This is a genomic window from Pseudomonas sp. BIGb0558, from assembly GCF_024807515.1.
Classification (GTDB): Bacteria; Pseudomonadota; Gammaproteobacteria; order Pseudomonadales; family Pseudomonadaceae; genus Aquipseudomonas; species Aquipseudomonas yamanorum_A.
Map to the genome: position 1 here is coordinate 1 of NZ_JANUEW010000041.1, position 47,687 is coordinate 47,687.

Annotated in this window: 44 protein-coding genes, 2 pseudogenes and 1 riboswitch; of the genes and pseudogenes, 20 read left to right on the plus strand and 26 right to left on the minus strand. The window is 62.6% G+C overall.

The window, feature by feature from the left end; all coding sequences use genetic code 11:
• Positions 1-373 precede the first annotated feature (373 nt).
• From M2400_RS28660 to M2400_RS28675, 4 genes are all read left to right on the plus strand, one after another.
• Positions 374-883 (plus strand): sigma-70 family RNA polymerase sigma factor, encoded by a 510-nt coding sequence (locus tag M2400_RS28660; RefSeq protein WP_259200856.1) that lies wholly within the window; start codon positions 374-376, stop codon positions 881-883.
• A 9-nt stretch (positions 884-892) separates the two neighbouring features.
• A complete protein-coding gene (locus M2400_RS28665; protein ID WP_259200854.1) occupies positions 893-1,849 on the plus strand; it encodes a FecR domain-containing protein in 957 nt (318 codons plus the stop codon).
• A gap of 91 nt (positions 1,850-1,940) precedes the next feature.
• Positions 1,941-3,734, plus strand: a complete 1,794-nt coding sequence (locus M2400_RS28670; RefSeq protein ID WP_259200835.1) for an ABC transporter ATP-binding protein — start codon at positions 1,941-1,943, stop codon at positions 3,732-3,734.
• Complete coding sequence (locus tag M2400_RS28675; protein ID WP_259200834.1) at positions 3,728-5,470, plus strand: ABC transporter ATP-binding protein; 1,743 nt, start codon at positions 3,728-3,730, stop codon at positions 5,468-5,470. Before M2400_RS28670 ends, M2400_RS28675 begins: the two co-directional genes overlap by 7 nt.
• Before the next feature lie 31 nt (positions 5,471-5,501).
• On the opposite strand, the gene M2400_RS28680 is transcribed toward M2400_RS28675, so the two are convergent.
• Entirely contained in the window at positions 5,502-7,241 is a 1,740-nt protein-coding gene (locus M2400_RS28680; protein WP_259200832.1) for a dipeptidase, read from the minus strand.
• A 199-nt stretch (positions 7,242-7,440) separates the two neighbouring features.
• Here M2400_RS28680 and M2400_RS28685 point away from each other — a divergent pair, with 199 nt between their 5' ends.
• Positions 7,441-8,364 carry an ADP-ribosylglycohydrolase family protein gene (locus M2400_RS28685; protein WP_177044058.1) on the plus strand — a complete coding sequence of 308 codons (924 nt, stop codon included), beginning with the start codon at positions 7,441-7,443 and terminating at the stop codon, positions 8,362-8,364.
• 7 nt (positions 8,365-8,371) lie between these two features.
• Here M2400_RS28685 and rtcR read toward each other — a convergent pair whose 3' ends face one another.
• Complete coding sequence (gene rtcR / locus M2400_RS28690) at positions 8,372-9,979, minus strand: RNA repair transcriptional activator RtcR (protein WP_177044059.1); 1,608 nt, start codon at positions 9,977-9,979, stop codon at positions 8,372-8,374.
• 204 nt (positions 9,980-10,183) lie between these two features.
• Between rtcR and M2400_RS28695 the strand changes: the two genes are divergently transcribed.
• The 5 genes from M2400_RS28695 to M2400_RS28715 all read left to right on the plus strand — a co-directional run bounded on the left by M2400_RS28695 (position 10,184) and on the right by M2400_RS28715 (position 16,756).
• Positions 10,184-11,734, plus strand: coding sequence for an RNA-binding protein (locus tag M2400_RS28695; RefSeq protein ID WP_259200812.1), 1,551 nt, complete (start codon positions 10,184-10,186; stop codon positions 11,732-11,734).
• Positions 11,735-12,071: 337 nt separating this feature from the next.
• A complete protein-coding gene (locus tag M2400_RS28700; protein ID WP_177134415.1) occupies positions 12,072-13,298 on the plus strand; it encodes an RtcB family protein in 1,227 nt (408 codons plus the stop codon).
• Positions 13,299-13,302: 4 nt separating this feature from the next.
• The gene (locus M2400_RS28705) at positions 13,303-14,634 is read left to right on the plus strand and encodes a PBS lyase (RefSeq protein WP_259200801.1); all 1,332 of its coding nucleotides are present in this window, start codon (positions 13,303-13,305) and stop codon (positions 14,632-14,634) included.
• Positions 14,635-14,669: 35 nt separating this feature from the next.
• Complete coding sequence (gene rtcA / locus M2400_RS28710) at positions 14,670-15,695, plus strand: RNA 3'-terminal phosphate cyclase (protein WP_259200798.1); 1,026 nt, start codon at positions 14,670-14,672, stop codon at positions 15,693-15,695.
• A 104-nt stretch (positions 15,696-15,799) separates the two neighbouring features.
• Positions 15,800-16,756, plus strand: coding sequence for a Dyp-type peroxidase (locus tag M2400_RS28715; protein WP_177134409.1), 957 nt, complete (start codon positions 15,800-15,802; stop codon positions 16,754-16,756).
• Here the strand turns inward: M2400_RS28715 and M2400_RS33445 are convergent.
• Positions 16,755-16,835 (minus strand): annotated as a pseudogene (locus M2400_RS33445) (outer membrane lipoprotein carrier protein LolA); the annotation flags it as partial. The gene M2400_RS28715 and the pseudogene M2400_RS33445 overlap by 2 nt on opposite strands.
• Positions 16,836-16,852: 17 nt before the next feature.
• Positions 16,853-17,722, minus strand: coding sequence for an undecaprenyl-diphosphate phosphatase (locus tag M2400_RS28720; RefSeq protein ID WP_177044065.1), 870 nt, complete (start codon positions 17,720-17,722; stop codon positions 16,853-16,855).
• Between the two features lie 191 nt (positions 17,723-17,913).
• Here M2400_RS28720 and M2400_RS28725 point away from each other — a divergent pair, with 191 nt between their 5' ends.
• A complete protein-coding gene (locus M2400_RS28725) occupies positions 17,914-18,420 on the plus strand; it encodes a GNAT family N-acetyltransferase (RefSeq protein ID WP_310503574.1) in 507 nt (168 codons plus the stop codon).
• A 4-nt stretch (positions 18,421-18,424) separates the two neighbouring features.
• Here the strand turns inward: M2400_RS28725 and M2400_RS28730 are convergent, their stop codons facing one another.
• Positions 18,425-19,381 carry a GlxA family transcriptional regulator gene (locus tag M2400_RS28730; RefSeq protein ID WP_177080017.1) on the minus strand — a complete coding sequence of 319 codons (957 nt, stop codon included), beginning with the start codon at positions 19,379-19,381 and terminating at the stop codon, positions 18,425-18,427.
• 167 nt (positions 19,382-19,548) lie between these two features.
• Between M2400_RS28730 and M2400_RS28735 the strand changes: the two genes are divergently transcribed.
• Positions 19,549-20,226, plus strand: coding sequence for a type 1 glutamine amidotransferase domain-containing protein (locus M2400_RS28735; RefSeq protein ID WP_259200792.1), 678 nt, complete (start codon positions 19,549-19,551; stop codon positions 20,224-20,226).
• 97 nt (positions 20,227-20,323) lie between these two features.
• Positions 20,324-21,448, plus strand: a complete 1,125-nt coding sequence (locus M2400_RS28740; RefSeq protein WP_259200790.1) for an alkene reductase — start codon at positions 20,324-20,326, stop codon at positions 21,446-21,448.
• Between the two features lie 6 nt (positions 21,449-21,454).
• On the opposite strand, the gene M2400_RS28745 is transcribed toward M2400_RS28740, so the two are convergent.
• Entirely contained in the window at positions 21,455-22,060 is a 606-nt protein-coding gene (locus M2400_RS28745) for a glutathione S-transferase family protein (RefSeq protein WP_259200787.1), read from the minus strand.
• Between the two features lie 101 nt (positions 22,061-22,161).
• Here M2400_RS28745 and gcvA point away from each other — a divergent pair, with 101 nt between their 5' ends.
• Positions 22,162-23,061: a transcriptional regulator GcvA gene (gene gcvA / locus M2400_RS28750; RefSeq protein WP_259200785.1), complete on the plus strand. Its 900-nt coding sequence runs from the start codon at positions 22,162-22,164 to the stop codon at positions 23,059-23,061.
• 14 nt (positions 23,062-23,075) lie between these two features.
• Here gcvA and M2400_RS28755 read toward each other — a convergent pair whose 3' ends face one another.
• The gene (locus M2400_RS28755; protein WP_177134400.1) at positions 23,076-24,074 is read right to left on the minus strand and encodes an NAD(P)H-quinone oxidoreductase; all 999 of its coding nucleotides are present in this window, start codon (positions 24,072-24,074) and stop codon (positions 23,076-23,078) included.
• A gap of 176 nt (positions 24,075-24,250) precedes the next feature.
• Between M2400_RS28755 and M2400_RS28760 the strand changes: the two genes are divergently transcribed.
• On the plus strand, positions 24,251-25,126 hold the full coding sequence (locus M2400_RS28760) for a LysR family transcriptional regulator (RefSeq protein ID WP_177044072.1): 876 nt from the start codon (positions 24,251-24,253) through the stop codon (positions 25,124-25,126).
• A gap of 108 nt (positions 25,127-25,234) precedes the next feature.
• Positions 25,235-25,651, plus strand: coding sequence for a DoxX family protein (locus M2400_RS28765; RefSeq protein ID WP_177115645.1), 417 nt, complete (start codon positions 25,235-25,237; stop codon positions 25,649-25,651).
• A gap of 48 nt (positions 25,652-25,699) precedes the next feature.
• On the opposite strand, the gene M2400_RS28770 is transcribed toward M2400_RS28765, so the two are convergent.
• The 11 genes from M2400_RS28770 to M2400_RS28820 all read right to left on the minus strand — a co-directional run bounded on the left by M2400_RS28770 (position 25,700) and on the right by M2400_RS28820 (position 36,942).
• The gene (locus M2400_RS28770; protein WP_177080021.1) at positions 25,700-26,518 is read right to left on the minus strand and encodes an alpha/beta fold hydrolase; all 819 of its coding nucleotides are present in this window, start codon (positions 26,516-26,518) and stop codon (positions 25,700-25,702) included.
• An 87-nt stretch (positions 26,519-26,605) separates the two neighbouring features.
• Positions 26,606-27,997, minus strand: coding sequence for an alginate export family protein (locus M2400_RS28775; RefSeq protein ID WP_177044075.1), 1,392 nt, complete (start codon positions 27,995-27,997; stop codon positions 26,606-26,608).
• Complete coding sequence (locus tag M2400_RS28780; RefSeq protein WP_259200773.1) at positions 27,994-28,890, minus strand: glyoxalase; 897 nt, start codon at positions 28,888-28,890, stop codon at positions 27,994-27,996. Before M2400_RS28780 ends, M2400_RS28775 begins: the two co-directional genes overlap by 4 nt.
• Before the next feature lie 386 nt (positions 28,891-29,276).
• Positions 29,277-29,840: a manganese efflux pump MntP gene (gene mntP / locus M2400_RS28785; RefSeq protein ID WP_177044077.1), complete on the minus strand. Its 564-nt coding sequence runs from the start codon at positions 29,838-29,840 to the stop codon at positions 29,277-29,279.
• A 10-nt stretch (positions 29,841-29,850) separates the two neighbouring features.
• A riboswitch (yybP-ykoY riboswitch) is annotated at positions 29,851-30,019 on the minus strand.
• A 71-nt stretch (positions 30,020-30,090) separates the two neighbouring features.
• Positions 30,091-31,563, minus strand: coding sequence for an aldehyde dehydrogenase family protein (locus tag M2400_RS28790; protein ID WP_259200754.1), 1,473 nt, complete (start codon positions 31,561-31,563; stop codon positions 30,091-30,093).
• Positions 31,556-32,377 carry an ABC transporter permease gene (locus tag M2400_RS28795; protein WP_177121416.1) on the minus strand — a complete coding sequence of 274 codons (822 nt, stop codon included), beginning with the start codon at positions 32,375-32,377 and terminating at the stop codon, positions 31,556-31,558. Before M2400_RS28795 ends, M2400_RS28790 begins: the two co-directional genes overlap by 8 nt.
• Before the next feature lies 1 nt (position 32,378).
• Positions 32,379-33,287: an ABC transporter permease gene (locus tag M2400_RS28800; RefSeq protein WP_177044080.1), complete on the minus strand. Its 909-nt coding sequence runs from the start codon at positions 33,285-33,287 to the stop codon at positions 32,379-32,381.
• Positions 33,288-33,318: 31 nt separating this feature from the next.
• The gene (locus tag M2400_RS28805; RefSeq protein WP_177044081.1) at positions 33,319-34,461 is read right to left on the minus strand and encodes a PotD/PotF family extracellular solute-binding protein; all 1,143 of its coding nucleotides are present in this window, start codon (positions 34,459-34,461) and stop codon (positions 33,319-33,321) included.
• Positions 34,462-34,494: 33 nt separating this feature from the next.
• A complete protein-coding gene (locus M2400_RS28810) occupies positions 34,495-35,610 on the minus strand; it encodes an ABC transporter ATP-binding protein (RefSeq protein WP_177044082.1) in 1,116 nt (371 codons plus the stop codon).
• Positions 35,611-35,719: 109 nt separating this feature from the next.
• Positions 35,720-36,529: a response regulator transcription factor gene (locus M2400_RS28815; protein ID WP_177044083.1), complete on the minus strand. Its 810-nt coding sequence runs from the start codon at positions 36,527-36,529 to the stop codon at positions 35,720-35,722.
• A gap of 125 nt (positions 36,530-36,654) precedes the next feature.
• Positions 36,655-36,942 carry a hypothetical protein gene (locus M2400_RS28820; protein WP_177115651.1) on the minus strand — a complete coding sequence of 96 codons (288 nt, stop codon included), beginning with the start codon at positions 36,940-36,942 and terminating at the stop codon, positions 36,655-36,657.
• 244 nt (positions 36,943-37,186) lie between these two features.
• On the opposite strand from M2400_RS28820, the pseudogene M2400_RS28825 reads away from it, so the two are divergent.
• Positions 37,187-37,537: pseudogene (locus M2400_RS28825) on the plus strand (type VI secretion IcmF C-terminal domain-containing protein); the annotation flags it as partial.
• Positions 37,538-37,597: 60 nt separating this feature from the next.
• On the opposite strand, the gene M2400_RS28830 reads toward M2400_RS28825, so the two are convergent.
• The 8 genes from M2400_RS28830 to M2400_RS28865 all read right to left on the minus strand — a co-directional run bounded on the left by M2400_RS28830 (position 37,598) and on the right by M2400_RS28865 (position 45,155).
• A complete protein-coding gene (locus tag M2400_RS28830) occupies positions 37,598-38,548 on the minus strand; it encodes an ABC transporter ATP-binding protein (protein WP_177044085.1) in 951 nt (316 codons plus the stop codon).
• The gene (locus M2400_RS28835; protein WP_177044086.1) at positions 38,548-39,540 is read right to left on the minus strand and encodes an ABC transporter ATP-binding protein; all 993 of its coding nucleotides are present in this window, start codon (positions 39,538-39,540) and stop codon (positions 38,548-38,550) included. Before M2400_RS28835 ends, M2400_RS28830 begins: the two co-directional genes overlap by 1 nt.
• A complete protein-coding gene (ddpC, locus tag M2400_RS28840; protein WP_032868129.1) occupies positions 39,537-40,418 on the minus strand; it encodes a D,D-dipeptide ABC transporter permease in 882 nt (293 codons plus the stop codon). Before ddpC ends, M2400_RS28835 begins: the two co-directional genes overlap by 4 nt.
• Before the next feature lie 19 nt (positions 40,419-40,437).
• On the minus strand, positions 40,438-41,454 hold the full coding sequence (locus tag M2400_RS28845; protein ID WP_177044088.1) for an ABC transporter permease: 1,017 nt from the start codon (positions 41,452-41,454) through the stop codon (positions 40,438-40,440).
• A gap of 166 nt (positions 41,455-41,620) precedes the next feature.
• Positions 41,621-43,171 (minus strand): ABC transporter substrate-binding protein, encoded by a 1,551-nt coding sequence (locus M2400_RS28850; protein WP_177044089.1) that lies wholly within the window; start codon positions 43,169-43,171, stop codon positions 41,621-41,623.
• A 117-nt stretch (positions 43,172-43,288) separates the two neighbouring features.
• Positions 43,289-43,831: a D-alanyl-D-alanine dipeptidase gene (gene ddpX, locus M2400_RS28855; RefSeq protein WP_177044090.1), complete on the minus strand. Its 543-nt coding sequence runs from the start codon at positions 43,829-43,831 to the stop codon at positions 43,289-43,291.
• Between the two features lie 21 nt (positions 43,832-43,852).
• Positions 43,853-44,707, minus strand: a complete 855-nt coding sequence (locus M2400_RS28860; RefSeq protein ID WP_177044091.1) for a MurR/RpiR family transcriptional regulator — start codon at positions 44,705-44,707, stop codon at positions 43,853-43,855.
• 136 nt (positions 44,708-44,843) lie between these two features.
• Entirely contained in the window at positions 44,844-45,155 is a 312-nt protein-coding gene (locus tag M2400_RS28865) for a hypothetical protein (RefSeq protein WP_177044092.1), read from the minus strand.
• Positions 45,156-45,317: 162 nt separating this feature from the next.
• On the opposite strand from M2400_RS28865, the gene M2400_RS28870 reads away from it, so the two are divergent.
• The 3 genes from M2400_RS28870 to M2400_RS28880 are packed head-to-tail and all read left to right on the plus strand — an operon-like array spanning position 45,318 to position 47,499.
• Positions 45,318-45,992, plus strand: a complete 675-nt coding sequence (locus M2400_RS28870) for a secretin and TonB N-terminal domain-containing protein (protein ID WP_177134379.1) — start codon at positions 45,318-45,320, stop codon at positions 45,990-45,992.
• A complete protein-coding gene (locus M2400_RS28875; protein WP_177080031.1) occupies positions 45,989-46,534 on the plus strand; it encodes an RNA polymerase sigma factor in 546 nt (181 codons plus the stop codon). Before M2400_RS28870 ends, M2400_RS28875 begins: the two co-directional genes overlap by 4 nt.
• A 38-nt stretch (positions 46,535-46,572) precedes the next feature.
• Positions 46,573-47,499 carry a FecR family protein gene (locus M2400_RS28880; protein WP_177044095.1) on the plus strand — a complete coding sequence of 309 codons (927 nt, stop codon included), beginning with the start codon at positions 46,573-46,575 and terminating at the stop codon, positions 47,497-47,499.
• Positions 47,500-47,687: the final 188 nt, after the last annotated feature.

Genomic DNA, 47,687 nt, shown 5'->3' on the forward strand with positions numbered 1-47,687 from the left:
CGGCCTGTAGGCCGCTGTGCTGTTGATCTGCTTTTGATCTTGATCTTAGGCGCCCCGTTAAACCACGCTGGCCGAACGCAGGTAGTACGGAGCGGCGGCCCGCGTAGTAATACCGGAGCTGAGGGCACACCGAGCCTTAGCGAGGTGCCGAGTGGTGGGGCAAGAGCGTTTTGCTTACTTTTGCGCTTTTCAAAAGTGAGCCGCTGTAAGAGCGGAACCAATCGTGGCCGTTACAAAAATAACGGATATGTACACCTCAGCCCCCCCAACCCCCCGCATTGCACCCACGCCCCAGAGCCGATAGTCTTGCAAACTGTTACCAACAACCCAATGCCCCAGCACTCCCGGGACCATTGGGTAAAAGGAGAGGTTTGTGAACATCGGACAGTTCGCCTTTCAACGCCAGGTTGAAAATCTATACGTCGACCACAACAGCTGGCTACGCACCCTGTTGCGCAATAAGCTGGGCAACGCGTTAGACGCCGCCGACCTCGCCCACGACGTCTACCTGCAACTCATGCGCAAGGGCCAACTCCCGCCCACCGGCGAGTCCCGGCGCCACCTCACCCAGATCGCCAACGGCCTGGTCATCGACCTCTACCGCCGCCGCCAGATCGAATCCGCCTACCTGCAAGCCCTGACCCTGTTACCCGAAACCCGCGCCGCCGATGAAGAAACCCGCGCCCTGGCCATCGAAGCCCTGATCGAAATCGACGCCGCCCTGCACAGCCTCCCACCCAAGGCCCGCCAGGCCCTGCTGCTGTGCAAGCTCGACGGCCTGAGCTACCGCGAGATCGCCGCCCAACTGCAAGTCTCCGTCTCCTCGGTAGAAAAATACATCGCCGCCGGCCTGTTGGCCTGCTACCAGACCCTGCACGGCTGACCCGTCGCGATGTCGATCGAGCAGCCCATTTCCCCCGCTATCATTGAGCGCGCCACCGCCTGGATGGCCCGCCTGTGGGCCGATGACGCCAGCGAGGATGACCACGCCAACTGCCTGCGCTGGCGCGCCGAACACCCCCACCACGAACTGGCATGGACCCGCCTGCTGGGCTTCGAGCAAAAACTCCACAGCGTACCGGCGCCAGTAGCCAAACACACCCTGGCCGAACCCGCTGCCCCCGACTCCCTCAACCGGCGCAGTACCCTGCGACTGCTGGGCCTGTTGGTCGCAGCCGGCAGCCTCGCCTACGGCGTGCGCCGCACCGACACCTGGCAACTGGCGAGTGCCGGGCACAGCACCCGCACCGGAGAAGTTCGCGAGGTCGCATTGCCCGACGGCACCCGCGTGGTGCTGGCGTCTGCCTCGGCGATTGACGTGCAGTTCGACGACCACCAGCGCCTGGTACTGCTGCGGGCCGGCGAGGTGTTCATCACCACCGCGCCTTCACCCCGGCCGTTTCGGGTGCAGACGCGCCAAGGCCTGCTTCAGGCCCTGGGCACACGTTTCAGCGTGCGCCAATGCGACGACAGTTGCCGGTTGGCGGTGCTGGAAGGCGCCGTGCAGGTGCAGCCCGCACACGGCGCGGGCGTGCGGGTGGATGCCGGCCACGGCGCGAGCATTTCCAGGGATCAGGTGAAACCCATCGCGCAGGTGACAGACCGCAGCGTCGCCTGGGTCAAGGGCCTGTTGGTGGCCGACGGTACGCGGCTCGATGAACTGGTCGCCGAGCTGGCGCGCTACCGTCCGGGTGTGCTGCGTTGTGCGCCGGAGGTGGCCATGCTGCGGGTCAGCGGCGTGTTGCACCTGGCCGATACCGACCTGGCCCTGGACAACCTGGCGGCTGCGTTGCCAATACAGGTGATCCGGCGCACGCGCTACTGGGTGACCGTCAGCGGCCCTGCCTGAAAATTATTTCCGGTTCCGGTTGAGGGTTTTGGCTGGTCGTTCGGAAGATAAGGTAAGGGCGAGCAAAAGCTCATTCAGTCAGGGAGACTTCATGAGTAACAGGGATACGGCTGCGGCCAAACCCAGGGGCCGGGGCGCGGTCTCGCAGGTATTGCGGCCGGTACGCGCGCGACTGATCGCCGCCGCACTGCTGGCCGGTGTGGGCAGCATGCTGACGCTGGTGCCGCTGGGCTGCATCGTGCATATCGCCAGGATCGCCCTCGGCGAGCCGTCGATTGCCCAGGCATCGGGCGAGGTGTGGTTGACCATCATCGTCAGCCTGGCGAGCCTGTTCGCGGGCATGTTGTTGATGACCGTTGCCGAGGCCGTGGCGCATCTGGCCGACAACCACATCACTCGCCATTTGCGCCTGGCCATCGCCGAGCGCCTGAGCCAGGTGCCGCTGGGCTGGTTCACCGAGCGGGCGTCCGGTGAGGTCAAGCAGGCGCTGCAGGACGACATCGGCACCTTGCATAGCCTGACGGCGCATTTCTATACCACCGTGGGCCGCTGTGCCGGGGCGGTCTTGCTGGCGGTGGGCTATCTGTTCACGGTCGACTGGCGCATGGCGCTGGTCTCGCTGCTGCCGTTTCCGGGGTTTTTCCTGTTCTTTGCCAAGGCGATGAAAGCCAGCGGCAGCAACATGGGCTCCTTTGTCGAGCGCATGACCCGGGTCAATAACGCGGTGGTTGAGTTCGTCAACGGTATTCCGGTGGTCAAGGCCTTCGGTGCCACCGGCAAGGCCCACGCGAGTTACCGTAAGGCAGTGGATGATTTCAGCGAGGCGTTCGTTGAGTTCACCCGGCCGCTGGTGGGGACGATGGCCAATGCCAACGCGATGATCGCCCCGGTGACCGTGCTCGCAATGGTGCTGACGTTCGGCCTGGTGTTTGTGAGTCTTGGCTGGATTGAGGCCGTCGATGTGCTGCCATTTGCCATTGTCGCGCCGGGTATTTGCGCGCCGCTGATGCTGCTGAGTTACATCACCCACGATCTGAACAACGCCGTGGGTGCCGCCGAACGTGTGCAGGCACTCCTGGCGACACCGGTGCTGGCGCAGGTGGCCCCGGGGTCCGAGCGGCTGCCCAAGGACGCCGAAGTGCGCGTCGAACACCTCGGCTACGCCTACCACCCGCAGAGCCCCGTGCTGTCGGATATCAGCTTCACCCTCAAGCCCGGCACCGTGACCGCCATCGTCGGCGCCTCGGGCTCGGGCAAGTCGACCCTGGCGCGCCTGCTGCTGCGTTTTTTCGATCCGACCGAGGGGCGTATCACCCTGGGCGGCGTCGACCTGCGGCAGATCGAGACCGCGCAGCTCTACAGCCTGATCGGTTTTGTGCTGCAGGAGGTGCGCTTGATTCATGCCAGCGTTGCCGAAAACATCGCCCTCGGCCGGCCCAGCGCCAGCCAGAAGGAGATCGAGGCGGCCGCACGCGCCGCGAATATCCATGAGTGCATCATCGGCTTGCCCCGGGGCTACGCCTCGGTGATCGGTGAGGACGCGCAGCTGTCCGGTGGCGAGCAGCAGCGCATCAGCATCGCCCGTGCGGTATTGCTGGCACCCCCGGTGCTGGTGCTGGACGAGCCCACGGCCGCCGCCGATGCCGGGAACGAGGTGGCGATCCAGGAGGCGCTCTCGCGTTTTGCCCAGCGCCGCACGCTGCTGGTGATCGCCCACCGCCTCGATACGGTGATGCACGCCGACCACATCATCGTGCTGGAAAACGGTCGCATCGTTGAGCAGGGCAACCATCCTCGACTGATCGCACAGGAAGGCCGCTACGCACGCCTGTGGGCGTCGGGCGGTTACAAACAGACCCGTGAACAGGCGCTGCCGACATGCTGAAAACCTTTATCGAACTGTTGGGCGACGACGCCCCGGTGTTGCATCGCTATGTCGGCAAGGTGGTGTTCTACGGCGCGTTGTGCGGGCTGACCATCGCCGCGCTGGTGCCGGTGCTGACCGACATGCTCAACGGTGATCTTGCTGAAGCCGCGCTGTGGCTGGTGGTGTTTCTGGCAGCGGTGGCAACGTGTTGGGCCACCCGGCGGGAAGTCGAAAAGGCCGGTGTCGCAGTGGGTGTGGCGGTGCTGCAAGGCGGTCGTCAGCGCATCGGCGATCATGTGGCCGGATTGCCTGTGGGCTGGTTCACGCCCGATAACACCGCGCGACTCAACCATGTGGTGACCCAAGGCATGATGGCCGTGGCCCAGTTGCCCGCCCATGTGTTTACCCCGGTACTCAGCGGCGTGGTGACGCCATTGGTGCTGGTGCTCGCGCTGTTTGTGCTGAACTGGAAAATGGGGCTCATTGCGTTAGTCGCGCTGCCGATGCTCGGCGCTGCATTTTGGTTCAGTGCGCGGCTGGGGCGGCGTGCCGACCGGGCGTTCCAGCGTAGTTCGGCCGAGACCAGCCAGCGCATGCTGGAGTTCGCTCAGTCGCAGTCGGTGTTGCGCGCGTTCAGTGGTGGCGGCAGCACGGTGTTCCTGCAACGGGCGATTGAGCAGCAGCATGCGACCGGGGCACGCCTGATTCTTCTGTCGGCGACCTCGGTGCTGCTGAATATGTGGCTTGTGCAGATGGTATTCGCCGCGTTGTTGATTACCGCCGCACTGTGGCTTGACGCGTACCTGGGGAATGCCTTGCACGTGGGCTCGGTGATTGCGGTGATGGTGTCGCTGTTGCTGGTCAGCCGCTTCATTGACCCGCTGCTGGAGGTGGCCGGCTATGGCGAGACCTTGCGCGGTGCCGGCGGGCAACTTGAGGCGGTGCGCGAGATCCTCGCTGCTTCGCCGCTGAAGGAGCCGGGCGCGCCGCAATCTCCACGGGATGCCTCGGTGGAACTGTTTGACGTGAGTTTTCGACACCCGGCCGGTTCCAGGGACGTGCTGCGGGGGGTGAACCTGCGTATCGAGCCCGGCAGCATGACCGCGCTGGTGGGGGCTTCCGGCTCGGGCAAGACCACGCTATTGCGCCTGGTCGCACGGTTTTTCGAGGTCAGCCAGGGCCAGGTGTGTGTCGGGGGCGTGGACGTGCGGCAGATGTCCGGCGAGCAACTCAACGCGCAGATCAGCCAGATCTTCCAGGATACCTACCTGTTCCAGGGTAGCGTCGCCGACAACATTCGCCTCGGCAAACCCGACGCCAGCGACGCGCAAGTACTGGAGGCCGCGCGGCAGGCTGGTGTGCAAGAGCTTATCGAGCGCCTGCCCATGGGCCTGTCGACCACGGTGGGTGAGGGCGGGGCACGCCTGTCCGGTGGCGAGCGTCAGCGTGTCGCCATCGCCCGTGCGTCGATCAAGGGTGCGCCGATCCTGCTGGTGGACGAAGCCACTGCGGCACTGGACGCGGAAAACCAGGCGATCATCGCCGACACCCTGGCGCGCCTGCGCGGCAAGTGCACGTTGATCGTGATTGCGCATCAGTTGTCGACGGTGGTGATGGCCGACCAGATCGTGGTGCTCGACGAGGGTCGAGTCGTGGAGCAGGGCACGCCTGAACAGTTGACGGCCCGCCAAGGGCGGTATGCGCGGTTCCTGGCGCAGCGGCGGGCGTCGAAGGGGTGGCGTATCGCTTGGTAGACCCGCCAGGGCGGCGGGCCTGAAAGGTTACTCAGAGCTTCGGCAGTTGCCCGATGCGGCCCATCATTTCAGTGACGATCTGCAGGTCCAGCAGGAACTGGTCGACGGTCTTGAACTCGTTGTCGGTATGGCCGGTGTACTTGACCTCTGGCCGCGCCAGGCCGAACTGCACGCCGTTGGGCAACTCATGCACGGAGGTGGCGCCGGCCGAGGTGCCGTACTTGTGCTCCATGCCCAGGTTCTCGCTGGCCACCGCCAGCAGCGCCTTGACCCACTCGCCTTCAGGGTTGCGGTACATCGGCTCGGCGATCGAGTAGTCAAAACTCACGGCCACGTGGTTTTTCTTGGTCCAGGCTGCCAGCTTGTCGGCGATTTCAGCCTTGAGCACTTGCGGCGACTTGCCCTTCGGTACCCGCAGGTTGACTGCCAGCTTGAAGGTGTTGTCGTCCTCGCCCACATAGGTCAGCGAGGTGGTCAGCGGCCCCATGAACGCATCGGAGAAGCCCACGCCCAGCTTGCCGCCAAGGTAGTCCAGGCCCCAGTTGTTGGCGGCGTAACGCGCGGCGTCGGTGAACTGGTTGTGCTTGAGCGCCACCTTGCCGTCGAGGCTGTTGAGGAAGTCGAGCACCCGGGCGACCGGGTTCACCCCGGATTGCGGTTCGGAGGAGTGGGCGGACACGCCGGTGACGGTCAACTGCACGTCCTTGCCGGCCACCTTGGCCGCCACTTCGAAGTCGCCGCCATTGCGCTTGGCGTACTCGCTGCCGGCCTTTTGCAGGCTGGCGGCCAGTTCGGCGGGCTTGTCGCTGAGCAATGTCACCACCGATGCTGACGGAATCTGGTTGGTGGCCTTGCCGCCGGTCATCGAGATGATTTCTGCGCCTTTGCCTTCAGCCTTGCGCTTGGGGAACTTGGCCATGACCGTGCCGTAGCCTTTCTCGGCGATCACCACCGGGTAGCCGCCGTCCAGCGCCAGGTTGTAGTTAGGCGTTGGGTTGTGTTCGAAATAGTACGGGATCGCGTCGCCGGAGGTTTCCTCGGTAGTGTCCACCAGCAGCTTGAAATTGCGCGCCAGGGGCAGCTTCTCTTCCTTGATCACCTTCATCGCGTACATCGCCACCACGATGCCGTTCTTGTCATCCTCGGTGCCGCGGCCATACATGCGGTCGCCGATCAGCGTGACCTTGAACGGGTCGAGCCTGGTGCCGTCTTTCAGCACCCAGTTCTCCGGGGTTACCGGCACCACATCGGCGTGGGCGTGGATACCGACCACTTCATCGCCGCTGCCTTCCAGGGAAATCTCGTAGACGCGGTTGTCGATATTGCGGAAATTCAGGTTGAACGACTCGGCGAGGCTCTTGATCTTGGCGGCGATCTTGATGAACTCGGGGTTGTCATGCTGAGCCACACCGGCCACCAGGAAGGTCGGGATCTGCACCAGCTCGCGCAGGGTTTCGGTGGCGGCTGCGCCGTACTTCACCCGCGCATACAGGCCCAGCAGGCGGTGAATTTCGTTCTGCTGGTCAGCGCTCAGATCCTTGTTGTCTAGGAAGGCACTGATGGCCGGGCCGAGGTTGTCGCTCTTGGCCACATCACTCTTGGCCAGGCTGGCGAGGAACTGCCGGAAATCCTTGACCGAGGCATCGCTGAAGGTCTTCAGGATGACGGCGTTCTGTTGTGGGGTGAGGTTGGCTTGAGCCTGGGTGGTGAACACCGAAAGGCTGGCCGCCATCAGGGTGGCTACGGCCAGTTGCTTGAGGGAAAAATCCATTGCTGAGGGCATTCCTTTGCAGGGAGTGAGTGAGAAATGTCTGATCGAAAGGTCAGAAACAATTTCACACACTACCATCGGGAGGTGGGAGGAGGGGAGTGCCTGAGTCGGAAATTTCCCAGAGAAATGCGCGGCGCCCCACAGAGCGGGAAGCTCCGGTATGGTTCTCTGCTTGGGGTGTTATTTGTGCAAAGGAGTGATGTTGATGAAGCTTTCAGACCGTTACCGCGGCAGCCTGCTTGGCCTGGCGTGTGGTGATGCGGTAGGGACCACGGTTGAGTTCATGCGCCGTGGTTCGTTTGCTCCGGTTACCGATATGGTCGGTGGTGGACCCTTCCAGCTTTTGCCGGGCCAGTGGACGGATGACACGTCCATGGCGCTGTGTCTGGCCGAAAGCCTGCTGCGCAAGAGTGGTTTTGACGCTGCCGATCAGATGGGGCGTTATCTGAACTGGTGGAAGTGGGGCTATCTGAGCTCGACGGGGGAGTGTTTCGATATTGGTACGACGGTTCGTGATGCATTGGCGCAGTATCAGCTCAGCGGTGACCCGTTCGCAGGCTCTACGGACCCATACTCGGCGGGTAACGGGTCGATGATGCGCCTGGCTCCGCTGGTGCTGTTCTATTTTCCTGATGCCGAGCGGCTGCGTGAGTTCACCGTCGACAGTTCTCGCACTACCCATGGCGCGTTGGAGGCGATTGAGTGCTGCCTGGTACTGGCGGAGTGTATTGCGAACGCGCTGCGCGGAGATCCGAAAGCGCAGGTAGTGAAGGTGGACTATCTGAAGTTAAGCCAACCCAAAGTTGCCGACATTGCCAGCGGCCACTACCTCGATAAGGCGCGCAGCGACATCGTTGGTTCGGGTTACGCAGTGGCTTCGCTTGAGGCGGCGTTGTGGTGTTTTCATCACACCGACAGCTTTGCCGAAGCCGTTTTGGTCGCGACAAACCTGGGCGATGACGCCGACACCACTGCGGCAATCGTGGGGCAGTTGGCCGGCGCGTATTACGGTGTGCAAGGCATTCCGGCCGAATGGCTGGGCAAGCTATGGCAGCGTGAAGATATTCAGGAAACTGCCGACGCGTTGTTTCAGGCTGCACAAATCCAGGCTGCCGCATTTTAGATATCCATCAGCCCTTCAACTCCGCCAACTGCTTCCATTCAATCGAAAACCGCGCCAGGTATTTGCGCAAGCGGTCGGCATCGTTCGGTTGCGCCTTGGCTTGTCGGGAGACGCCGAACAGGCGCCTTCCCGCATCGGAAGTACTGTCGGACTGGCGGCAGATTTCGATCACGGCGTTGAGTTGCAACTGGTCGAACAGGTCCAGTTCGGTATCGACGCCCAGGCGTGACAGCCAATCGTTTTGCGGCGACTCCAGGCCCCAGGCATAGCGCAGTCGATCGATTTCTTCCTGGGTCTGGCTTTCGTCGATGCGCCCGCTGTCCGCCAGGGTGGCCATGCGCGTGATGGACGCCGACAGTTCGCGAAAGTTGCCCAGCCACGCCGCTTCGCTGGAGCAGGCAAAAGCGAGGTAACGCCGGCGTGCTTCCAGGTTGAAGCGCACCACCTGACCTTGTTCGCGCGCGTGGCGCTCCAATTCGAAGTCGATGTTGGGCTCGATGTCTTCGCGGCGCCCGGCCAGGCCCGGCAAGTCGAAGGTCCAGAGGTTGATCCGGGCGTATAGGTCTTCGCGGAACAGCCCTTCGGCGACGCGGCCGCGCAGGTCGCGGTGGGTGCCGGCGATGATCAGGAAGTCGCTGGTGACCTCCTGGTCGCCACCGAGGGGGAAGAAGCGCTTCTCTTCGACGGCCTTGAGCAGCATTGCCTGCTCGTCGAGCCCCAGTTCGCCGATCTCATCCAGAAACAACATGCCGCCGTCTGCCGCGCGCAACAAACCATCGCGGGCGTTCTGGGCGCCGGTGAAGGCGCCTTTGATATGACCGAACAGTGCCGACATCGCGCCATCGCCGCGCAAGGTGGCGCAGTTGACTTCGACGAAGCGCCCCTGGACTTGATGCCGGCTGCGCTTGAGTTCGTAGATGCGCCGCGCGAGGAATGACTTGCCGGCACCGGTGGGACCGATCAGCAGCATCGGCGCCTTGGAGCGTACGGCTACGCGTTCGATCTGTTCGATGGAGCGGTTGAAGGCCGGGTTGCGGGTGGCGATTCCGGATTTGAGGAAGGCCAGGCTTTCCAGACGCTTGTGGGCGAAGCGCGATGCGATGCGGTCGTAGCGTGACAGGTCGAGATCGATCAGGGCATGGGTGCCGGTGGCGCGCTCTTCTTCGTTGCGACGACGAGCCGGGGAGGTCTGGATTAACCGGGCGGGCAGGTAGCGTGCTTCCGTCAGCAGGAACCAGCAGATTTGCGCGACGTGGGTGCCGGTCGTGATGTGGACCAGGTAGTCCTCGTGGTCGGTATCGAAGCGGTAAGCGGCGGTGAAATCGTGCAACGCGCCGTACACCTCCTCGAAATCCCAGGGGTTCTTCAGGTGCATCGGGTGCAGCCGCACCTCGGTTTCCGGCGATACCTGCTGGATGTCGTCGCGGACTCGCTGAGCCAGGCTGACGTCGCGGGCATCGATGCCGTGAATCAGTTCGAGGCGATTAATCAGTACCTCTTGCTGCTGGCAGAGGCCCACGCTGGGGCGCCAATGGTTCCAGCGGTTGGCACCTTTGCCGACCCGGTCGAGGGTTGAGCCGATAAAGCCGATGGCAACGGTGCGTTTTTGACTCATGGTGATACCAAAATATATATGACGATATGTAAGGATAGGTAATTTGTGATGCGAATGTCACCGCTGCTGAGCGGTGAAATGACTAAAATTAAAAATAACTATATAAAACAAATAGATAAAAAATTTTCACGTTCAAAAAATAAAACTGGCATGGCGGCTGCAATAACTCTCGCAACGAAACACACAACAGAGCGAGACGCCACGATGGCCAACTCCCAAGTCTTCAACACCCAGCAGGCGAAACTGCCTGCATGCGACACCTTGAACGCTACACAGGTACCGGCTTATGCCTACAGCGCCAAGCACAAACTGGCCCAGCTGGCGGTCACCGGTTGCTTAAACCAGACCTTCCACGCCTCAGCTGAAAGCCAGCTGGACAGCGTGTTGCAACTGGCCGGCGAGCTGGACAGCCGTTATGTCGCCAAGGTCGCGTGTTATGCCCGCCGCCAGGGCCACATGAAAGACATGCCGGCGTTGCTGTTGGCCGCATTGGTGGCTCAGCGTTCGGTGATGGTGCCGCAGATGTTCGAGCAGGTCGTGGACAGCGGCAAAATGTTGCGCAACTTCGTGCAAATCCTGCGCAGCGGAGTGACCGGACGCAAATCCCTGGGTTCGCAGCCCAAGCGCCTGGTACAGAACTGGTTGAACACCGCGACGGAGCGTCAGTTGTTGCAAGCCTCGGTGGGGAATCAACCGTCGTTGGCGGATGTGGTGAAAATGGTTCACCCCAAGCCCACTGAACCATGGCGTGAAGCGTTCTTCGCCTGGTTGATCGGGCGGCCAGTGGATGTGCAGGCCTTGCCGGAGTTGACCCGGGCTTTGCTCGCCTTTCGTAGCGGTTCAAGCACCGAAGTACCAGCGGTACCGTTCCAGTTGCTTGGAAACGAGAAGCTCAGCAAGGAACAGTGGGCTGCCCAGGCCGATAACATGGGCTGGCAGGCGCTGCGCATGAACCTCAACACCTTTGCCCGCCAGGGCGCGTTCGAGGTGCCAGGGTTTGCATGGCAAGTGGCGGCGCGATTGGCTGATGCAGAAGCGATCGCCAAGGCGCGGGTGTACCCGTACCAGTTGCTGGCCGCGTATCGGATGGTGGGAGATGACGTACCGGCGTGTGTCCGGGAGGCCTTGCAGGATGCTCTTGAGTTGTCCCTGGCCAACGTGCCGGTGTTGCAGGGTTCGGTAGTGGTTTGCCCTGATGTGTCGGGCTCGATGCACAGCCCGGTGACCGGTTACCGCGAGGGCGCCACGAGCGCTGTACGCTGCATCGATGTGGCGGCCTTGATTGGCGCCGCGATCTTGCGCAAGCAGCCGGACGCACGCTTGATGCCGTTTGAAAATCATGTGGTGGATATCCGGCTCAACCCGCGTGACAGTGTGATGAGCAATGCGCAGAAACTGGCAGCTATCGGCGGAGGCGGGACCAACTGTTCGGCGCCGCTGGCCAAGATAGCCGGCGCCAAAATGAAAGTGGACACGGTGATACTGGTGTCCGACAACGAGTCGTGGATTGATGCAAGGCGCCAGCGCGGTACCGAAACCATGCGCCAATGGGAGCTGATCAAACAGATCAACCCGCAAGCGCGGTTGGTGTGTATCGATATGCAGCCGGGCGCGACGACGCAGGCGGCGGACCGCCAGGACATTTTGAATGTGGGAGGCTTCAGTGATGCGGTATTTGATGTGATCGCACAGTTCGCCGAAGGGCGCTACGGTGCGCAACATTGGGTACAGGCGATTGAAGCAATGGAAGTTTGATTTCACTGGTGCTGAATGCTGACGGGACTACATCAAAAGACGTCTCGTCAACCCTTGTCAGCGTCAGTGACGGCACGAATGCCTGTGGCTGTACATCTCTGGTAAGCCGGTATGTTCCGGCGCTCAGTCACACTTTTTGTCGTGCCACCTTTTTACGATTTTGGCAGTGAATGCCACGGGTACTCCTTCGTGTCGCAGGTTCGATTCCTGCCCCGGCAACGGGTAGCTCAGTTGGTAGAGCAGCGTATCTGTGATCCCTTATCACTGCCTACGGGCCTGACCCATTTATTCAAGGACTACGCCGCCTGAGTGTGGCGAATGGAAAAGAGTCGAGAACATGCAAGCACCTACTTTTCAACTGCTGGAAGTTGCCAACGGCAAGCCCATCAAACTCTGGACCCAAGGAGTGCCGGTGGAGCCGGAAGCTCGCCAGCAATTGATGAACACGGCGAAGATGCCATTCATTTTCAAGCACCTTGCGGTGATGCCGGATGTGCATCTGGGCAAGGGCTCCACCATTGGCAGCGTGATACCCACCGTGGGCGCGATTATCCCGGCCGCCGTTGGCGTGGATATCGGCTGTGGCATGATCGCCGCGCGCACCTCGCTGACTGCCGCTGACCTGCCGGATAACCTCCATGGTCTGCGTTGCGCGATTGAAGCGGCGGTGCCCCATGGTCGAACCAGCGGCCGCAACGGGCGTGACAAGGGTGCCTGGGACAGTATTCCGCAGCAGGCCGATGTTGCGTGGGCGGCATTGCACCCGCGTTTCAAAAAGATCACCGACAAGTACCCGAAGCTGCTGAAAACCAACAACCGCCAACACCTCGGGACGTTGGGCTCGGGTAACCACTTTGTCGAAGTCTGCCTGGATGAAGCCAACCGCGTCTGGTTCATGTTGCACAGCGGTTCCCGTGGCGTTGGCAATGCCATTGGCAACCTGTTTATCCAGTTGGCTCAAGAGGACATGCGTCAGCACATCGCCAACTTGCCGGATCGGGACCTGGCCTATTTCGAAGAGGGCAGTGAGCACTTCGATGATTATGTTGAAGCAGTCGGCTGGGCCCAGGACTTCGCCCGGCAGAACCGTGAGCTGATGATGCAGGCGGTGGTTCAGGCGACGCGTAAGGTGATCCACAAACCGTTTGAGGTGGCGCTGGAGGCGGTGAACTGCCACCACAACTACGTGCAAAAAGAACGGCATTTTGGTGAAGACATCCTGGTTACTCGCAAGGGTGCGGTGTCGGCAAAGAAAGGTGAGTTGGGGATTATCCCGGGCTCGATGGGCGCGAAAAGTTTCATCGTGCGCGGGTTAGGTAACGAAGAGTCGTTCTGTTCCTGCAGCCACGGCGCTGGTCGGACCATGAGCCGCACCAAGGCCAAAAACACCTTCACGGTTGCTGACCAGGTGCGCGCGACGGCCCACGTGGAATGCCGCAAGGACGCCGCGGTAATCGATGAGATTCCGATGGCCTACAAGGACATCGACCAAGTCATGCACGCCCAGCGCGAGTTGGTGGAAGTGCTGCATACCTTGCGCCAGGTGGTGTGTGTAAAAGGATAGGGCAATGAACAGCATGCAAGCGTTGGAGCGTTATCGGGCATTGGATCTCAAGCGTGCTGATGACGCTCAGAGGTATGTACGGGAAGTACTGGCCATCCAGGGCGCAAATGAATCCTGGCTCACCCTTAGCAGGTTCGGTAATGGGTATGTCCGGGAAATAGCGGTTCGCGCGCTGGCTGGGCACACCTCGCACCAAGCCCTGGAGGCACTGCTGGAACGCCTGAATGATTGGGTGCCGCAGGTTCGCGAGCAAGCGGTGCTGGGGGTTGAACGCTTCCTTGTAGAGGAGCGTGCCGAGTTGTGGTTGCAGGTATTGGGCGCGGTGCTGGCGTTGGCGGGAAAGGGCCGTGCTGACCACGACCTGACGTTGGCCAAGGTACGCCGTTTGCTGGTAGCGCATCAGGTGCGGCCGGCCGCGCAAGCCGCTTTTGTTGGCAGCCGTGGCAAGACGGCACGGTTTCTCTTTGAGCTGCTGCAGGATGGCTCGCAGGAGTTGGTGGCGTTGGCGCTGGAGCATGCCGATGTGTCGGTTCGCCAGCGAGGCGTTGATGCCAGTGCTGGTCTGCCGGCGGCTCAGGCCTTGCCTTTGCTCGAAAAGGCGATGAGCGACTCTGCCGCCAGCGTACGGGTCATGGTGCTGCGCAGGTTGCTGACGTTGGTCCAGGACCCGCGCGGATACCTGCGTAATGCACTGCTGGAGGCATCGCCGGCTATGCGCTCGCTGGCAAGATGGGCAGCCCCTCGCTGGCGGCTGGATTGTCGTGAAGTGCTGTTGGCGCGGCTGAGTGCAGAACCTGCGCAGACTCGCCGCGAATGGCTGGGATTGATCGGGCTGGTCAAGGACCTGAACGAGGTCTCGGTTGACGAGATGATAGTGCCGGCTTTCATGTCGCCATCGCCGCATGTCCGGCAGTTGGTGCTTGAAGCGCTGGGTGATCGCGGCCTGGCGTTGCAACTCCGGGCCCTAGACGACTCCTCGGCGAAGGTCTTCAGATGTGCAGTGGCGCTCCTGAACCAGCAGTCGTGGGCGGTCATCGATGGCGCGGTGGAGGCGCTCCTGGATAGTCAGTGGCATGCGTTGCCGGACGATCGTCGGCGAGCACTGCTAGGGCTCAAGCCGCTATGGAGGCAGCTTGAGTACTTGCTGGAGCGTTTTGCGCGGTCGTCGAGTGATTCGGCCTACTGGCTGGAGAGGGTGAGCGCCTGGTGTGATGAGCAATACACTCTGGTCGATCCGCAAACGCCCAAGGCAGTACGCGATGCCTTGTTGATGCAGGTCCAGCAATTAGAGGGCGGTGAGTTGCTGCCTCCCGGGACTTCAAGACGGCTGCACTGAAACAAACGTTGGAGCACTACGCATAAGGAATGGATATGAACCAGGATGTGATCGAACTGGACGGCGCGATGGGCGGCGGCCAAGTGTTGCGCAGCGGCCTGAGCCTGTCGATGGTGACCGGGCGTACGCTGCGGATTAAAAATATTCGCGCCAGGCGCAGTCGGCCAGGGCTGTTGCGTCAGCACTTGACGGCAGTGCTGGCCGCCGCCGAGGTGTGTGGCGCGCGGGTTGAAGGTGCTGAACTGGGTTCCCAGGCGTTGCTGTTCGAGCCGGGGCGGATCCAGGGTGGGGACTATACGTTCTCTATCGGCACGGCCGGCAGTTGCACCCTGGTATTGCAAACGTTGCTGCCGGCATTGCTGCTGGCTCTGCAGCCCAGCCGTGTCAGCATTTGCGGCGGCACCCACAACCCGATGGCGCCTCCGGTGGATTTCCTTGAGCGTGCCTGGTTGCCGCAACTGCGGCGGATGGGCGCCCGGGTCGAGCTGACGCTGGCACGTCATGGCTTTGTACCGGCTGGCGGTGGCGAGCTTGTGGCATTTATACATCCAAGCACATTGATGCCATTGCACCTCACTGATCGGGGTGAATTGAAGGGCGCCTGTGCCACCACGTTGAGTGCCGGGCTGCCCGTTCACGTCGCCGAGCGCGAGCTGGAACGTGTTCGTCAGCGGTTGTCCATCAGCCCGGAGCAGTTGCGCGCGGTGAATCTTGATCCGGAGCACGGGCCGGGCAATGTCCTGTTGTTGGAATATGCTCATGCGCATGTCACCGAAGTGTTCAGTGCCTTTGGCCAGGCGCGATTGCGAGCAGAGGCGGTAGCCGACCAGGCTATCGAGCAGGCGCTCGAGTGGCTTGCCAGTGAAGCGGTCGTCGCCGAGCATCTGGCCGACCAGCTATTGCTGCCGATGGCACTTGCCGGCGGCGGCAGTTTCACCACGCTGCGGATGACCGAGCACTTGCAGAGCAATATGGCGGTGGTCCAGCGGTTTTTGCCGGTGATTATTGAATGCCACGAGCAAGGCCCTCAATTGCTGAGGATTGAATGCCGGGCGCTGTAGCCCGGCAAACGGGGCCGATCTCTAAGCGCTGAGCCGCGACCGTCCGTCTTCTGTCTGCTAATCTGCCGTCGTTGAAATCCCGACCGCCACCCGTGGACCTTCCAATGACAACCCCAACCGATCAGAACCTCGAACCCCAATCCGTCTGCAGCCCGATCACCAGCAGCGCCATTTTCATGGTTGCCACCCTGGCTCCCGGCAGCGATTCAGCCGAGGCAGTACGCAGTTGGTGCGCCGATATTGCAGGCCTGGTGCGCTCGGTCGGCAAACGTGTGCCGGCCGGCAACCTGACGTGTGTTGCAGGTTTTGGCTCAAAGGCGTGGGACGCACTGTTTGGCGGCCCACGTCCGGCAGCGTTGCATCCGTTCAAGGAAGTGGGCGTGGCAGGGCGCCTGGCGCCGGCCACGCCGGGGGATATCCTGCTGCACATTCGTGCCGAGCAGATGGACCTGTGTTTTGAGTTGGCCACCCAGTTGATGGCGGCGCTGGGGGACGCGGTGACGGTGGTGGATGAGGTCCAGGGTTTCCGTTACTTCGACATGCGCAGCATCATCGGTTTTGTCGACGGCACCGAGAACCCGGTAGGGCGCAAGGCGGTGGGTTTCACCATCGTCGGGGATGAGGACCCAAATTTCAGCGGCGGCAGCTATGTAATGGTGCAGAAGTACCTGCACAACATGAAGGCCTGGAATGAGTTGTCGGTGGAGGCGCAGGAACGGGTGATCGGGCGCACTAAATTGTCGGACATCGAGCTCGACGATGCGACCAAGCCGAGCAATTCCCACAGCGCGCTGACCACCATCACCAAGGACGGCGAGGAAGTGAAGATCCTGCGGGACAACATGCCCTTCGGCCGGCCGGGTGCGGGGGAGTTTGGTACTTATTTCATCGGCTACGCGCGGTCGCCGGAGCCTTTGGAATTGATGCTGGAGAATATGTTTGTCGGTCGACCGGCCGGCAACTATGACCGCCTGCTGGACTTCAGCACGGCGGTCACCGGCGGCCTGTTCTTCATACCGTCAGCGGATTTGCTCGAAGAACTGGCCGACCGCGCGCCTTAACTGTAGGAGCGAGCTTGCTCGCGAAAAACTTCCAGGCACCGCGTTTATTCAAGCTTGGCGCGTCATCGTTAACGACCATCGCGAGCAAGCTCGCTCCTACAGGAATCCGGTGCTCACCGCCACAATCAGGAATACCCCCAGCACTGCGCGGTAAATCACAAACGGCCAGGTGGAGAACCGCTCCAGGAACTTCATCAGGCCCCAGATTGCGAAGAACGCCGAGACGCTGGCAACCACCAGGCCAAAGATCAGATGCGGCCAGGCGTGGGCCGGCAGCTCGGCGTGGAACAACACCCACAGCTCCTTCAAGCCCGCCAGGGCGATCGCCGGCAAGCCCAGCAGGAACGAAAACCGCGCCGCTTCTTCACGCTTGAAGTTGAGGAACAGGGCGGCAGTCAGGGTCGAGCCCGAGCGGGAAACCCCTGGAATCAGCGCGCCGATCTGCGCAATGCCGACAATCAATGCATCCCGCAGGCGCATTTCCCCCACCGTGCGCTTATGCCTCGCGCTTAGCTCCGCTGCCGCCAGCAGCACCGCCATCACCAGGCAGGAAATCCCGATCACCATCAAGCCACGCAACGGCGAGTTGCAGGAGTTGAGCGTCGACGACAAGGCAATCCCGGCGATACCAATCGGAATCGTCGCCAGCACAATGGCCACCGCCAACTTGAACCATTGGTTGTTGTAGTCACCCTGGCGCACCGCGTTGATGCTGCCCACCGTGACCTGGCGTACATCCTTCCAGAAGTAACTGACCACTGCGGCCAATGCAGCCAATTGCATGGCGGCGGAAAACGCCGAGCCCGGATCCGGCCAGCCGAGCAGGGCGGGCACGATGCGCATGTGGGCGGTGGAAGACACAGGCAACAATTCTGTGATGCCTTGAATGATGCCCAGGATGCCGATTTGCAGGTAATCCAGGGACGCAAAGCCGACATCGAGGCCGCTGGTGCAGACGTTTGTCAAAGTACTTATCCTGAAAACAAGGGGGGAGGAAGTGCTGCGGAGTTTAGTCTAACTTTGTAATGATTTTGTCGTTGACAAGAGAAAAGCGCAATTGATTCAGCAACCAGAAAGCTTGGCGGATGGATTGGCATTGTCGGCGGCTTTTGTTGACAATGACGCCCTGTTTTTGTGCCGAGATGCCCATGCCTGCAATCCCCGATACCACCGTCGAATTGATCGAGACCGGCCCGGAACATGTCGCGTTGATCGCTAACCTTTACCAGTTCTACGCCTACGAGTCCTCGGACTGGGAGCAGGAAGACGTCGAGGTGGACGGGCGCTTCTACATTCATGAGGAACACCTGGCCCGCTACTGGGAAGACCCACGGTGGAGCGCCAACCTGTTGTTGGTCGACGGTTTTATCGCCGGCTTCCTGCTGATCGAGGGCAGCGAACTGCCGGGGATCGACGCCCTGGAGCTGGCCGACCTGTTCATCTTGAAACGCTACCGCCGCAAAGGCATTGGCCGCGCCATCGCCACCCAGGTGTTGAGCAGCGGCGAGGCGAATTGGCTGGTGCGGTTCTATGACCAGGATGAAGTGAGCCAGGCGTTCTGGCGCTCGGTGCTGGATAACCTGCCGCGCCCGGTGCAGGCCATCGAGCTGGATGATGAGCCGAACCTGCTGAGTTTCCTGGTGACTCGCGCGGCCCTGCACTAACCCATCAGTTGAATGCCGCGCCAGCCCCGGCACTGAACAGCGCCGCCTGCATCACCTGCGGCGGCTGCCCGAACGCCCGCAGGAATGCCTGGCGCATGCGCTCGCGATCACCGAACCCGGTCTCGCGGGCGACCACTTCCACCGGATGGCGGCTGGTCTCCATCATCGCCCGGGCCGCTTCCACCCGCAGGGACTCGATGGCCTTGGCCGGAGTTTGCCCGGTTTCCTCGCGAAACACCCGGCTGAACTGGCGCGGGCTGAGCCGGGCGACCGCCGCCAGCGCTTCGACGGAAAGGTCGTGTGTCAGGTTCTCCCGGGCGTAGGCCAGGGCCAACTGCACACGGTCGGATTTGGGGTCCAGCTCCAGCAGCGCCGACAGTTGCGACTGCTCGCTGCCGCGCCGCTGGGCAATCACCAGCTTGCGCGCGATGCGCCGGGCGAGGTCGCTGCCCAGGTCGTTCTCTACCATGGCCAACGCCAGGTCCACCCCGGCGCTCATGCCGGCGCCGGTCCAGATCTGGCCGTCGACAACAAACAGTTTGTCTTCCTCCAGGCGAATCTGCGGGTAGCGCTTGGCAAAGGCCGGTGCGTGCAGCCAGTGAGTGGTGGCGCGCTTGCCCTCAAGCAACCCGGCCTCGGCCAGTACGAAGATGCCCATGCACAGCGACGCAATCCGCCGCGACTGCTTCGAGGCCGCCTGCACCAGCTTCAACAGGTTGGCGTCAGGCAGTTGGAACTCCAGGTAACCGCTGACGATCAATGTGTCATAGCCCTCAGGCCTTATCGGTGTGCTGTTCACCGAGAAACCCTGGGACGTCATGATCGGGCCGCCACTCTCCGATACCAGGTGGAACTCATACGCCTGCTCGCCACGCAGCAGATTCGCGCACTCGAACACCGAGCCCAGGCTAAGGCTCAAGGATTGGAAGTTCGGGTAAACCATCAGCGCAATGCTGTGCATCTCATCTCTCCAGGGGGCGCGGAGCAGTGATTGTCGGCGTGTGCCGGGTAAACGGCAACCGGCATGGTGCAATGTCCGGAATCCTTGCGGACATGACATTGTGCGGTTCTGGCCCGGCTCCTAAGCTTGCTTCCATTCCAACCCACATCACCCCGAGGCACTGGCACATGAAAGTATTGATGGTTTTGACTTCTCACGACCAGCTTGGCAACACCGGCCGCAAGACCGGGTTCTGGCTCGAAGAATTTGCTGCTCCCTACTACGCGTTCAAGGACGCCGGGGCCGACGTGACCCTGGCTTCGCCGGCCGGTGGTCAGCCGCCGCTCGACCCGGTCAGCGACCTGCCGGACTCGCAGACCGACCAGACCCGCCGCTTTGCCACCGACCCGGCGGCACAGCAGGCCCTGGCTACCACGCTGAAGCTGGACTCGGTCAACGCCGGTGACTTCGACACCGTGTTCTACCCAGGCGGCCACGGCCCGCTGTGGGACCTGGCTGAGTCGAAAACCTCCATCGCCCTGATCGAAGCCTTTGAGCGTGCCGGCAAGCCGATTGGCTTTGTGTGCCACGCCCCGGGTGCCTTGCGTCACGTCAAGGCGGTCAACGGTGAGCCGCTGGTCAAAGGCCGTCGTGTCACCGGCTTCTCCAACTCTGAAGAAGCGGCGGTTGGCCTGACTGACGTGGTGCCGTTCCTGATCGAAGATGATTTCAAGGCACTGGGCGGCAAGTATGAGAAAGGCGCCGACTGGCAGTCGTTTGTGATTGAAGATGGCCTGCTGGTCACCGGGCAGAATCCTGCCAGTTCCAGCGACGTTGCCAAGGCGCTGTTGAAGCTCACCGCGTAACCCGCAGACACCCCCGAAAAAAAGCAAGTGGTTGGCGGCTCCCTGACGGGGAGCCGGCAGCTTCTGCACGCCCGAAATTCGACTCTGGAACCCACTCATGAGCAACTGCGCTTTAGGCACCCCGATCAAACTGGGGCACCACACCCTGAAAAACCGCATCGTCCTGCCGCCGCTCACGCGCCAGCGAAGCGCTCAGCCCGGCGACATCGCCACGGACTTGATGGCCGTTTATTACCGCCAGCGTGCCACGGCCGGCTTCATGGTCAGCGAGGGTACGCAGATCGAGCCCCGCGGCCAGGGCTATGCCTGGACGCCGGGCATCTACACCCCGGCGCAGATCGACGGCTGGCGCACGGTGACCGATGCGGTGCATGCCGACGGCGGCGTGATCTTCGCCCAGCTTTGGCATGTGGGCCGCGTGTCCCATTACGACCTGCAACCCGACGGTGCAGCACCCGTCGCGCCGTCGGCAATCCAGCCGCAGCAGGCGAAGGCATTCGTGGCAACCGGGCCGGGCACGGGGGAGCTGGTGCAGCCGCCAGAGCCTCGCGCCTTGACTACCGCAGAGGTCAAGGACCTGGTCGGGCTTTACGCCCAGGCTGCAAAAAACGCACTGGCCGCCGGGTTTGACGGTGTAGAGATTCACTCGGCCAACGGCTACCTGGTCAACCAGTTCATCTCGGCGCATTCCAACCAGCGCGAGGACGAGTACGGTGGCTCGCTGCACAATCGCCTGCGCTTCCTGCGGGAAATCGTCGAGGCGGTGGCCGACGTGGTCGGCCCGGAACGCCTGGGTGTGCGCTTTGCGCCGTTGTTCAGCGGCACCGATCAGGACCGGGTTTACATCGGCCTGGTGGAAGAAGACCCGCATCACACCTATATCGAGGCGATCAAGGTACTCGAAGCGGCCGGCATTGCTTATGTGTCGATTGCCGAGGCCGACTGGGACAACGCCCCCGAGCTGCCCGAGTCGTTCCGCCGGGCGGTGCGCGACACCTTCAGCGGTCGCATCATCTACGCCGGCCGCTACACCGCAGAGCGCGGCGTGCGACTGGTAGAGGCGGGGCTGGCAGACCTGATTGCATTTGGTCGACCGTACATTGCCAACCCCGACTTGCCCCAGCGCATCCTCAACGGTTGGCCGCTGAACCCGTTGAACGCTGCCGGCCTGTATGGCGGCACCGAGGTGGGCTTCACTGATTACCCGGTGTACGCCGGGTAAGCCCGACTACTCGACCGGGAACTTGCTGAAGGCCGGATGCTGTTCTGCGCGTGCCGCGTGGCGTTGCAAGTGGGGGAAGGCATCCGCCTTGATCACGTCGGCAATCTTGAGCTGGGTGAAGGACCAGGCGACCGCCGCTGTCAGGCTCGCCTGGGTCAGCGGCGCTTCGCTGTCGCGCTCGGCCAGCAACGCCTCCAATAACGAATACGCCGCCAGCAGCTGCCCGGTCACGCGGTCGATCCATGGCTGATGAAGTTTTTCGGCGGGCCGCAGGTGATGTTCGTAGACGATCTGCACGGTCTTTTCGCACGCGGCCAGCGCCAGGCCGATCACTTGCAAGTCCTTGGCAAGTGCCGCTGCTTGCCGGGGCATCAGCTTGTCGCCGCCCGGCGCCAGCGCTTCCAGATACTCGAGGATCAGGCCGGAGTCCATCAACACCGTGCCGTCGTCGAGCACCAGGGTCGGGGCCTTGACCACCGGGTTGATCCTGGAGAATTCATCGAAGGTGCTGAACACCGAAAGTGCCTGGTGTTCAAACGCGACACCGTACAGTTCCAGGGAAATGGCCACGCGGCGTACGTAGGGCGAGTCCAGCATGCCGACCAGTTTCATGAAGCCTCCATTTACCGCAGTGTTAAATTCAGATTACTTTATCGGGGGATCAACCCCTGTAATATCGATCTTTTTTATCATGAAAGGTTAGCCAGGCTTACATGAATGCTTTCCCGCCCTTGACCGCATTGCGCAGTTTCGAAGCCACCTCCCGGCTGGGCAGCGTGACCCTGGCGGCCAAGGAATTGCACGTCACCCATTCGGCGATCAGCCAGCAGATCAAGGCGCTGGAGGAACTGGTCGGCCTCACCCTGTTTGTGCGTGAAGGTCGCGGGCTGCGTGTCAGCGAAGATGGTCGCCTGTATGCACTGCAGATTCGCCAGGCACTCGCGGACATCGAGCACGCCACCCGGACGATCCAGGCCCAGCCGAAAATGGGCGAGTTGGTGGTCGCGGTCATCCCCTCGTTTGCCCGCGCCTGGTTGATCCCCAGGCTGCCGGCGTTTCAGCAGCGCTGCCCCGACATCAACATCCGCCTGCAAGCCAGCCTGACGGTTTCCAACCTGCATCAGGAGTCAGTGGATATCGGCATTCGCATGGGCAAGGGCGACTGGGACGGCGTGGAGCAGAAGTTGCTGTTTCATGACGAGTTGGTTGTGGTCGCGGCGCCACACTTCAATGGCGGGAAACTGCCGCGCACGCCAGAGCAGATCATCCAGAGCCGGATTATTCACAGCACCGAATCCTGGTTGCCCTGGTGCCAGGCGGCCGGTGTGGACGTGGAGGTTGAGCGTTCGGGCCTGTGCAGCAACGATTCAAACCTGGTGCTGGAGGCGGTGCGGCTGGGGCAGGGCATCGCGCTGGATCGGCGCAGCCTGGTGCAAGACGCCATCGGGCGGGGAGAGTTGGTGCAGTTGAGTGAGATCACTGCGCCGTACCCTTACCCGTATTGGCTGGTGTGGCCACCACGGGAGCGTTCGGCGAACAAGCAGCGGGAGTTCTGCGAGTGGTTGTTCGCCGAGGCGCAAACCTATCAGGCCCTGGTGAAAAACCAGGCCTGATCCGCAGCGTTTTTTCATTCCACCCGCAACACAATCTTGCCGATGTGGTCGCCACCCTCCATGCGGGCATGGGCTTGCGCGGCGTCGGTGTAGGCGTACACCTTGTCGATCATCGGCAGGCAGCGCCCCGCCGACAGCACCGGCCACACATGCTTGCGCAGTTGCGCGGCAATCGCGGCTTTTTCTTCCCGGGTACGGGAGCGCAGCAACGAGCCGGTGACGATTGCGCGTTTGCCGAGGATCGCCAGCAGGTCGATGTCCTTGGCACGGGCACCGCCCAGGAAGCCCAGCATCACCAGCCGACCTTCCATGGCCAGGGCGCTGATGTTGTTGTTCAAGTAGGAGCCACCCATGATGTCGAGGATCACGTTAACGCCCTGGCCCGCGGTTTTTTCAGCGATAACCTCGGCGAAATCCTGTTCCCGGTAGTTGATCGGTTCGGCCCCCAGTTCGCGGATGACCGCACATTTTTCTGCGCTGCCGGCGGTGGCGAACGCTTCGATACCCAGCTCGCGGCAGAGCATCAGCGCGGTGGTGCCGATGCCGCTGGTGCCGCCATGGATCAGTACCCTCTGGCCTTTCTGCGCGCCACCGATGCCAAACAGATTGGCCCACACGGTGAAGAAGGTTTCCGGAATCGCCGCCGCCTGAATCCACTCCATGCCGTCGGGAACCGGCAAGGCCTGGCTGGCGGGCACCACGCAGTACTGCGCATAACCGCCGCCATTGGTCAGGGCGCACACCTTGTCGCCCAGCGCGTACTCGCTGACGCCTTCCCCAAGCGCGACCACCACGCCGGCCACTTCCAGCCCGGGGAACGGGCTCATGCCGGGCTTCATCGGGTAGGTGCCGGCGCGTTGCAGGGCGTCAGGGCGATTGACCCCGGCGGCGTGCACGCGGATCAGCACTTCGCCGGGGCCGGCTACCGGCATGGGCTCCTGGCGGGGTTTCAGGACCTCGGGGCCGCCGGGGCTGGTGATTTCGATCAGGGTCATTTCGTGGGGCAGATTCATTTGAGCGCACCTGTAGCAATGAACGTATGGGTTGGGACCGCGCCCAATGTCGGGCAGTTCAGCAGGCTGGCGGTCCTGAAGATTTTCTCTGGTGCCCAGCATAGCCGTGATAAGTGATGCAATAATGCTGCGATTACACGTCACGATGATGCAAAAATGCATCGCAAGGGGAAGCCATGAACTGGGACGATGCGCGGGTGTTCCTCGCGGTGTGCCGCGAATCCACATTGCGCGGTGCCGCGCGGGTGCTGGGGGTGGACCAGGCCACTGTGGGCCGCCGGGTCAATGCCTTGGAAAAGTCCCTGAACGCGACGTTGTTCCTGCGCACCTCCGAAGGCTATGCACTCACAGCGGTGGGTGAAGCCGCCTTGCAATCGGTGGAGAGAATGGAGCGCTCGGCCCTCGACCTGGAGCGTCAGGTCCAGGGCCTGGACGACCGCCTGACCGGCACGGTGCGGGTGACCACCACCGACTCCCTGGCCATCGACTTCCTGATCCCGGCCATCGCCCGGCTGCACGACGCGCACCCCGACGTGCGCGTGCAGATGGACGCTTCGACCCAGTTCCTTAACCTGGCCAAACGCGAAGCCGACATCGCCGTGCGCAACACCCGCCCGGACAACCCCGACCTGATCGCCCGGCGCATCGCCCGCTGGCCGGTGGGGCTCTTTGCCTCGCAGGCGTATATCGACCGCTACGGCGCACCGGAGCCGGGCAGCCTGTTCGAAGGGCACGACCTGGTGGTGTACCAACCGCACCTGCAAAGCCAGAAAGACCTGACCCTGGTGTCTGAGCCGCTGGGGCGCGGGCGGATTGTCGCGGCCTTGAGTTCCAGCCTGCTGGTGCGCCGGTCCATCGCTGCGGGCCTGGGCATCGGTGAAATTCCGCTGATTTCCGGTGAGAGGGACGGGCTCGTACGCCTGTGGCCGGAGCGTACGCGGCCATTGCCCTACGATGTGTGGCTGGTGACCCATGCCGACCTGCGGCATACCGCGCGGGTGCGGGTGGTCATCGACGAGATCGTCGCGGGGTTTGCCGGCACGGGCGAGTGAGTTGCCAGGTCAGCACATCGCTGCAATTTCCGAGGCGTGCGTAGCCGCACAATCGGCTCTGGTTCCGGCGTAAAAAAGGCCGGTGGACGTCACGGGGACAGGTTGCATATGAACGCATCACAACGGGATGAACGGGCACGGGATTTCGGGCTGCTGTTTTTGCGGGTCAGCGGGGGATTGTTCCTGCTGTGGGTCCATGGCCTGCCCAAGCTGCTGGACTATGGCGAACAGTTGAAGGTGATCGAAGATCCCTTCCACCTGGGGGCGAGCGTGACACTGCTGCTGGCGATTTTCGCCGAGGTGCTGTGCCCGCTGTTGATCATCGCCGGGGTGCTGGTGCGCCTGGCCTGCTTGCCTATCTTGAGCGTGCTGCTGATCGCGATGCTGGTGGTGCATCCGCAGTGGACACTGTTCGAAGGGCAGTTTGGCTGGCTGCTGCTGATCATTTTCACCAGCATCCTGATTGCCGGGCCCGGGAAATGGGCGCTCAACCAGCAGTGGGACGGAGTGCTGCGCCAGGCCTGAATAAAAAAGGCCGGGCAAGCCCGGCCAAAAGGAGGTGATGCAATCGGTTCAGCGCTTCAGGAACGCCAGCAGGTCTGCGTTCAAGGCTTCGGCGTGGGTGACCGCGAAGCCGTGTGGTGCATCCTTGTACACCTTCAATTCAGCGTTCTTGATCATCTCGGCAGCCACCTTGCCGGTGGTTTCGAACGGCACGATCTGGTCGCCGTCACCGTGGATGACCAGGGTCGGTACGTCGATTTTGGCCATGTCCGGGCGGAAGTCGGTTTCCGAGAACGCAGTAACGCAATCCACGGTGGACTTGAGCGAGGCGAGCAGGGCGATCTGCAAGGTCTGGGTCAGTACGCCGTCGGAGACTTTCTGGCCCTTGTTGATGCCGAAGAACGGCGTGTTGAAGTCGGAAATGAATTGCGCGCGGTCCTTCAGCAGGCCGGCCTTGATGCCGTCAAACACCTCGGTGGGAACGCCTTGCGGGTAGTCGGCTTTCTGGCCGAACAGCGGCGTCACCGCCCCCAGCAACACCAGGCCGGCCACGCGCGCGCTGCCATGGCGTGCGATGTAGCGGGCGACGTCACCACCGCCCATGGAAAAGCCCACCAGGGTCACGTCCTGCAGGTCCAGGTGGTTGATCAGTTCGGCGATATCGTCGGCGAAGGTGTCGTAGTCGTTGCCGGTCCAGGGCTGATCCGAGCGGCCAAAACCACGTCGGTCAAAGGCGATGGTGCGGTAGCCGCGGCTGCTCAGGTATTCCATCTGGTATTCCCACATGTCGGCGTCCAGCGGCCAGCCGTGGCTGAACAGCACGGGCTTACCGCTGCCCCAGTCCTTGAAGTAGATTTCGGTACCGTCTTTGGTGAGGAATGTGCTCATGGAAACTCCTTGGGTGAGTACGAAGGCAAAGGCTGACTATTGTCGAACAGGCGCCTGCAGCGCTTGTACGGGTGTGCTTGGTTGGGTTTACCAGCTGAACTTGAGTTCGACCCCCAGGTAATTGCTGTCATGGCCGCCTGCATCCCGCAGCGTCTGGCCGACCGCGTAGTGCACGGCCTCGACGGCGCCGGTGAGGTTGGGGGTAAACACGTAATCGGTGCGAACTTGAGCGTAGGCGCCGGTCCAGCGTTCACCCTGGCCTGCGGTGCCGGCAACCGGGAGGTTCGGCTGAGTGTAGACCGCGTCGGCGGTGGTTTGCCGCCAGAGCAGGCCGACGGCGGTCTGCACGCTCAGCCTGGCGATAGGCTTGACGGTGATCGACGGCTTGACGTGAATCAGGTTGCTGTAGCCCGTATATCCCGCCAGGGAAAAGTAGTAGCCATTGGGGAACAGCGGGTTGAACGTACCCACCGTGCCGTCACCGGCGTGGCGGTCGCCCGAGGCAATATCCATCTGCAGGCCCAGGCGCGGTGTCCAGGCCAGGCTGTCGAAGGTGTAGCCCACGCGGCTGCCGCCACCCCAGGCGCGAATATCCTTGTGGCCCACCGAGCCACCTTGCAGCATGGCTTCAATGTCCCAATCGAAGCCCAGGGCCGCGCCCCCCAGCCGGGCGTCGAACAACTGACGAGTCTCATCGCCGTCGCCGTCCAGATAGTGGGCATCGCTGCGTTCATACACCCCGTAATAAGCCGACAGCTCATTTTTGCCACCCACCAGCCGCTCCACCCGCAGCATGTGAAACTGCATGTCAGCGTTGGATTTATCGTCGAAGTGCCGCTCGTCCTGGTACTGCACCGGGTGGCTGGCGATCCCGATAAAACGCCAGTCACGGGTTTCCCAGTCGGCCCACAGGGCATCAAAGGACTGGCGCACATTCGGCCCGTCCCGCGACGAGATGAAACGCTGCAAGTCGAAGGCGAAGTCCTGCCGGCCCACACGGCCCTTGAACGTGCCGGCACTGAAGGTGTTGATGTATTCGGCAAAGGCCAGGCGCAGGTCGACGCGGTTCTGGTCGGCGCCACCGATTGAGGTTTTGTCATAGGCCCGGGCATCTTCCAACTGGGTGAACACGCGCCAGTTTTCATTCAGGTGCAGGTCGGCATGCACCTGGAACCGCTGGATCAGGTACCGGTCGCGGGCTACGTTTTTCACACCGAAGCCGCTGGCGTCGTTCATCTCGAAGCGCTCACGCAAGGTCGCGCCCAGGGACAGGTAGGTGAACGGGTTGGCAGCGGACAGCGGGATGTACTTGAGGTTGTCCAGCGGCTGCGTACGCAGCGCCGGGTCCTTGAGCATCGACCAGTCTTCCTGCCAGCGGTTGGCCTTGATCGCCGGGCGCGTCGGTTGGTCGTCAGCGTGGACGCCGCCAGCCAGCAGCGGCCACAGCACTGCGAGGCCCCAGCCTGTGCGGCGGATCATCTTGCCCCGCTGAGCTGGTGAATCTCCGCGACGTAACCGCCCGGGAACTCCACCAGCGCGCTGCGCCGGCCCTTGGTGTCAAACGCCGGGACCAGCACCCGGGCACCGGAGCCAGTGGCTTTACCCAGGGTGTCGGTCAGGTCGGCCACTTGATAGCCGGTGGTTTCATGGCCGAAGGGGTAGGGCAGTTGGCCGTTGGTGACCAAAACGGCCATGCGCCCGAACGGCGACTCGATGTCCACGCGGCGGTAGCTGCCACTGGCCTGGCCGATATCGACCCCTGGCGCATGCTTGTCATCGGCCAGGACCTTGCCGTGGGAAAACCCGACGAAGGACTTGATGAAGGTGTCGGCGCGATCGCTGGAGACATACACCCGGTTTTCCGGCACGGTCTGGAACGCCGCGTAACCCGGGGTCTTGGTGTGCCAGTAGAGCTGCATGTTGACACCGCCCGGCCACTGGATCACGGCATCACGGCCGATGGGGTCAGGAAAATCACTCACGATCACCGCCGCTCCGTTGGCGCGGGCCGCCTTGAGCGCCGCGTCCATGTCCTTGACCAGGTAGCCGTTGCGCTCCTGGCCGAACGGGTGCGGGACGGGTGTGGTGAAGCCGAACAGCGACACCGTGCCCGCCGGCGTCTGCAGCAGTTGCGAGGTGGTGCTGCTGGGCACCGGCAGTACATTCACCACCACCTGGGGCGTGCTTTTTCCGCCGAAGGTGGCGAGAAAACTCTGGGCAAAGCGGTCCACGTCGGCCGGGGCGACGTAGACGTGACTGGTGTCGTACTGCGGCGCCACGGCCACATTCGGTGTTGCCGCCCACGCGCTGCCCATCATCTGCGCGCCCAGCAGCGTCAAGGCCAGGGATATCGTCGTGACTTTCTTGCACATGCCCATTCTCCAGCACTTTTCAGCGTGATCGAAAAGTCGCCAGCTTAGGGGCCGGGCTGCCCTGCAGATTGTATGGACGTGCTCGGTTGAACGGTTCAGCGTCTATGCGGGTCAACTGACTTCAACCGTCTGAACGCACAGGTGAACGAAATGGCCAAGAGTTACCTACGAGCGCATGCTCGAGGGCGATGTTAAGTATCGGTTTGTGATCGACATCGACAGCCTGAAGAAAGAAAAACACGCAGCCTGAGTTACGCTCGATAAGTTGCAGTAGATCCAGTGTGGGAGCTGGCTTGCCTGCGATAACGGAGTGTCAGTCAACAATGATGTCGACTGATACATCGCCATCGCAGGCAAGCCAGCTCCCACATTTTGGTATGGGTTGATCAGGCCGACAGGTGCTCATACAAAATCGTCGCACCCACCAGCATCAACACCACGCCGCCGACCATCTCGGCGCGCTTGCCCACCACCGTGCCCAGCACCCGGCCGAGCATCATGCCGATAGTCACCATGGTCATCGTCGCGAGACCGATAGCCGCCGCGGCCACCAGGATATTCACATCGACAAATGCCAGGCCCACACCCACGGCCAGGGCATCAATGCTGGTGGCAAACGCGGTGACTGCAAGGATCATGAACGAGTGCTGGGTCGGTTTCTCTTCCTCAGGATCATCCGCCTTCAGGCCGTTGTAGATCATGTGCAGGCCCAGGGCGACCAGCAGGGTGAAGGCGATCCAGTGGTCCCACTGTTCCACCCAGCGGGTGGCAGCCTGGCCGATGGCCCAGCCGATAATCGGCGTGATGGCTTCAATCACACCAAAGATCAGGCCGGCCCGCAGGGCTTCGGTCAAGCGTGGTTTGTGCAGGCTGGAGCCTTTGCCGATGGCTGCCGCAAAGGCGTCCGTGGACATGGCCAGGGCGAGAAGAATCAGGGAAATGGGGTTCACGGTAAGGCTTCCAGTCGGGCTATATGAGTCAACGACACAACCACACGCCCGACTTCAGGCATGGATGTGTCGCTGGTCTCACCAACCAAAATGGTGTTCGCACCACGGCATGTTGCCGAGAATGTTGATACGAACGCTTCGAGAATCCGAAGCAGGCTACTCCCCAACGAGGTGGCAGATCATAGCCTTGCGGATATGAAAATCTTGTTAAATACGCGACCCCATCTCTCTGATAATCCTGCAAACCGTTTCAATTCAGGTACCAGCCCCACGGCTCCCCACTGATGTACTCCGTCACCTGCTTGACCTCCAGGTAATTGTGCAAGCCCCATTCCCCCAGTTCACGCCCTATCCCGCTGTGCTTCATCCCGCCCCACGGCGCCTCGACGAAGGTCGGTTGCGAGCAGTTGACCCACACGATCCCCGCCCGCAGTTGATTGGCAACCCGCGCCGTGCGTGCGAGGTCGGCGCTCATCACCGCGGCTGCCAAACCGAAGCGGCTGGCATTCGCCATCTGCAGGGCCTGCTCTTCAGTCTTGAACCGCTTGACGCACAGCACCGGCCCAAACACTTCTTCGCGCCAGAGGATGCTGTTGAGCGCCGGCTCGTCAAAGATTGCAGGCTCGATGAAATACCCACGCTCCAGATGCGCCGGGCGCCGGCCTCCGGTCAGCAGGCGGGCGCCGCTGGCCAGGCCCTGGTCGATAAAACCCAGGACCTTTTCATGCTGCCCCTGGCTGACCAGCGGCCCCAGCAATACGCCCGGCTCCATGCCCGAACCGATGGTGATCTTGCGGGTTTCTTCCACCAGCCGTTCGATCAGGCGCGAGGCGATGGTTTCCTGCACCAGCAAGCGTGAAGTGGCGCTGCACACCTGGCCCTGGTTCCAGAAAATCCCGAACAGAATCCATTCCACGGCGGCTTCAACATCGGCATCGTCGAACACAATGAACGCCGATTTACCGCCCAGTTCCAGGCTGATGTTCTTGATGTCGCGGGCCGCCGCCGCCATGATTTTTGCCCCGGTGGGCACGCTGCCGGTGAAGGCCAGTTTGTCGACGCCGGGGTGTTCGGTCAGTGGGCTGCCGGCGTCCTGGCCCAGGCCGGTGACTACGTTCAACACCCCGGCGGGCAGGCCGATACGGTCGGCGGCTGCGGCCAGTTCCAGGGCGGTCAGGGGCGTCAGCTCAGAAGGTTTCAACACGACGGTGGCACCGGCCGCCAGGGCCGGCGCGACCTTCCACGCGGCCATCAGCAGTGGGTAGTTCCAGGGAATGATTTGCCCGGCCACGCCAATCGCCTCGTGGCGAATACGGCAACGAAAGCGCGCGTCAGGCAGCGCCAGTGGCTGGTCCTGGCGCTGGTCCAGCTCCCGGGCCAGGCCGGCGTAATAGCGAAAGCAGCCAATCGCATCGCCCACGTCCCATTGGGCTTCGGGCAAGGGCTTGCCGTTGTCGCGCACTTCCAGTTCCGCCAACGCCGGCTGCGCGTGTTCCAGCTCATCCGCCAGGGCGTCGAGCCACTGGCCGCGCTCGGCGCCGCTGGTCTGGCTCCAGCCATTGTCGAAGGCGCGGCGGGCGGCGCGCACGGCGTGGTCGATGTCTTCTTCGGTGCTGGCGGCCACGCGTGCGAAGGCCTGCTCGGTGGCCGGGTCGATCACGTCGAGGTAGCCGCCCAGGTCCGGGCTGACCCACTCGCCATTGATATAAAGTTGATCACGCATGGTGAGGCTCCTGGATACGGCGGTTTTGCAGGTGGCGAGACGTAAACAGCAAGGCCAGCGACAGGCAGATGATCACCGTCGAGACTGCATTGATCTCCGGTGTGACCCCACGCCGGATCGAGGAAAAGATGTAGATCGGCAAGGTGGTCTCCGAGCCTGCGACGAAGAACGCGATGATGAAATCGTCGAAGCTGAAGGTGAACGCCAGCAGGAAGCCGGCCATGATTGCCGGGCTGATCTGGGGCAGGGTCACCCGCCAGAAGGTCTGCATCGGCGGTGCATACAGGTCGGCAGACGCCTCCAGCAGCGCCTTGTCCAGAGTGTCGACGCGGCTGCGCACGATCACCATCACCAGCGCCATGGTGAACAGCGAGTGGGCGGCGATCACCGTGAAGAAGCCCATGTTCAAACGCGGCAGGCTGGGCATCCAGCTCGCCAGCAGCGGGTTGATCACATCGAAGAGGCTGATGAAGGCGATCAACGTCGAGATACCGATGACGATGCCGGGCACGATGATCGCGCAGTAGGTCAGGGCGTCAAACAGCAGGCGCACCCTGGCCCCGGCACGCTGCAAGCCGAACACCGCCAGGGTGCCGAACAGCGTGGCGATCAACGCCGAGCACGTGGCGATAAATGCACTGTGCCCGAGGGCTTCCATGATGAACGGGTTGCCAAAGGCCCGGCCGAACCACTGCACCGAGCAGCACTCGAACGCCAGGCCACTGCGCCCGGCATTGAAGCTGAACAGCACGATCAAGGCGATCGGCGCATACAGAAACAGGTACAGCGAAGTCGAATAGCTGCGCAGCCACATGTCACAAGCCTCCGTCGGCAGGGCGGCCGCCGTAGCGTGCCACCAGCTTCAAATACACGCCGATGATCAGCAGCATCATCGCCACCAGGGTCATCGCCAGCGCACTGCCGAACGGCCAGTTACGCGATTGCAGGAACAGGTCCACCAGGGCATTGCCGACAAAAAACACCTTGCCGCCGCCGAGGATGGCCGGGATCAGGAACTCGCCCATCAACAGGATGAACACCAGCATTACCCCGGTGATGATTCCCGGCGCGGACAGCGGCAGGGTGATCCGGCGAAAGCTTTCAAAGGCGCTGGCGCCCAGGTCTGCCGAGGCTTCCAGCAGGCGTTTGTCGAGTTTTTCCAGGCTGACGTAGATCGGGAACACCATCAGCGGCAGGTAGCCGTAGACGATCCCGATCAGCACCGCCCAGGGCGTGTTGATCAACCGCACATCTTCCAGGCCCAGGCTCGCCAGCAGGGCCGGGATGCCCTTGCCGCTGAGGAGGAAGATCCAGGCGTAGGTGCGGATCAGGAAGCTGGTCCAGAACGGCACGATCACCAGGGTCAGCAGCAGCGAGCGGTTCTTGCTGACCTTGACCGCCAGGAAGTACGCCAGCGGATAGGCCGCCACCAGGCACACCAGCGTACCCAGTGGCGCCAGCATCAGCGTGTTGCCGAAGGCCGCGGCCCGTGAACCGAGGTTCAGGTAGTTGGCCAGGGTGAAGCCACCCGCGTAGCCGCCTACGGCACTGCGGTCGCCGAAGCTGAAGACCAGGATGATCACCAGCGGCATCAACAACAGCAGCAGGAACCACAGGGTCGACGGCAACAGCATCAGCAGGGTGATACGCCGGCCCAGGTTGCGCCGCTGGCGGGCGGCAAGGGGCAGGGCGGTCACCGTGGAAGGGTGAGTGGCGGCGTTCATGGGTGACTCCTCAGTGGCCATGGCTGGGTGATCAGGCGGACTTGAATCGCGCCATCAACTCGGCCCGGGCCGGGCTGGTCAGCGTCGCCGCCGCGCCAAATTCCAGCGGGCTCAACGCCTCGGCGGCCGGGTACATGATCGGATCGTCGAGCATCGCCACCGGCAACAACGCGTCCACCCGCTTGTCACCGCTCGGGTAGCCATGGCTCAACACTTCCAGCTTGTTGTGCTGCGGGTCCAGCAGGTAGTTGATGAAGGCATAGGCTGCGTCCTTGTGCTCCGAGCTCTTGGGAATCGCGAAGAAGTCGCTCCACAATTCGCCGCCTTCCTTGCCCAACTCAAAGTGCATCTGCGGCAGGTCGCGGTGCAACTGCGAGGCGTCGCCGGTCCAGGACATCGCCAGCCAGGCATCACCGCTGCGCATCGAGGGCTGGATGTCGGAGTTGATCGCGAACAAATGCGGCTTGACCTGGATCAGCAGTTTTTCAGCATCGGCCAGCTCTTTGGGGTCCAGCGAGTTGAAGCTGTAGCCGAAGCTCTTCAGGGCGTTGCCGATGGCGGTCAACTGGTAGTCGTGGACCATCGTGCGCCCACTGGCCGGGCCCTGGGCCATGTCCCAGAATTGCTTCCAGCTGGTGGGGCCGTTCTTGAGCTTTTCGGTGTCGTAGCACATGCCGGTGGTGCCCCAGTTTTTCGGCACCGCATACACCTTGCCGTCCACCGTGCCCTGGGCGATGAATTTCTGCTGGAAGTCCGAGGCATCGAAATTGGGGATGCGCGACAGGTCCAGCGGTTCGATCAAACCCAGGCCCACATAGGTGCTGATGGTGTAGTTGGTGGGCACCAGCACGTCCCAGCCGCTGCCGCCGGCCTGCAGTTTGGCGAGCATTTCTTCGTTGGAGCCGAACACACTCATGGACACCCGTGCGCCGGTGGCCTTGGCGAAATTGTCGAGGTTTTCCTGGCTGTGGTAATTGGGCCAGGTGGCCAGGGACAGGCGATCACCGAGCTTGGCCTGTTCGGCGGCCTCGGCGGTGGAGGTCAGCAGCCCCGGCATGTTCGTGGCGACCACCGCGGCGGCCAGCCCCAGCCCGGTACGGCCAAGGAACTCACGACGGCTGATGGAACCGTTCTGCCAGCTGCGCAGGGTTTTGAGAAAGGTCTTCTGGTCCATGACACGCTCCACATTCGTTGGATAAAAGGTGATTTACAACGCCATGGCCAACCCATTGGCGTGATCCCAGCCGACGCTGACCGCTGCGCCGTGTTCGAACGCCTGCGGGCCTTGATCCTGCTGGCGTGGCACTCGCACGCAGACCACGCCAAAGGCTTGGGTGCGCACGCGGTATTCGGTGGAGTTGCCCAGGTAGATGCGGTCTTCGACGCAACCCGGCAGTGTGACTTCCCGGGCCAGGTCGGCGCTGGCGCCGGCAATGCTGATCAGCTCCGGGCGCACCGCGATGCAGCCTTCGGCATCCGCATTCAGGCTTTTGCCGGTGGGGGTGAGCGGGCTGGTCAGCTCCAGGCCCTGGGCGGTGCGCAACACCACCGAGTTGCCCTGCAGGCGGCGCACGGTGCCGTTGAACAGGTTGGACTCGCCGATAAAGTCGGCGACGTAACGGCTGGCCGGCGTCTCGTAGAGTTGTTCCGGGGTGGCGGTCTGGATGATCGAACCGTTGTGCATCACGCTGATGCTGTCGCTCATCGACAGCGCTTCTTCCTGGTCATGGGTCACCAGCACGAAGGTGATGCCGACTTCACGCTGCAAGCGCAGCAGTTCCGATTGCATCTCCTTGCGCAGCTTGCGGTCCAGGGCGGCCAGGGGCTCATCCAGCAGTAACACCGTAGGCTTGTTCACCAGCGCCCGGGCCAGGGCCACACGCTGCTGCTGGCCGCCGGACAGTTCGCTGGGCTTGCGTTGGCCGAAGCCGCTCAGGCGCACCATCTCCAGGGCTTCATCGGCCATGCGTGCCTGGGTTTTCTTGTCGGGGCGCGGGGTGCGATAGCGCAGGCCATAGGCAATGTTCTGCGCCACGCTGAGGTGCGGGAACAGCGCGTAATGCTGGAACACCATGTTCACCGGGCGCTCGAAGGCGGGCACCCCGGCGACGTTTTTGCCGGCCAGGCGCACCTCGCCGCTGGTGGGCTGCTCGAAGCCGGCGATCATGCGCAGGGTGGTGGTCTTGCCGCAGCCCGAGCCGCCGAGGAAGGAGTGGAACGAGCCACGCCGCACCGAGAAATCCAGGCCATTGACGGCCTGCACCTCGCCGTAGCGTTTGACCACGTTGCAGAATTCGATGTCGCTTGGCGAAGTGTCGTTCACGGTCCGGCTTCCTCGATGTGCAGTGATGACTCATTGCGTCGAGGGCCAAACTAGCAATCGGGGTTTTACGCTGTATATATCCCTTGGGGGATAGAGTCGCTTTCAGGCATCAGGCCACGGCCACCAGTTCCTGGCCGGTGAGGTCGCGGATAAACAGGCCAAGCAGTTCCGACTGGCTGCCGATGCCGAGCTTGGCGTAGATGTTCTTGCGGTGAATCTTCACCGTGCCCGGGCTGATGCTCAGCTGCTCCGCCACCGAAGCGCTGGAGTGCCCGCGCAACAACAGCTGCACGATCTCCTGTTCGCGCCCGGTGAGGATGTGGGCACCGAACTGATCGAAGGCTTCGCGGATCTTGAAGTCCAGGTCCTGGGCCGGTCGCGGCTGCTGTGCCTGGCGCAGGCGCCAGGCCTCGTTGATCACTTGTTCCACCACCGCCTGGGCGCATTCGATCAACTGCATCTCGTCGCGACTGAACGCGCAACTGGCGGTGGAGCGCATCAGCGACAACACCGCCGTGGCGCCGCCGCCGAGGTCGACAAAAAACGCTACTTCTTCCGCCAGCCCGGTTTGCTGGTAATAGGTCAGGTAATACTCGCCGAGGTAAAAGTGGTCCGGTGCAAACTGCCGCAACCGCCACAGCCCCGGCGCCTGCCCGCGGGTGCAGGCGAGGTAGAACGGGTCCAGCAGGTACGGGCCGCACTGGTAGTCATCGACATACACCCCGCGCTTGTCGGCGCAGAAGGTATCGAACATCGCCAGTGGCCGGTGATTGCCTTCGTAGACAAACAGAACGAAATGATCCACCGGGCAGATCTGCCGCAACCAGTGGCTCAAGCCCGAGAGCCGAGGGTGGCCGGCGGGCAGGTCCAGCAGGTGGGCGACACCGGAGGTCCAGAGTTTCAGTTCCTTGGGGCGCATGGGGAATTCAGGTGGTAGGGGAGTGGCGACAGATGCACGAATTGCGCCATGGGGTGCGGGGGCCGCAGGGGCGGGAGGAAGCGGGACCCCGTTGCGGTGAAGGTGCACTGCAATGGGGCCGGGTGTTACCGAGTGCTACATTTTTGTTTCTGATTGGCCACGATCAAGGCTGGAACTGCGCCTGTTGCCAGCCACACATCATTGACACTCAGAAGCCCTGCAATCTCGGCGATACGTCGCTTGGGGATGCCGCGCATAAACCAATTATTCAGGCACTGGGGGCTGACGTTTAGAAACTCGGAAAACGCCATAGGGGAAATGCTGCATTCGTGGAGCAGCGTTCGCAGGCGCTCGCCTGATTGTCTGTCGACTGATTTAGGGTGGGTTTTCTGGTTCATGACGTCCTGTGTCATGCGTCCTCCTTTCGCCGTTCGTGTGGGGGGTTGCAGCGCACGGCGTAGCGATCTGCTGGTGTCGTGTATTGGTTCCGTACAGCGGCGTTATGGGCACCGTGTTGTAGGGAATAGCGCATTTTTTTGGTGCTGGCTCGTTAATAGATGGGGGAGTGGCGGTTTTAAGGAAGGTCTGTCGGAAATTGCGTTTTTTCTTGTAGGACGGATTGCCCTCAGCGAGAGGTCATGGGGGGATACGCGCTTGAGCAGTGTGCTGAGTGTCGACGGGCAGATGATCCCCTACAGCCACGGGCCGCTCCAACGCACCGGCCTGGTCTGGCCCAACACGTTGGGCAGCGTCAGTGGCAGCCAATTGACGTTGGTCCACACCACCGGAAACACCGCCACTCTTGGCCAGCGGGGGCCTTGGTCATTGTTCCGGTTGCTGAGTCGTGGCCAGCTCAACGGTCGCACGCCCACCAGTGTTGACCTGACATTCATGGTGGCGGACGGGGTCATGCGGTATCGGGTCAGCGCGGAAAAGGCCAACAACCCGATCACTCAGCGCAGCTTTGAAGGGTTTGTATTGCCAAGGACCTTACTGGTCGAGCGCTGAAGCATTGCCGATGGAGGAAACCTCTGCCGCCCAGGCAGAGGCCACGTTCGACTCAAGGCCTCACGGATGCTCCAGATGACACCGCACCTGCTGACTCATCCCCCCCGTCAACCGCTGCGGCCGCTCACACCCTTTGGTGCGCCTAGGGCAGCGGTCGAGAAAGAAACACCCGGCCGGCAACACCCGGTTCCCCGGCAGCTCCGTCGGCGCACTGACGTAGGCATCATCCAGCGCCACCCCAAGCTTGGGCACCGCTTCCAATAGCAGCTGGGTATACGGATGCTTCGGCTGTTCCAGCACCTGCTCGGCACACCCCAGCTCCACAATCTGCCCCAGGTACATCACCGCCACCCGGTCGGCCATGTGCCGCACCACGGAAACGTTGTGGGAGATCAGGATATAGGTCAGCCCCAGCCGCCGTTGCAGCTCCGCCAGCAGGTTGAGGATCTGCGCCTGCACCGAGATGTCCAGCGCCGAGGTGGGTTCGTCCAGCACCAGGATGCTCGGGTTGGACGCCAGGGCGCGGGCGATGGCGATGCGTTGCCGTTGGCCCCCGGAGAACTGGTGCGGGTAGCGGTCCAGGTATTCGGCGCGGATGCCCACTTGGGCGGCGACTTTGGCGGCGATGGTGCGCATTTCGCTCTTGGGCGTGTCGCCGAGGGCGTACAGCGGTTCGGTAATGATTTTCCAGATGGGCAGGCGCGGGTCGAGGGACGATTGCGGGTCCTGGAACACGATCTGTACGTGGCGGTGGCGTTCCCGGGCACTTTCGTAGACCCAGTCGACTTCGCCATCGCTGGGCTTGACCAGGCCCATCAGCAGTTGGGCGAGGGTGCTTTTGCCACAGCCGGACTCGCCGACAATGCCCAGGGTTTCCCCTCGGCGCACTTGCAGGTCGATGCCGTTGAGGGCGTGGGCGTAACCACGCGGGCGGCCCAGCCAGTCGGTTTTTACCGGGAATTTGACCCGTACATCTCGCAGGGCCAGCAGTGAATCCTGGGACACTGTCATTACACCGACTCCCCGGCAGTCAGCCAGCACGCACTTTTGCGGGTGCCGGCAGGGTTGATCAGATCCAGGCGCGGGCGCGTGGTGCATTGGCTCATGGCCTGAGGGCAGCGTTCGCGAAAGGTGCAGCCTGAGGGCAGGGCGGCCAGGTTGGGCACCTGGCCGGGGATGGTCAGCAGGTCGTCGCCGGGTTTCACCTGTTCCGGCAAACCGCTGAGCAGGCCCTGGGTGTAGGGGTGGCGCGGGTCGCTCATGACTTGGGCAGTGGGGCCTTCTTCCACCACGGCGCCGGTGTACATCACGTAGACCCGGTCGCAGAACTGCGAGACCACGGCCATGTCATGGGTGATCAGCAAAATCGCGGTGCCGCGTTCCCGGGCTTTTTCCCGCAGCAGCAACAGCACCTGGCGTTGCACGGTGACGTCGAGGGCGGTGGTGGGTTCGTCGGCGATCAGCAGCTGCGGGTCGCAGGAGAACGCCAGGGCGATCATCACCCGCTGGCGCATGCCGCCGGAGAGTTCGAAGGGGTAGCTGTCGAGCACCTGTTCGGGGTCGGCGATGTGCATGTCCCGCAGCAGGGCGATGGCCTTGGCGCGGGCGTCGGCCTTGCTCAGGCGCTGGTGATGGATGATCACGTCGAGCATCTGCCGGCCGATGCGCCGGGTCGGGTTCAACGCGGTCATTGGCTCCTGGAAGATCATCGCCGCGTCACGCCCGCGAATCTGCAACAGCTCTTTCTCGCTCGCAGCCAGCATGTCGCGGCCGAGCATCTGCAGGCTGCCGGCGGTGATCCGGTAACTGCGCTCCGGCAGCAGGCGCAGGCTGAGCATCGCGGTGACGGATTTGCCGGAACCGGACTCACCCACCACGCCGACGACTTCGCCGGGGTTGACGTGCAAGGACACGCCGTTGAGGGCCTGGACGTTATTGCGGTAAGCCGGGAACTCCAGGCTCAGGTTGTCGATGGCAAGCACTGCCGGGCTGGACATGGTCATTTCCCCTGTTGCCGTGGGTCGAGCAGGTCACGAACACCGTCACCCAGCAGGTTGAAACCGGTGGCGGTGACCAGGATCGCCAGCCCCGGGAAGGTGGAATACCACCAGTTATCGAGGATGAAATTGCGCCCGGTGGCGACCATCGCGCCCCATTCGGCGGTGGGCTGTTGCGCACCGAGGCCGATGAAACCCAGGGCCGAGGCCATCAGGATCGCGCTGCCGATGTCCAGGCTCAGTTGCACCAGCAATGGCGGCATGGCGTTGCGGCCCACGTGCCATGACACGATGTGCCAGCGCCCGGCGCCGAAGGTCTGGGACGCCTTGACGTAGCCCATCTGCCGAATGCTCAGGGCCTGGCCGCGAGCCAGGCGCACATAGAACGGAATGCGCACCACGGTGATCGCCAGCATCGCGTTGAACAGGCTCGGGCCAAGGGCTGCGGCCAGGGCCATGATCAGCACCAGGGACGGCACCGACAGCATGATGTCCATCAGGCGCATGATCAGGCTGTCGAACCGCCCGCCGATAATCCCCGACAGACAGCCCAGCAACCCGCCCACCAGGCAGGATGAAAACGCCACGAACAGGCCGACGCCCACCGACTGGCGGCTGCCGTACAGCACCCGGCTGAACAGGTCGCGGCCGACTTCATCGGTGCCAAACCAGTGTTCGGCCGAAGGCTCGGCCAGGCGTTGGGCCAGGTTGAGGGCATTGGGATCATGGCTGGCCAGCCACGGCGCGAAAGCCATGCAGATCAGCACGATCAGGGTGATGGTCAGGCCGGCAATGGTCAGCGGGCTGCGGCGTATTTGATAGCCCAGGTATTCCATTCGCGCGCGCCAGGTGGGGCGCTGCTCCAGGGGCACCGGTACGGGCATTGTCACGGGTGCGGTCATCTCAATTCACCTCGCCGATGCGCGGGTCGACCACGCGGTAGAGCAGGTCGATCAGCATGTTCAGCAGTACATAAATAAACGACACCATGATCGCGAAGCCCATCACCGCCGGGAAATCCAGGGACTGGATCGACTTCACCACATAGGCGCCCATGCCCGGCCAGGCGAACACGGTTTCTGTCAGCACGGCGCCGTAGAGCAGGTCGCCGAGGGTCAGGCCGAGCACGGTGATCGACGGAATCAGCGCGTTGGGCAGGGCGTGACGCAGGATCACCGCCCAGCGCGACAAACCGTAGGCGCGGGCGGTGCGGATGTAGTCCTCGCCCAACTGGTCAAGCATCGCCGAGCGGATCTGCCGGGCGACCACGCCGAGGTTGACGAACCCCAGGGTGACGGCGGGCAGGATCAGGTGCTGCAGGGCGTTGAGGAACAGCGGGATATCGCCGGCCAGCAGCGAGTCGATCAGGTAGAACCCGGTGATGGTGCGCGGCGGCTCGAGGCCCTCGTCCAGCCGACCGCTGCCGGGCAGCCAGCCGAGCTGGCCGTAGAACAACACGATCAAGCCCAGCCCTAGCCAGAAGGCCGGAGTGGAAATACCGGTGACCGCCAGCGTTCGGGCGATCTGGTCGATGGCGCGGTTGTGGTAGACCGCTGACAGCACGCCAAGGGGCACACCCACCAGCACCGAGAGCAGCAGGGCGGCCACCGCCAGTTCCAGGGTCGCGGGGAAGAAGGCTTTCAGGTCTTCAAGCACCGGGCGGCTGGTGCGGATCGAGGTGCCGAGGTCGCCGTGCAGCAGGTCGCTCATGTAGCGGCCATATTGCTGGTACAGCGGCAGGTCGAGGCCGAGTTGATGGCGGATGTTCTCGACGATGGCGTCGCTGGCCCGGTCGCCGGCAATCAGGCGCGCCGGGTCACCCGGGATCAGGTGGGAGATGCAAAAGGTAATCAGCGAAACGCCGACGACGACCAGAATCAGGCCGAACAGGCGTTTGCGCAACATATTCAGGAAGGCCATGAGGCACCTCGGGTGTTAAGCAGGCTTGTAGTGGCGAGGGAGCTTGCTCCCGCTGGGGCGCGAAGCGGCCTTGGCTTTTTTGGGGCCGCTTCGCAGCCCAGCGGGAGCAAGCTTCCTCGCCACATAGAAAGGGCCAGGCGCAACCACCGTTGCGCCTCAGCAGTTTCTATTTGCTGATCTCAGCCACGTTGAACACCTGTTCCAGCATCGGGTGGAACACGTACCCCTTCACCGAATCACGCATCGGCAGGGTGTAGTTCTTCTGGTACAGGTAGGCGTACACGCTGTCCTTGAGCACGATCTTCTGGGCTTCCTGGTACAGCTCGGTGCGCTTGGCCGTGTCGTTGTTGGCCGCTGCATCGCGGATCAGCTTGTCCACCACCGGGTTGCTGTAGAACGAACGGTTGCCCGGCAGCCCTTGCAGGGACGAATCGAACCAGAAGTTCATGTACATGTAGGGGTCGGAGAAGTCCGGCGCCCACGAGCCGATCGACACGTCGAAGTCACCCTTGCCCAGGCGCTCACGCATGGTGGCGTTGGCCAGTTTTTCCATCTTCAGGTTGATCCCCAGCGGCGCCAGGCTGGCTTGCAGGGTCAGGCCGATGGATTCCCAGTCCGGGTCCTTGTCGGAGTACATGTAGTTCAGGTTGGTGATTTTTTCCGGGAGTTTCTTCAGGTTGGCGCCGGCGCCGTCCAGGTCCTGTTTCATCATCGGCAGGCTCGGGTCGTTGGCCCACATGCCGGCAGGAATCGGCCCGTTCATCAGCTTGGCCTGGCCCTTGAGGATGCCGTCGACGATGCCTTTGTAGTCCACCGCATCAACGATTGCCTGGCGGGCGTTCTGGTTGTTCAGCGGGGCTTTCTGGTTGTTCAGGTACAGGTAGGTCACCCGCAGCGACGGGAACTCCTTGATCACCACGTCTTTCTTTTTGGCCAGGTTGGTGAGCTGGTCCTGGGGCATGTCTTCGGCGATGTCCAGGTCACCGCGTTCCAGTTGCAGGCGGCGTACAGAGGCTTCGCTGATGATCTTGATCACCACCTTGTTCAGCGCGGGCTTGGGGCCTGCGTAGTAGGTGTTGGGTTCCAGGGTCAGGCTCTGGCCCTTCTGCCAGTTGGTCAGGCGGAACGCGCCGGAGCCGGCGGTGTGGGTGGAGAGGTAGGCGTTGACGTCACCCTGTTTCACCACGTCCGGGTTGATGATGCCGGCGCCGTTGTGGGCGAGGGTGTAGAGGAAGGGCGCGTAAGGTTTGGTCAGGGTGAAACGCACGGTCAGCGGGTCGACCACGGTGACTTTCATGTCATCCGGGAACGCGCCGGACGGGCCTTGCTTGAGCTGCATCACACGGTCGAAGGAGAACTTCACCGCATTGGCGTCGACGTCGGCGCCGTCATCGAACTTGTTGCCGGGCTTGAGCTTGAAGTCCCACACCAGGCCGTCGGCCGAGGTGGTCCAGCTGTCGGCCAGGTCGCCCTTGACGTCGGTGCTGCCCTTGCCGTTTTCGACTTTGTAGGCCACCAGTTTCTGGTACGCCGGGTACGTCACCGCCCAATCGTTATTGTCGATGGTCACGGCCGGGTCGAGGGTTTGCGGGTCGGCCGCCTTGCCGATCATCAGGGTGTCTTTGGGCGCGGCGGCACTTGCCGATTGCCACGCGCCCAGGCTCAGGGCGGCGCACAACAGGGAGAGTGCGAGGGTCTTGCGGTTGCTTGGGGTCATGCCGGTTTCCTTGATTATTTAGAGGAAAAAGCGGGTTGGTTTTTTTTTATGAAATCTATAACCGGGCAGTTGGAGCTAAAGGGCGCTGCTAATTATTGTGATGGTACGTTCCTTGGTTCAGTGGGACTCCTCAATTAATGGGAAAAGTTCGGCATCCGGCAATTCGTAATGCCACCACTCGGTGGCAATCGCCTTGAATCCGGCGCCGAGCATGATGCCCAACAGCAGCAGGCGATTGCGCTGCACCTGTGGCGGCAGGTCGGGATAGAACTGGTGGGACTTGGGCTCCATGGCGTCGAAGGCCGTGCCCATGTCCAGGGGTGTGCCGTGTTCATCAATCAGGGTCAGGTCGACGGCCACGCCGCGGGTGTGGTGCGAGCCCAGGCGCGGGTCGCGCACGTAGTCCGGGTCGGGCAGCGCTTGCCACAACAGTTGCTGGGCGTAGGCGGGGCGATAGGCGTCGTAGATCAGCAAGGTCATGCCGGCCTGGCGCGCCAGAAGGCTGGCCTTGCGCAGGCAGGCGGCCGCTTCGGTGTGCAGCAGGCAGCGGGCGTTGCGGTAGATCACGGTGCCTGCCAGGTTGTCGGCACTGGCGTAGATCAGGTCGACCTGCACCGGGTATTCCGGTGGGGCGATTTCTACCAATGGGCTGGTATTCACTCAAACATTTCCTTTGTAGGGTCAGGATTCAAACTGGCCGAAGGCCTGTTGCAGGGCGCGGTTTTTCGCCAGGCGGGCGTCCAGGCGCTCGCCATACTGGTCGGCGACGGCAGACACCATCAGGTTGAACAGGCACGTCAGCGGCGCCATGGAGTCCCAGAACTGGCCGACATCGGTTTTCAGTTGCAGCAGGTCCAGGTCGTAGTCCCGGGCCCAGGGGCATTGCAAATCGGTGATCAGCGCCAGGGGCAGGCCATGGGCATTCGCGGTTTCGCAGAAAGTCGGGGTGATGCTGGAATAGGCGCGAAAGTCTGCCGTGATGGCGTAGGGTTTTTCAAAGCCGGAGTTCAACGTCTCGGCGTAGATCCCCGACAGGCCATCGACGTAATAGACCTTGGGGCGAATGTATTCCAGGTGACTGTGGAACGCATTGAGGATGCCCCGGGTGGACTGGATACCGAGGATGAACACCGCGTCGGCGTCGACGATGTGCTGCACGATGTCGGCGAAACCCTGGCTGCGGGCCAGGCCGTAGACGTGCTGGATCGCTTCGATCTCGCGGTTGAGGGAACGGTCGAGGGCGTCTTCCTGATCGTTCTCCTGGCGAAACGCGCCGAGGCGGTCGGTGATCAGCCAGGACGCTTGCGGGTCGCCACGCAGGCCTTGTTTCACGTCATCGAGGTTGCGATAGCCCAGGGTGCGCAAGAAGCGCCCCACCGAAATCCCGGTGGTGCCGGCCTGGTGGGCAATGCTGTCGGCGGTTTCGAACGGCAACTGTTGCAGGTTGGCCAGCAGGTAGGTGGCGATGCGCTTGCCGGTGGGAGTCAGCGTCGGGAACTGCTGCTCCAGCGTGCGCTGGAAGCTGTTTTTATCCATGACACTTTCGCGGCTACCGGTCATTGATGTTACTCGAATGTCGTATTTTTAATGTCTGTTAGAAACATAACATCGGCTGTCGCGATAACACAATGGCTTTTTTTCGAGTGGGTACGCAGGGGGGGACAAGCGGCGATCAAGGCCGCTGGGGTTTCACCGAAGTACCAAAGGTATTGCCCATGCGCACGCTGGTCGCCGCCGGCGTAGAAAGCCCGATCTGGTTTGGCTTGCGCTTGTCGATGGGCACTTGTTGCGCTTGCTGGTTCTTCTGCGTCGCCTTGGCGGCGTCGGGGTTGTTGCCCATCTGTTGGCTGAGGCAGCCATAGTCCGGCGCCTTGTAGCCATCCACATTGACCTCGGCGCAGCCGCCGGGGGGGCCTTCGGCGTGGGCCATCAGCGGCAGGGCTGCACACAGCAACAGGCTGGCGAGGGTTGGGAACAGGTTCATCGGTGCCTCCTGGCGGGCCCTGGGAAATGGGCCGGTATGGCGCAAAAGTGTAGTGCAGCGGGCTGCCCGTCACCGTGATGTTTTTTTTGCTGGCACCGTAACATCAGGTTCATAAACTGGCCTCAGGATGACGGTTTTGTAGGCTATGTCGGACGTGTTGCGATGCTGAGCAGGAGCGCTTGGAGGCACGCGGGCTGCTGCCTGGCTCTGCTGGTGGGGCTGGCGCAGGCCGTGCGCGCCGAGGTGATCCTGGACCTGCCCGCGCAGAACCTGGACAGCGCCCTGCAAGCGTTCAGCCATGCCACGGGCATGGCGGTGCTGGTGGATCGCGAGTTGACCCGGGGCCGGCGTTCCATCGGCGTACATGGCCGCTACAGTGCGCAGCAAGCCTTGGGGCTGCTGCTGACAGGGAGTGGCTTGATGGCGCGTTATGCCCGCAGCGATGCGTTCACCCTGCAAGTCCCCGAGGTCAGCCGATCGGCAGAGCCCCGAGGGCTGAAGGCAGGCAATGCAGCACGGATCAACAACAGCTATGCCACGGCCTTGCAGCAGGCGATCGAACGCAGTTTGTGCCGTTCGCCATTGACCCGCCCCGGCAGTTTCCGGGCGCTGGTGCAGGTGTGGGTCAACCGCAACGGCGTGATCGAACACAGCCGCCTGGTCAGCTCCACCGGAGACCTGCAGCGTGACGAAGCGCTGGTACTTGGCCTGAGTGCTGCGCGTGTCGAACGCCCGGCGCCCAGTTCACTGCGCTTGCCGGTGACCTTACTTTTGATGCCCGACTCAACAGGAACACGCATGGAATGCACAGCAGGGGAAGGAGTTTTTGGGGCATGAAAGACACCGGCCACAGCACGATGGTCAGCCTGTTCCTGGCGTCCTACGAGGACTTCAAGGTGCGCCTGCGCAAGCGCCTGGGCTCGGAGGACCTGGCCAACGACGTGCTGCACGAAACCTACCTGCGGGTCGACCGCATGGACATGCCGCCGAACCTGGCGCAACCGAATGCCTACCTCTACCGCATGGCCCTGAACATCGCCGCCGACCGGCGCCAGGCGGACGCCCGGTTGCTGACCGGCAGCGAGGTCGAAGAGCTGCTGCAGACGGTGGATGAAGCCCAGGACCCGTCGCGGGTGGTGGGTGGCCAGCGCGAAATCCAGTCCCTGCTCAAAGCCCTCTACGAACTGCCGGCGCGGCGGCGCCAGATCCTTATCGCCGCGCGCCTGGAAGAGGCGCCGCACCTGGAAATCTCCCGGCGTTTCGGGATTTCCACGCGCATGGTCGAAAAGGAAATCAAGGCCGGGCTGGGCCACTGCGCGCAGCGCCTTGAAAGAAAAGTGATCCAGCGGTTCGGTCCCGGGGCCGGAAAACCGTCTTAGTGATTGAGTCCCTGATAATCCGTTGAGTACCTGCGCGCTTGAACATTTTTAACTTCTCCGCTGCCCGGAATACGCCAGACAGCCCCCTGCACGATGAAGCGCGTGATTGGCTGGTGCTGCTGACGTCGGGCCGGGCCACCGTCGCGGATGCCAAGGCGTTGCGCCAGTGGTGCGCCCAGAGTCCGGACCATGCCCGGGCGTTCGAGCAGGCCAAGGTGTTGTGGCGGCAATTGGCTCCCGCTGCTGAGCAGTTTTCCCGTCCGCGGCATTTTGGGCGGCGGGCGTTTTTGGGTGGGGCGATTGCGGCGTCGGCGGCGGTGTTGATGGTGCGAGTGACCGTGCCGGGTGGGTTTGCCGGGTTGACGGCGGATTACCGCACGGAGGTCGGGGAGCAGCGGCGGGTTGAGTTGAGTGACGGTGTTCGGCTGGAGCTCAATACCCAGACGCGGATCAGCCGGCGTGATGATGGGATTGAGTTGTTGGAGGGGGAGGTTGAGGTGTTGGCCAATGTGGCGATGCCGCTTCGGGTTCAGGCGGGCGGTGGGTGGTTGAGTACGGCGCAGGCGCGGTTCAATGTGCGTAATACGGATCACAGTGTGTGTGTGACGTGTATCGACGGTGCGGTGGCGGTGGCGGTGGGTGGGCGTACGGTTCGGCTTGAAAGCGGGCGGCAGGTGACGTATGACGCCAGCGGTGTAGGTGAGCCGGTGGCGGTGGATACGCAGGCGGTGGTGGCTTGGCGGGAGCAGGTGTTGGTGTTTGATAACGCGACGTTGGCGACGGTGGTGGATGAGATTAATCGCTATCGGCCGGGGATGTTGCTGTTAATGAATGCGCAGTTGGGCAAGCGGCGGGTGCAGGCGCGGTTCAGTTTGAACCAGCTGGCGGGGGTGGCGCTTTTGATTCGCGATGCTTATGGGGCTAAGTGTACGGAGTTGCCTGGTGGGGTTGTTTTGTTGAGCTAGGGGGGGTGTGTATATCCGTTATTTAGGTAACGGCCGCCTATGGTTTCGCTCTTACAGCGACTCACTTTGGAAAAGCCCCAAAGTAAGCAAAGGGCTCTGCCCCGCCTGTCGGCACCTCGCCTAGGCTCGGTGTTCCCTCACTCCGGGCTTGCTCCGCGGGCCGCCGCGACGGGGCGTCCCTGCCCCGT

Coding starts and splice junctions, on each gene's coding strand:
- M2400_RS28665 (WP_259200854.1), top strand. CDS start 893: ATGTCGATCGAGCAGCCCATTTCCCCCGCTATCATTGAGCGCGCCACC.
- M2400_RS28670 (WP_259200835.1), top strand. CDS start 1,941: ATGAGTAACAGGGATACGGCTGCGGCCAAACCCAGGGGCCGGGGCGCG.
- M2400_RS28675 (WP_259200834.1), top strand. CDS start 3,728: ATGCTGAAAACCTTTATCGAACTGTTGGGCGACGACGCCCCGGTGTTG.
- M2400_RS28680 (WP_259200832.1), bottom strand. CDS start 7,241: ATGGATTTTTCCCTCAAGCAACTGGCCGTAGCCACCCTGATGGCGGCC.
- M2400_RS28685 (WP_177044058.1), top strand. CDS start 7,441: ATGTTGATGAAGCTTTCAGACCGTTACCGCGGCAGCCTGCTTGGCCTG.
- rtcR (WP_177044059.1), bottom strand. CDS start 9,979: ATGAGTCAAAAACGCACCGTTGCCATCGGCTTTATCGGCTCAACCCTC.
- M2400_RS28695 (WP_259200812.1), top strand. CDS start 10,184: ATGGCCAACTCCCAAGTCTTCAACACCCAGCAGGCGAAACTGCCTGCA.
- M2400_RS28700 (WP_177134415.1), top strand. CDS start 12,072: ATGCAAGCACCTACTTTTCAACTGCTGGAAGTTGCCAACGGCAAGCCC.
- M2400_RS28705 (WP_259200801.1), top strand. CDS start 13,303: ATGAACAGCATGCAAGCGTTGGAGCGTTATCGGGCATTGGATCTCAAG.
- rtcA (WP_259200798.1), top strand. CDS start 14,670: ATGAACCAGGATGTGATCGAACTGGACGGCGCGATGGGCGGCGGCCAA.
- M2400_RS28715 (WP_177134409.1), top strand. CDS start 15,800: ATGACAACCCCAACCGATCAGAACCTCGAACCCCAATCCGTCTGCAGC.
- M2400_RS28730 (WP_177080017.1), bottom strand. CDS start 19,381: ATGCACAGCATTGCGCTGATGGTTTACCCGAACTTCCAATCCTTGAGC.
- M2400_RS28735 (WP_259200792.1), top strand. CDS start 19,549: ATGAAAGTATTGATGGTTTTGACTTCTCACGACCAGCTTGGCAACACC.
- M2400_RS28740 (WP_259200790.1), top strand. CDS start 20,324: ATGAGCAACTGCGCTTTAGGCACCCCGATCAAACTGGGGCACCACACC.
- M2400_RS28745 (WP_259200787.1), bottom strand. CDS start 22,060: ATGAAACTGGTCGGCATGCTGGACTCGCCCTACGTACGCCGCGTGGCC.
- gcvA (WP_259200785.1), top strand. CDS start 22,162: ATGAATGCTTTCCCGCCCTTGACCGCATTGCGCAGTTTCGAAGCCACC.
- M2400_RS28755 (WP_177134400.1), bottom strand. CDS start 24,074: ATGAATCTGCCCCACGAAATGACCCTGATCGAAATCACCAGCCCCGGC.
- M2400_RS28760 (WP_177044072.1), top strand. CDS start 24,251: ATGAACTGGGACGATGCGCGGGTGTTCCTCGCGGTGTGCCGCGAATCC.
- M2400_RS28765 (WP_177115645.1), top strand. CDS start 25,235: ATGAACGCATCACAACGGGATGAACGGGCACGGGATTTCGGGCTGCTG.
- M2400_RS28770 (WP_177080021.1), bottom strand. CDS start 26,518: ATGAGCACATTCCTCACCAAAGACGGTACCGAAATCTACTTCAAGGAC.
- M2400_RS28775 (WP_177044075.1), bottom strand. CDS start 27,997: ATGATCCGCCGCACAGGCTGGGGCCTCGCAGTGCTGTGGCCGCTGCTG.
- M2400_RS28780 (WP_259200773.1), bottom strand. CDS start 28,890: ATGTGCAAGAAAGTCACGACGATATCCCTGGCCTTGACGCTGCTGGGC.
- M2400_RS28790 (WP_259200754.1), bottom strand. CDS start 31,563: ATGCGTGATCAACTTTATATCAATGGCGAGTGGGTCAGCCCGGACCTG.
- M2400_RS28795 (WP_177121416.1), bottom strand. CDS start 32,377: ATGTGGCTGCGCAGCTATTCGACTTCGCTGTACCTGTTTCTGTATGCG.
- M2400_RS28800 (WP_177044080.1), bottom strand. CDS start 33,287: ATGAACGCCGCCACTCACCCTTCCACGGTGACCGCCCTGCCCCTTGCC.
- M2400_RS28805 (WP_177044081.1), bottom strand. CDS start 34,461: ATGGACCAGAAGACCTTTCTCAAAACCCTGCGCAGCTGGCAGAACGGT.
- M2400_RS28815 (WP_177044083.1), bottom strand. CDS start 36,529: ATGCGCCCCAAGGAACTGAAACTCTGGACCTCCGGTGTCGCCCACCTG.
- M2400_RS28820 (WP_177115651.1), bottom strand. CDS start 36,942: ATGACACAGGACGTCATGAACCAGAAAACCCACCCTAAATCAGTCGAC.
- M2400_RS28830 (WP_177044085.1), bottom strand. CDS start 38,548: ATGACAGTGTCCCAGGATTCACTGCTGGCCCTGCGAGATGTACGGGTC.
- M2400_RS28835 (WP_177044086.1), bottom strand. CDS start 39,540: ATGACCATGTCCAGCCCGGCAGTGCTTGCCATCGACAACCTGAGCCTG.
- ddpC (WP_032868129.1), bottom strand. CDS start 40,418: ATGCCCGTACCGGTGCCCCTGGAGCAGCGCCCCACCTGGCGCGCGCGA.
- M2400_RS28845 (WP_177044088.1), bottom strand. CDS start 41,454: ATGGCCTTCCTGAATATGTTGCGCAAACGCCTGTTCGGCCTGATTCTG.
- M2400_RS28850 (WP_177044089.1), bottom strand. CDS start 43,171: ATGACCCCAAGCAACCGCAAGACCCTCGCACTCTCCCTGTTGTGCGCC.
- M2400_RS28860 (WP_177044091.1), bottom strand. CDS start 44,707: ATGGATAAAAACAGCTTCCAGCGCACGCTGGAGCAGCAGTTCCCGACG.
- M2400_RS28865 (WP_177044092.1), bottom strand. CDS start 45,155: ATGAACCTGTTCCCAACCCTCGCCAGCCTGTTGCTGTGTGCAGCCCTG.
- M2400_RS28870 (WP_177134379.1), top strand. CDS start 45,318: ATGCTGAGCAGGAGCGCTTGGAGGCACGCGGGCTGCTGCCTGGCTCTG.
- M2400_RS28875 (WP_177080031.1), top strand. CDS start 45,989: ATGAAAGACACCGGCCACAGCACGATGGTCAGCCTGTTCCTGGCGTCC.